At 69.0% G+C, this 55,353-nt stretch carries 48 protein-coding genes and 1 pseudogene; 21 read left to right on the top strand and 28 right to left on the bottom strand.

What is annotated here, in order from left to right; all coding sequences use genetic code 11:
• Positions 1–965: 965 nt before the first annotated feature.
• Positions 966–1,742 (bottom strand): deoxyribonuclease IV, encoded by a 777-nt coding sequence (locus Aco04nite_RS19300; protein WP_212998631.1) that lies wholly within the window; start codon positions 1,740–1,742, stop codon positions 966–968.
• Between the two features lie 1,148 nt (positions 1,743–2,890).
• On the opposite strand from Aco04nite_RS19300, the gene rpsF reads away from it, so the two are divergent.
• From rpsF to rplI, 4 genes are all read left to right on the top strand, one after another.
• Positions 2,891–3,181, top strand: a complete 291-nt coding sequence (rpsF, locus tag Aco04nite_RS19295; RefSeq protein WP_106128737.1) for a 30S ribosomal protein S6 — start codon at positions 2,891–2,893, stop codon at positions 3,179–3,181.
• A 68-nt stretch (positions 3,182–3,249) separates the two neighbouring features.
• Positions 3,250–3,816 carry a single-stranded DNA-binding protein gene (locus Aco04nite_RS19290; RefSeq protein WP_212998630.1) on the top strand — a complete coding sequence of 189 codons (567 nt, stop codon included), beginning with the start codon at positions 3,250–3,252 and terminating at the stop codon, positions 3,814–3,816.
• Between the two features lie 39 nt (positions 3,817–3,855).
• Complete coding sequence (gene rpsR, locus Aco04nite_RS19285; protein WP_007073789.1) at positions 3,856–4,095, top strand: 30S ribosomal protein S18; 240 nt, start codon at positions 3,856–3,858, stop codon at positions 4,093–4,095.
• Between the two features lie 14 nt (positions 4,096–4,109).
• Positions 4,110–4,559: a 50S ribosomal protein L9 gene (gene rplI, locus Aco04nite_RS19280; protein WP_203837312.1), complete on the top strand. Its 450-nt coding sequence runs from the start codon at positions 4,110–4,112 to the stop codon at positions 4,557–4,559.
• Between the two features lie 177 nt (positions 4,560–4,736).
• On the opposite strand, the gene Aco04nite_RS19275 is transcribed toward rplI, so the two are convergent.
• Positions 4,737–9,236 carry a hypothetical protein gene (locus tag Aco04nite_RS19275; protein ID WP_212998629.1) on the bottom strand — a complete coding sequence of 1,500 codons (4,500 nt, stop codon included), beginning with the start codon at positions 9,234–9,236 and terminating at the stop codon, positions 4,737–4,739.
• 633 nt (positions 9,237–9,869) lie between these two features.
• Between Aco04nite_RS19275 and dnaB the strand changes: the two genes are divergently transcribed.
• Entirely contained in the window at positions 9,870–11,285 is a 1,416-nt protein-coding gene (gene dnaB, locus Aco04nite_RS19270) for a replicative DNA helicase (RefSeq protein ID WP_203837317.1), read from the top strand.
• Here the strand turns inward: dnaB and Aco04nite_RS19265 are convergent.
• From Aco04nite_RS19265 to Aco04nite_RS19250, 4 genes are read right to left on the bottom strand one after another with little or no spacing between them, the layout of a single operon-like run.
• Positions 11,282–11,539, bottom strand: a complete 258-nt coding sequence (locus Aco04nite_RS19265) for a hypothetical protein (protein ID WP_212998628.1) — start codon at positions 11,537–11,539, stop codon at positions 11,282–11,284. The two genes, dnaB and Aco04nite_RS19265, sit on opposite strands and share 4 nt — an antisense overlap.
• A complete protein-coding gene (locus Aco04nite_RS19260; protein WP_212998627.1) occupies positions 11,523–15,599 on the bottom strand; it encodes a toxin glutamine deamidase domain-containing protein in 4,077 nt (1,358 codons plus the stop codon). Before Aco04nite_RS19260 ends, Aco04nite_RS19265 begins: the two co-directional genes overlap by 17 nt.
• Positions 15,596–15,925: a hypothetical protein gene (locus Aco04nite_RS19255; RefSeq protein ID WP_212998626.1), complete on the bottom strand. Its 330-nt coding sequence runs from the start codon at positions 15,923–15,925 to the stop codon at positions 15,596–15,598. The genes Aco04nite_RS19260 and Aco04nite_RS19255 overlap by 4 nt, the downstream gene beginning before the upstream one ends.
• Positions 15,918–16,430, bottom strand: coding sequence for a YbaB/EbfC family nucleoid-associated protein (locus Aco04nite_RS19250; protein WP_212998625.1), 513 nt, complete (start codon positions 16,428–16,430; stop codon positions 15,918–15,920). The genes Aco04nite_RS19255 and Aco04nite_RS19250 overlap by 8 nt, the downstream gene beginning before the upstream one ends.
• A gap of 113 nt (positions 16,431–16,543) precedes the next feature.
• Between Aco04nite_RS19250 and Aco04nite_RS19245 the strand changes: the two genes are divergently transcribed.
• Positions 16,544–17,776 (top strand): SUKH-3 domain-containing protein, encoded by a 1,233-nt coding sequence (locus tag Aco04nite_RS19245; protein WP_212998624.1) that lies wholly within the window; start codon positions 16,544–16,546, stop codon positions 17,774–17,776.
• Between the two features lie 116 nt (positions 17,777–17,892).
• Here the strand turns inward: Aco04nite_RS19245 and Aco04nite_RS19240 are convergent, their stop codons facing one another.
• From Aco04nite_RS19240 to Aco04nite_RS19230, 3 genes are all read right to left on the bottom strand, one after another.
• A complete protein-coding gene (locus Aco04nite_RS19240; protein ID WP_212998623.1) occupies positions 17,893–18,318 on the bottom strand; it encodes a TFIIB-type zinc ribbon-containing protein in 426 nt (141 codons plus the stop codon).
• A gap of 80 nt (positions 18,319–18,398) precedes the next feature.
• The gene (locus Aco04nite_RS19235; protein WP_212998622.1) at positions 18,399–19,637 is read right to left on the bottom strand and encodes a glycosyltransferase 87 family protein; all 1,239 of its coding nucleotides are present in this window, start codon (positions 19,635–19,637) and stop codon (positions 18,399–18,401) included.
• A gap of 410 nt (positions 19,638–20,047) precedes the next feature.
• Positions 20,048–22,555: a putative bifunctional diguanylate cyclase/phosphodiesterase gene (locus tag Aco04nite_RS19230; RefSeq protein WP_244876114.1), complete on the bottom strand. Its 2,508-nt coding sequence runs from the start codon at positions 22,553–22,555 to the stop codon at positions 20,048–20,050.
• A 594-nt stretch (positions 22,556–23,149) separates the two neighbouring features.
• On the opposite strand from Aco04nite_RS19230, the gene moaC reads away from it, so the two are divergent.
• The 4 genes from moaC to Aco04nite_RS19210 are packed head-to-tail and all read left to right on the top strand — an operon-like array spanning position 23,150 to position 25,747.
• Positions 23,150–23,623, top strand: coding sequence for a cyclic pyranopterin monophosphate synthase MoaC (gene moaC, locus Aco04nite_RS19225; protein ID WP_438874925.1), 474 nt, complete (start codon positions 23,150–23,152; stop codon positions 23,621–23,623).
• The gene (locus tag Aco04nite_RS19220) at positions 23,620–24,105 is read left to right on the top strand and encodes a MogA/MoaB family molybdenum cofactor biosynthesis protein (protein ID WP_212998619.1); all 486 of its coding nucleotides are present in this window, start codon (positions 23,620–23,622) and stop codon (positions 24,103–24,105) included. Before moaC ends, Aco04nite_RS19220 begins: the two co-directional genes overlap by 4 nt.
• 11 nt (positions 24,106–24,116) lie before the next feature.
• Positions 24,117–25,325 (top strand): molybdopterin molybdotransferase MoeA, encoded by a 1,209-nt coding sequence (locus tag Aco04nite_RS19215; RefSeq protein ID WP_212998635.1) that lies wholly within the window; start codon positions 24,117–24,119, stop codon positions 25,323–25,325.
• Positions 25,322–25,747 carry a molybdenum cofactor biosynthesis protein MoaE gene (locus tag Aco04nite_RS19210; RefSeq protein WP_212998618.1) on the top strand — a complete coding sequence of 142 codons (426 nt, stop codon included), beginning with the start codon at positions 25,322–25,324 and terminating at the stop codon, positions 25,745–25,747. The genes Aco04nite_RS19215 and Aco04nite_RS19210 overlap by 4 nt, the downstream gene beginning before the upstream one ends.
• Here the strand turns inward: Aco04nite_RS19210 and Aco04nite_RS19205 are convergent.
• The 4 genes from Aco04nite_RS19205 to Aco04nite_RS19190 form a co-directional block, all read right to left on the bottom strand.
• Complete coding sequence (locus Aco04nite_RS19205; protein WP_212998617.1) at positions 25,734–26,876, bottom strand: glycosyltransferase 87 family protein; 1,143 nt, start codon at positions 26,874–26,876, stop codon at positions 25,734–25,736. The two genes, Aco04nite_RS19210 and Aco04nite_RS19205, sit on opposite strands and share 14 nt — an antisense overlap.
• 63 nt (positions 26,877–26,939) lie before the next feature.
• Positions 26,940–27,503: a DoxX family protein gene (locus Aco04nite_RS19200; RefSeq protein WP_212998616.1), complete on the bottom strand. Its 564-nt coding sequence runs from the start codon at positions 27,501–27,503 to the stop codon at positions 26,940–26,942.
• Between the two features lie 28 nt (positions 27,504–27,531).
• The gene (locus Aco04nite_RS19195) at positions 27,532–28,734 is read right to left on the bottom strand and encodes an ATP-binding protein (RefSeq protein WP_212998615.1); all 1,203 of its coding nucleotides are present in this window, start codon (positions 28,732–28,734) and stop codon (positions 27,532–27,534) included.
• Between the two features lie 76 nt (positions 28,735–28,810).
• Entirely contained in the window at positions 28,811–29,515 is a 705-nt protein-coding gene (locus Aco04nite_RS19190; RefSeq protein WP_212998614.1) for an LppU/SCO3897 family protein, read from the bottom strand.
• 141 nt (positions 29,516–29,656) lie between these two features.
• Between Aco04nite_RS19190 and Aco04nite_RS19185 the strand changes: the two genes are divergently transcribed.
• Entirely contained in the window at positions 29,657–30,361 is a 705-nt protein-coding gene (locus tag Aco04nite_RS19185; RefSeq protein WP_244876113.1) for a prepilin peptidase, read from the top strand.
• Here Aco04nite_RS19185 and Aco04nite_RS19180 read toward each other — a convergent pair.
• From Aco04nite_RS19180 to Aco04nite_RS19155, 5 genes and pseudogenes are all read right to left on the bottom strand, one after another.
• On the bottom strand, positions 30,343–33,561 hold the full coding sequence (locus tag Aco04nite_RS19180) for a UvrD-helicase domain-containing protein (protein WP_438874923.1): 3,219 nt from the start codon (positions 33,559–33,561) through the stop codon (positions 30,343–30,345). The genes Aco04nite_RS19185 and Aco04nite_RS19180 overlap by 19 nt on opposite strands.
• Before the next feature lie 100 nt (positions 33,562–33,661).
• Positions 33,662–34,474: pseudogene (locus Aco04nite_RS19175) on the bottom strand (metallophosphoesterase); the annotation flags it as partial.
• Between the two features lie 845 nt (positions 34,475–35,319).
• Positions 35,320–35,610 (bottom strand): MoaD/ThiS family protein, encoded by a 291-nt coding sequence (locus Aco04nite_RS19165; protein ID WP_438874924.1) that lies wholly within the window; start codon positions 35,608–35,610, stop codon positions 35,320–35,322.
• Complete coding sequence (gene moaA / locus Aco04nite_RS19160; RefSeq protein WP_244876112.1) at positions 35,568–36,626, bottom strand: GTP 3',8-cyclase MoaA; 1,059 nt, start codon at positions 36,624–36,626, stop codon at positions 35,568–35,570. The genes Aco04nite_RS19165 and moaA overlap by 43 nt, the downstream gene beginning before the upstream one ends.
• 407 nt (positions 36,627–37,033) lie before the next feature.
• Positions 37,034–37,915: a fructosamine kinase family protein gene (locus Aco04nite_RS19155; RefSeq protein WP_212998611.1), complete on the bottom strand. Its 882-nt coding sequence runs from the start codon at positions 37,913–37,915 to the stop codon at positions 37,034–37,036.
• 56 nt (positions 37,916–37,971) lie between these two features.
• On the opposite strand from Aco04nite_RS19155, the gene Aco04nite_RS19150 reads away from it, so the two are divergent.
• Together Aco04nite_RS19150 and Aco04nite_RS19145 are read left to right on the top strand one after the other, a co-directional pair.
• Entirely contained in the window at positions 37,972–38,475 is a 504-nt protein-coding gene (locus tag Aco04nite_RS19150) for a GNAT family N-acetyltransferase (protein WP_212998610.1), read from the top strand.
• Between the two features lie 133 nt (positions 38,476–38,608).
• Positions 38,609–40,018 carry a DUF4192 domain-containing protein gene (locus Aco04nite_RS19145; protein ID WP_212998609.1) on the top strand — a complete coding sequence of 470 codons (1,410 nt, stop codon included), beginning with the start codon at positions 38,609–38,611 and terminating at the stop codon, positions 40,016–40,018.
• 28 nt (positions 40,019–40,046) lie between these two features.
• On the opposite strand, the gene Aco04nite_RS19140 is transcribed toward Aco04nite_RS19145, so the two are convergent.
• A complete protein-coding gene (locus Aco04nite_RS19140) occupies positions 40,047–41,699 on the bottom strand; it encodes an alkaline phosphatase D family protein (RefSeq protein WP_212998608.1) in 1,653 nt (550 codons plus the stop codon).
• A gap of 105 nt (positions 41,700–41,804) precedes the next feature.
• Positions 41,805–42,632, bottom strand: coding sequence for a formate dehydrogenase accessory sulfurtransferase FdhD (gene fdhD / locus Aco04nite_RS19135; RefSeq protein ID WP_212998607.1), 828 nt, complete (start codon positions 42,630–42,632; stop codon positions 41,805–41,807).
• 118 nt (positions 42,633–42,750) lie between these two features.
• Here fdhD and mobA point away from each other — a divergent pair, with 118 nt between their 5' ends.
• The 3 genes from mobA to Aco04nite_RS19120 all read left to right on the top strand — a co-directional run bounded on the left by mobA (position 42,751) and on the right by Aco04nite_RS19120 (position 44,960).
• Positions 42,751–43,353, top strand: coding sequence for a molybdenum cofactor guanylyltransferase (gene mobA, locus Aco04nite_RS19130; RefSeq protein WP_280519356.1), 603 nt, complete (start codon positions 42,751–42,753; stop codon positions 43,351–43,353).
• Positions 43,350–43,679, top strand: a complete 330-nt coding sequence (locus Aco04nite_RS19125; RefSeq protein WP_244876111.1) for a DUF6457 domain-containing protein — start codon at positions 43,350–43,352, stop codon at positions 43,677–43,679. The genes mobA and Aco04nite_RS19125 overlap by 4 nt, the downstream gene beginning before the upstream one ends.
• 189 nt (positions 43,680–43,868) lie before the next feature.
• Positions 43,869–44,960, top strand: coding sequence for a T3SS (YopN, CesT) and YbjN peptide-binding chaperone 1 (locus tag Aco04nite_RS19120; RefSeq protein ID WP_203837340.1), 1,092 nt, complete (start codon positions 43,869–43,871; stop codon positions 44,958–44,960).
• Positions 44,961–45,110: 150 nt separating this feature from the next.
• Here Aco04nite_RS19120 and Aco04nite_RS19115 read toward each other — a convergent pair whose 3' ends face one another.
• Both Aco04nite_RS19115 and Aco04nite_RS19110 read right to left on the bottom strand, forming a co-directional pair.
• Entirely contained in the window at positions 45,111–45,371 is a 261-nt protein-coding gene (locus Aco04nite_RS19115; RefSeq protein WP_212998606.1) for a hypothetical protein, read from the bottom strand.
• A gap of 241 nt (positions 45,372–45,612) precedes the next feature.
• A complete protein-coding gene (locus Aco04nite_RS19110; RefSeq protein WP_203837342.1) occupies positions 45,613–46,071 on the bottom strand; it encodes an Lrp/AsnC family transcriptional regulator in 459 nt (152 codons plus the stop codon).
• Positions 46,072–46,138: 67 nt separating this feature from the next.
• Between Aco04nite_RS19110 and ddaH the strand changes: the two genes are divergently transcribed.
• Both ddaH and Aco04nite_RS19100 read left to right on the top strand, forming a co-directional pair.
• On the top strand, positions 46,139–46,969 hold the full coding sequence (gene ddaH / locus Aco04nite_RS19105) for a dimethylargininase (RefSeq protein ID WP_212998605.1): 831 nt from the start codon (positions 46,139–46,141) through the stop codon (positions 46,967–46,969).
• A 24-nt stretch (positions 46,970–46,993) separates the two neighbouring features.
• Complete coding sequence (locus tag Aco04nite_RS19100; protein WP_203837344.1) at positions 46,994–47,554, top strand: bacterial proteasome activator family protein; 561 nt, start codon at positions 46,994–46,996, stop codon at positions 47,552–47,554.
• Here the strand turns inward: Aco04nite_RS19100 and Aco04nite_RS19095 are convergent.
• The 4 genes from Aco04nite_RS19095 to Aco04nite_RS19080 form a co-directional block, all read right to left on the bottom strand.
• Positions 47,549–48,355 (bottom strand): HAD family hydrolase, encoded by an 807-nt coding sequence (locus tag Aco04nite_RS19095; RefSeq protein ID WP_212998604.1) that lies wholly within the window; start codon positions 48,353–48,355, stop codon positions 47,549–47,551. The genes Aco04nite_RS19100 and Aco04nite_RS19095 overlap by 6 nt on opposite strands.
• Positions 48,355–49,167 (bottom strand): HAD family hydrolase, encoded by an 813-nt coding sequence (locus tag Aco04nite_RS19090; protein ID WP_212998603.1) that lies wholly within the window; start codon positions 49,165–49,167, stop codon positions 48,355–48,357. Before Aco04nite_RS19090 ends, Aco04nite_RS19095 begins: the two co-directional genes overlap by 1 nt.
• Positions 49,168–49,275: 108 nt before the next feature.
• The gene (serS, locus tag Aco04nite_RS19085) at positions 49,276–50,538 is read right to left on the bottom strand and encodes a serine--tRNA ligase (RefSeq protein ID WP_212998602.1); all 1,263 of its coding nucleotides are present in this window, start codon (positions 50,536–50,538) and stop codon (positions 49,276–49,278) included.
• 5 nt (positions 50,539–50,543) lie between these two features.
• Positions 50,544–51,182 carry a hypothetical protein gene (locus tag Aco04nite_RS19080; RefSeq protein WP_212998601.1) on the bottom strand — a complete coding sequence of 213 codons (639 nt, stop codon included), beginning with the start codon at positions 51,180–51,182 and terminating at the stop codon, positions 50,544–50,546.
• Positions 51,183–51,249: 67 nt separating this feature from the next.
• On the opposite strand from Aco04nite_RS19080, the gene Aco04nite_RS19075 reads away from it, so the two are divergent.
• The 3 genes from Aco04nite_RS19075 (at position 51,250) to Aco04nite_RS19065 (ending at position 52,905) form a co-directional block, all read left to right on the top strand.
• Entirely contained in the window at positions 51,250–51,678 is a 429-nt protein-coding gene (locus Aco04nite_RS19075; protein ID WP_203837349.1) for an OsmC family protein, read from the top strand.
• Positions 51,679–51,743: 65 nt separating this feature from the next.
• Positions 51,744–52,106 carry a metallopeptidase family protein gene (locus tag Aco04nite_RS19070; RefSeq protein ID WP_203837350.1) on the top strand — a complete coding sequence of 121 codons (363 nt, stop codon included), beginning with the start codon at positions 51,744–51,746 and terminating at the stop codon, positions 52,104–52,106.
• A 64-nt stretch (positions 52,107–52,170) separates the two neighbouring features.
• On the top strand, positions 52,171–52,905 hold the full coding sequence (locus Aco04nite_RS19065) for an AIM24 family protein (protein ID WP_212998600.1): 735 nt from the start codon (positions 52,171–52,173) through the stop codon (positions 52,903–52,905).
• Between the two features lie 283 nt (positions 52,906–53,188).
• Here the strand turns inward: Aco04nite_RS19065 and pheA are convergent, their stop codons facing one another.
• Positions 53,189–54,145 (bottom strand): prephenate dehydratase, encoded by a 957-nt coding sequence (gene pheA, locus Aco04nite_RS19060; RefSeq protein ID WP_212998599.1) that lies wholly within the window; start codon positions 54,143–54,145, stop codon positions 53,189–53,191.
• Between the two features lie 26 nt (positions 54,146–54,171).
• On the bottom strand, positions 54,172–54,591 hold the full coding sequence (locus tag Aco04nite_RS19055) for a hypothetical protein (protein WP_212998598.1): 420 nt from the start codon (positions 54,589–54,591) through the stop codon (positions 54,172–54,174).
• Positions 54,592–55,353: the final 762 nt, after the last annotated feature.

Genomic DNA, 55,353 nt, shown 5'->3' with positions numbered 1-55,353 from the left:
CCGCTCCGGCCGCTCCGGCCGTGAGGCTCGCTGAGTCGGCTGGAGGGGCGCTGTCGGCGGGGGTAGCGCCGTCGTTTGTCGGCGTACTTGTGTAGGCCGCCATGACCGCGGTGGGATCTGTCTCTGGCGCTGTACCGGTCGGATGCGTGGTTTGGGTGTTGACGGCGTCGCCGGCCCTCCTGTGGGCGGAGGTTGTGGCTCGGGTGGCCTTGGCGTGGCGGGGTTGCCTGGCGGGCCGCGAAGCACGTGTGCCGGGTGGCGGAGGCGGGACGGCAGGGCGCAGGATTCGGGTGGTCTCGGCGGAGTCGGGCTGCTCGGGCTGGGGCTTTCGCCAGCTGCCCCAGAATCGACGCCGCGGATGTTCCACAGAGGACTCGACCGCGGACTCCACCACAGACTCCGTCGCCGCGGGTGTCCCGTCCGGCTGCCGGTTCGTGTCGCTGCTGATCGTGCCCCTGCTGATCAGGCCGCTGTTGGTCTGGCCGCTGTTGGTCTGGCCGCCGTCATGCCCAGCACCCCAGAGCTCGCCGCCCCGTTCAAGATCGCTCCGACCGCGCTCATCGGCAGAGGCAGCAGAAACGGCCCGGTCGGCAGACGCGGCCCGGTCGGCAGACGCGGCCCGGTCGGCAGACGCAGCAGAGGCGGCAGACGTAGCAGCAGAGACGGCAGACGTAGCAGGGTCGGCAGACGCGGCAGAGACGGCAGAGACGGCCCGGTCGGCAGACGCGGTAGAGACGGCAGCAGGGTCGGCGGACGCGGCAGCAGGGTCGGCGGACGCGGCAGCAGGGTCGGCGGACGCGGCAGCAGGGTCGGCAGTTGCGGCAGGGACAGCGGCGGGGTCAGCAGACGCGGCGGGGTCAGCAGACGCGGCGGAGTCCGTGGCGGGGTCGGGTGGGGTGGGCGCTTGCCGGGCGCCGGCTTGCGGCTGCTCAGTGGTCATTCCGCTCCCTTGTGCCGCCGGCCGGTCAGTTGCCTGCTTTCTCGCGCAGGAGCGCGATGTCGGCGGACTGGCCCTCGATTCCGCCCGGGGTCTCGACGATTGCCGGGGCTCCGGAGGCTCGGATGGCTGCTACCACCAACTCCGGGTCGATCTTGCCATTGCCGAGGTTGTCGTGCCGGTCTCGACCCGAGTCGAAGGTGTCCTTCGAGTCGTTGGCGTGGATGAGGTCGATGCGGCCGGTGATCGCCTTGACGCGGTCGACGATGTCGAGGAGCTCCTCGCCGCCGGCGTGGGCGTGACAGGTGTCGAGGCAGAAGCCCGCGCCGAACTCGCCGACAGCGTCCCAGAGCCGCGCAAGGCTGTCGAAGTGACGGGCCATCGCGTGGTCGCCGCCCGCTGTGTTCTCGATCAGGACCGGGAGCGGCAGGCCACCCTCCTTCTCCGCATACGCGAAGGTCTTGCGCCAGTTGTCGAAACCGACCGCGATGTCGTCGCCGGCGTTGACGTGACCGCCGTGGACGATGAGTGCCCGGGCGCCGATCTCGGCTGCCGCGCGGGCATGGGTGAGCAGCAGTTTGCGGCTCGGGATGCGGATGCGGTTGTTGAGTGTGGCGACGTTGATCACGTAGGGCGCGTGGATGTAGATGTCCACGTCGGACGCCTTCAGGGCTGCCGCGTCGGGGCGGGCGGCCGGTGCCTTCCAGCCCTGTGGGTCTGCCAGGAAGAACTGGACGGCGTCGGCACCGCGGGCGGCTGCCGCGTCGAGGGGATCGGCGGGATCTACATGGGCTCCGATGCGCATGGACCGAGCCTACGACGTGGGTACGACGCTCACCGTTCGTGGCCGCGGGTCCGCGTACGCGTCACTCCCTCGTTCAAGATGTCGTTAATCGGGAGAATTGACCACATAACGGGGAGATGGTGGCATGTCGCGGCAAGTCAGAAACCGTGTCGCAGCGATGGTGTTGGGCGGTTTTCTGCTGGCCGCGGCGGTTGTCACCACGGGAGCGGCCAGCGCTGCTCCCACAGGAACGGGGGCCTGCGCGACGATCGAGGTCGTGGTGTGCGGGAGTGCCGACGAGCCGCTTCCGGTGCCGGTCACGCCGGATCCCACGGTTGACCCGACGGATGTCCAGCCGGGGCCCGATCCGACAGATCCGACTGTTCCCCCGGGGTCGACCGATCCGGGAACCCCTGCTCCGACGGACCCGACGACGCCGCCCGTGGCCACGCGCACGCCTACTGCGACGCCGAATACCACCCGGCCCACGCGTCCGGGCTCAGTGGTCACCCATACTGCCGCGCCGGTCCTGCCGCCGGGCGGTCCCCGTTCCCCGATCAAGAACACTGCTACGGGTACGCCCGGAGCTGCCGTTCCACCGTTCACGCAGGTCCCGCCGCGTAACGCGAAGGCGGCCCTGGCGGGCGTACCGACGCTGAAATTGCCTTTGACCCCAACGCCGGCCGCACCGGCGCTCGATGCTGGAACCGCGCCGGAAGATGCGGCGGCGGAGCCGGTCGCGGCGATGGATCCGATCACGGAGTCGAGGCCGATCGGGCTGCTCGCGCTGGTGGCGGTGATCTGCGTGGCCGGTGTGGGCGCTGGGACTATTCGGGCATTTGTGTCGGAACGTGCATCTCGGTCAACGATCGCGTAGACTAGTCGGCAGAAGCTCCGCGGGGCGGCCGTTCCAACCTCATCGGTGTGGTCGTTCCTCCCCAGGTCCCACCCAGCGAATGCGGGCCGGGCGCCCCGCGGCTCCACCAGGAAAGAGCCTCGTCCCAGTGACGGGGCTCTTTTTGGTTGCCCGGCGACCCCCGGGTATGCTTCTCGGGTTCGCAGTCTGTACGCCGTGGGGCACCTGTCCCGCGGTTTCTTTCTGCGAGCGACACAAGACCTCCTGCCGCGGAAATACCGTGGCCGTCAAGCCCACAGGAGGTGAGAACGTCTTGCGTCATTACGAACTCATGGTGATCCTCGACCCTTCACTCGAGGAGCGCACCGTCGCCCCGTCGCTCGACACGTACCTGAACGTGATCCGGACCGCGGGCGGCTCGGTTGAGAAGCTCGATGTCTGGGGCCGTCGTCGGCTCTCGTTCGAGATCAACAAGAAGTCCGAGGGCATCTACGCCGTCGTGGACCTGCAGGCGACCCCCGAGGCCGTGGCGGAGCTGGACCGTCAGCTGCGGCTGAACGAGTCCATCCTGCGTACCAAGGTCATCCGGCCGGAGACCCGCTGACGTTCGTTTTTGTCGTAGGGGTCTGAGAACCTTTTCGACGAACGACGCCCAGCGGCGAGGAGAAGATCATGGCAGGAGAAACCACCATCACGATCGTCGGTAACTTGACCGACGATCCTGAGCTGCGCTTCACCCCTTCGGGTGCGGCGGTCGCCAAATTCCGCATCGCTTCGACGCCGCGGACCTTGGACCGGCAGTCGGGTGAGTGGAAAGACGGCGAGCCACTCTTCCTTGCGTGCAACATCTGGCGCGAAGCCGCCGAACACGTCGCCGAGTCGCTGCAGCGTGGCGCTCGGGTGATCGTGCAGGGCCGGCTGCGACAGCGGTCTTACGAGACCCGCGAGGGCGAGAAGCGCACCGTCTACGAGCTCGAGGTCGACGAGATCGGCCCGTCCCTGCGCTACGCCACGGCGAAGGTGCAGAAGGCGAGCAGGTCCGGTGGCGGCGGCGGAGGCGGCTTCGGCGGCGGCAGCGGCGGTGGTGGCAACCGGCAGCCCAGCAACGGTGGCGGCGGCGGTGGAGGCGGCAACGCATCCTCCTTCGACGACCCGTGGGCTACGGCGGCCCCGGCCTCCGGCAGCCGTCCCAGTGGCGGCGGCGGCAGCTCCTCATTCGACGACGAGCCTCCCTTCTAAGCCCCTCACCGGGCTTATCCGAGTTCAGGAGTAAGAGCAATGGCTAAGGCTGCGGCACTTCGCAAGCCGAAGAAGAAGGTGAACCCGCTCGACAAGGACGGGATCACCTACATCGACTACAAGGACACCGCGCTGCTGCGCAAGTTCATCTCGGACCGCGGCAAGATCCGCGCCCGCCGGGTGACTGGCGTTACCTCGCAGCAGCAGCGGCAGATCGCCCGCGCGGTTAAGAACGCCCGTGAAATGGCGCTCTTGCCGTACACGGCGACGGCGCGCTGAGGGGAGGCACCAAGATGAAGATCATCCTCACTCACGAGGTGTCCGGACTGGGCACCCCCGGCGACATCGTCGAGGTCAAGAACGGCTACGGCCGCAACTACCTCCTGCCGCAGGGCTTCGCGATCCAGTGGAGCAAGGGCGCCGAGAAGCAGGTCACGGTCATCAAGCGGGCGCGCGACGCCCGCGAGATCCGCGACCTGGGCCAGGCCAACGAGGTCAAGGGCCAGCTCGAGGGCCTGAAGGTCACGCTGCCGGCCCGCTCCGGCACCGGCGGCCGCCTGTTCGGCTCGATCACCCCGGCCGAGATCGTCAACGCGGTCAAGGCCGCCGGCGGTCCGTCCCTCGACCGGCGTCGCCTCGAGCTCCCGGCCCACATCAAGACCACGGGCGCTTACAAGGTCCAGGTCAAGCTCCACCCCGAGGTAACCGCCTCGTTCCCCGTGAACGTCGTGGCCGCCAAGTAACACCAGAACCACGAAGCGCGCCGTCCCAGCCGGGGCGGCGCGCTTTTCTGTCCCCGCAGCTCCCCGGCCTGCTTCCGAGCTGGCCCGGCTTTGTTGGCTGGCCGATCTCCACAGCTGGCCCGTGACGCTGCTCGGCCCGTCGAAGACTGCGGCACGGGGCAGCGGGGCCGCTGCTTTTCAGCTGAGCGACTGGCCGGTGATCGCTGAGGTGAGGACGGTAGCGAGCCCGCCGCCCATCACCGCGGCGGCGAGGCCGACGCTGGCAGCCTTCCAGGACCCGCTCGCCCACCGCAGTCCGACCGCGACCAGCATGCTCAGCACGAGCGACAGCCCGAACTGCGGCGCGGCCTTCGCGATCGTGTCCAACGCGTGAGTCTGCTGGCCGCTGAGCAACAGCATGTAGAGAACGAAGAGCACGACCGGCACGCCGTACCAGCCAACGGTGTAACCCACGGCCTTGAGCGGACCGCCGGTGTCCTCCTCGATCTCATCGTCCGGTTCGAGCAGATCGTTCTGCCGGGCCGAAGCCGACGTGAGCGTACTCACAGGCCGTCGCTCATAAGACCCGGTCGGCGACGTCATGACCGCACCCCGCGGCGGCCACTCCGTATCCGGCGGATCCTGCCAGCTGGCCCCCGTCCGCTGAATAACCTCGGTAGCACCCGCGGACGCCGAGTTCGCAGCCGGCACCTTCACCGACCCCGCGGCCCCACCCTGCGACGGCGCCCGGAACGGCACAAAGTTACTGGTACTGAACCGCCGGGACTCCCCATCAGCAAGATCACCGTCAGCCGCGAGCTCCCGACGCCAATCGGGCTGCCCACCGGCACCCGGGGTACGACCGCTCTGAGCTCGCTCCTCTTGCAGCCAGCCGGCCGTTCCGCTGGGGTCGGGCGCCCGGCCGTTCTGCGCGCGCTCTTCCTGCAGCCAGGGCGCGGGTTCGCCTAGCTCAGGACCACTTGGGGTACGGCCGTTCTGCGCGCGTTCTTCGTCGAGCCAGGACGCGGGACCGGCCTGCTCCGGGGCACTTTGCGCCCGGCCGCTCTGGGCGCGTTCTTCCAACAGCCACGCGGCGGTGTCGCCATCCTGCCGCGGGCCTTTCTGCGCGCGCTCCTCCTGCAGCCACGCAGCGGGCCGAACCTCAGTGACAGCATCGGAAGGCCGCGGCCCGCCCGTCTCGGCACGTAGTTGACTGAGCCAGTCCTCGGACTGGGCATCCGCCTGCACGGACGCCCGCCCCACGCCGGGCTTGGCCTGATCCCCGCCCATCTCGCGACGCCAGTCCTGCGCTGCCCCACGATCCTGCGCTGCCCCACGATCCTGTGGCGACTCCTCGTCCTGCTGCCGTGCCACGGACGCGGCCGATCCAGGCCGATCCATCGCACCGGGCACAGGCACCGCCGACACAGGCCGGTCGAACCCACCGGGCGCCGCCGATACGGGCCGGTCATAGTCGCCGGGCGCCGCCGAGACAGACCGGTCGAACCCCCCGGGCGCTGCTGACACGGGCCGGTCGTAGTCGCTGGGCGTTGCGGAGACCGACCGGGTCGATCCTCGGGGCGCTGCCGAGACCGGCCGGTCGTCGTAGCTGCCGGGTACTGCGGAAACGGGTGCGTCGGCGGGGCCACTGCGTGAGGTGCCCGGGCCGCTGAAAGCTCGGCCGGTGTCGTCCGGGGCACCGTCGCGTTGCCGGCCCGGCCCAACTTCGAGCTCGCGGGCGCGTCCCTGCAGAGGCCGCGTGGGCCCTTCGCCGTCGCGTCGGTAGGCATCCTGGGAAATCGGTGTCTCAGGAGCCGAACCAAGCTGCAGCGGAGCATCGGCAGCTCGGCGCCGCCCACCCGTACGCCGGCCGCCTTCCGGTCCTTCACCCTCCGCGCCTTCGCTCGCCGGCGGGCCACCGGGCGGGCTGTCAGGGGCACGGCGGCGTCGCCGTGGGCGGGGTCCGTCGCCTCGGTCGTCCTCGTCGTCCTCGTCGTCGTCGGAGTCGGCCCGGTGCCACTGACCGGTGTCGCTGTCGCGGAGCCATACCTCGGTCTCGGGATCGCGATCCCAGGACGCGGTTTCGAGCTCCCGCTGCCAACTGGTGTCCGGCTCGCGCCTGCGGGCGTACTCCCGCTGGCTGTCCTTGCGGCCCGGCATCCCGACGCCGCGCTGCGCGTCCAGACCACGACGGGGCTCGCGCTGGCTTTCCGGACCACGCGGGCGCGCGGGTCGGCGATCGGGGGTACGCCCCTGCCGCCCCTCGCCGTCGCGCTGCCACGATCCGGTGTCCCCGGGACCTGGCGCCTGGTCGGGCCGTCCGTCTCGCTGCCAGGAGCCGGTGTCCCCGGGCGCTGGCCGCCCGTCACGCCGCAACGATCCGGTGTCCCCGGGAGCCGGTACTTGATCAGGCCGTCCGCTGTCCGTCGGTCGCGGCCGTCCGTCTCGCTGCCAGGAACCGGTGTCCCCGGGCGCGGGTCGCCCGTCACGCCGTATCGATCCGGTGTCGCCGGGCGCAGGCCGTCCTTCGCGTTGCCACGATCCGGTGTCCCCAGGTGCGGGCCGCCCGTCACGCCGTATCGATCCGGTGTCCCCGGGCGCAGGCCGGCCCTCACGCTGCCAGGAGCCGGTGTCGCCGGGCTCGGGTCGTCCGTCGCGTTGCCATGAACCGGTGTCGGACCGTTCGTCGCGTTGCCAGGAGCTGGGCTCAGGCCGCTCGTCACGCTGCCATGAGCCGGTGTTGGATCGTTCGTCCTGCTGCCATGAGCCGGTGTCGCGAGGCCGGGGGCCGCCGGGGGCGGGTGGCTCGTCGCGTTGCCAGGAGCCGGATGCGGAGGGAGACGCGGATTCGATCTCGCGGCGCTGCCACGAACCCGAGGGCGAGCCCGATTCGATCTCGTACGGCCGGTCGGACCTGCTGCGCCGGCCGGTCTCGCCCCGCCCGCTGTCCGGGCCGGTCTCGCGCTGCCAGGAGCCGGTGTCCGTGCGGCTCTGCCAGTTGCCGGGCCTGCCGTCCTGCGGAAGCGGGATGATTCCGGTCTCGGTGGCGCTGTGTGCCCAGGGGTCGACTGCGGGTGCGGGTTCGGAGTCGCGCCGCCACGAGCCGCTGTCGTTCCAGCCGTCGCGTGGCTCGGGACCGCGTGCCTGGTCGCCGCTGCGCCAGCTGCCGCTGGGCGGTTCCGATGACTGCCAGTTGTCAGTACGCCGGGGAGCGCCGCGGGATTCGTCCCCGCTGCGCCAGCTGTCGGTGGTCGTACTCGTTCGCCAGTTGTCGCTGGAGGGCGGCAGGGGGGAGGGCGGCTGGGTGGCGTCGCGGCGCCAGCTGCCCGTGTCGGACATCGGGTCCTGGAACGCGGGGATGCTGCCCGTGTCGGTGTGGCCGGCCCAGTTGTCGGCGTCGGAGCGCGTGGTCCAGCCCGTACCCCCGCCTGTCCGGGATCCGGGTTCCGGGGCCCGGCGGCGACCCACCTGGGGTGACCCGGCGGCCGATTCGCGACGCCACTGAGCGCGGTCGTCCTCCCGGACGAGGTGCCGGCCGTCCTCGGACCAGCTTGACCGGGGCGGCTCGGAGGTCGGCTGCCAGCTCGAGCGGGTGTCCCACGACGGCCGGTCCGAGCGGGTCTCCCACGACGGCATGGACGACGACGGCGATGCGGCCGACGGCATCGACGAGGAAGGCATGGACGGCATCGAGGACGACGGAGCCGCGGGCGGGGTCGAATACTGCTGCCACGACGGCCGGTCGTCGGGTCGCTGCCAGCTCGGTGCGGCGTCGGCGGGGCGCGGCGGGGCCGACTGCTGCCAGCTCGGTGTGGGGTCCGACGGCGGTTGCTGCCAGCTGGGCGTCGGGTCGACGGGCCGCTGCTGCCAGCTGGGCACGCTGTCGGCGGCACCCTGCTGCCAGCTGGGTGCGGCGTCCGCGGGTCGCTGCCAGCTCGGCGGAGCGTCCGCGGGTCGCTGCTGTTGCCAGCTCGGGGTCGGGTCGGCGGCAGGCTGCGGCCAGCTCGAGGTGGGGCTGGGAGGTGACTGCCAGCTGGGGGTGGGGTCGACCGGCCGCTGCTGCCAGCTGGGCGTGGTGTCCCCGACCTGGCCCGGCAGACGGTCGTTGGGCTGCTGCCAGCTCGGGGCCGGCTCGGCGGCCTGCGGCCAGCTCGAGGTGGGGCTCGGCGGTGACTGCCAGCTGGGCGTCGGGTCGACCGGTCGCTGCTGCCAGCTGGGTGTGCTGTCTGCGGCAGCCTGTCGCCAGCTCGGTGTGTCAGCGGCCTGTTGCCAGCTCGGGATGTTCTGCTCGGCCGCGGAGTCAGGGGTGGGCCACGCGGTGCCTGAGATGGCCGGTAGGCGCGTGGACGGCTCGCCAGGGGTCACGCTCGGGGGCGGGACCGCTTCGTCCTCTGCGCCGCTCTGCCAGGCCTCAGTGGTGGTACGCCAGCCGTGCGAACCGGTGGACGATCGCCACTCGGTCGTCTGGCGCCACCGGGCTGACTCGGTGGTCGCGCGCCACTCAGCGGTGGACGTCCGCCAGCCGACGCCGTCTGCCGGAACCGGTGGACGGCCCGTTGCCGCGACGTCCGACCAGCGGCTGACCGTGCCGGAACCGGAGCGCTCGACGGCCTGGTCCTCGTTCTGAGCCCACGCCTCCGCGCGAAGCGACCAGGCGACCGCCTCGGGGATCGGCTGCATGCTGCCCGTGTCGGTCACCGAGCCGCTGCCCCAGATCGGCGCCCCAGGCTCGACATTCTTGGACGAATCAGGACTTTCCGGGCGGTCCGAGGGTGGCCAAGAGTCAGCGGCGCTCCTCTCGCGCGGCAGGCGGGCGCCGTAGTCCCACTCCCGTTGGTCCACCTGAAAAGCGTGACGTGCGTTGCCCGGTTCTGCAACGCCCTGGCGCGATCGCTTCGTTACCGGCAGCACCTTTTTGTTTTCTCCACATGCTGGGGACGACGAATATGCAGCTCACGGCGGTGCAGACCACCACGGCCGACGGAGTTTTACACAGGCTGTGCACAGGGCCGCGCACAGGCACAGCGACGTTGTCCACAGGTTGTCCCGAGCGCCGTCCACCGCAGCGTTTGGGTCGATGACGTGCGGGTTCGTATGGTTACCGGCGCTGGATCGCGCCCACCGGCCGGTCCGCACGGGTCAAACCGGCCCATGTGCCTGATCCGCCGGGAAGGCGGCAATTCGTGTCCTGGATCACTCGGTCGGGCGCGCCCTCACCCGAAAGTGTCGTACCAGAGGTGTTTGATCTACTCGGGTCACTGGCGTTCGCGCCAGGTCCCACCCGGACGGGATGTTCATCCGGCCCGGCGTTCACAGGAAGGGGAGGTCGGAGTGTCCATCACCGATGACGCACGACCGGAGGCCCGTCCGCAGTCCTCGGGGCGCCCGTCCGGCCCCCCGCCGTCCAGCGAAGGCGCGTTCGACAAGACCCCGCCACAGGACATCGCCGCCGAGCAGAGCGTCCTGGGCGGCATGCTGCTCTCCAAGGACGCCATCGCCGACGTCGTCGAGATGCTCAAGGTCGCGGACTTCTACCGGCCGGTGCACGCGACGATCTTCGACATCATTCTCGGACTGTACGGTCGCGGCGAACCCGCCGACGGCGTCACCGTGGCGGCCGCGCTGGCCGACTCCGGCGACCTGCAGCGCATCGGCGGGGTGCCGTACCTGCACACCCTGATGGAGAGCGTCCCGACAGCGGCCAACGCCTCGTATTACGCCCGCATCGTCGCGGACCGCGCGATCCTGCGCCGCGTGGTCGAGGCCGGCACCAGGATCGTGCAGCTGGGCTACGGCTCCGGCGGTCACGAGGGCCGCGACGTCGACGACATCGTCGACCTGGCTCAGCAGGCCATCTACGACGTGACCGAGAAGCGCGTCAACGAGGACTTCGCCGCCCTCGGCGACATGCTGCAACCCACCCTCGACGAGATCGAGGCGATCGGTGCGGCGGGCGGTGGCATGGCCGGCGTACCCACCGGATTTGCCGACCTTGACCGCCTGCTCAACGGCCTGCACGCTGGCCAGCTGATCATCGTCGCCGGCCGCCCCGGCCTCGGCAAGTCAACCGTCAGCATGGACTTCGCCCGCAACGCCGCCATCCGCAGCAATTGCGCCGCCGCCATCTTCTCCCTCGAAATGAGCAAAATCGAGATGGTGATGCGCCTCCTCTCCGCGGAGGCCCGCGTCCCGCTGCACTCCCTGCGCTCAGGCCAGCTCTCCGACGACGACTGGACCAAACTCGCCCGCCGCATGGGCGAGATCAGCGAAGCCCCGATCTTCGTCGACGACACCCCGAACATGAACCTCATGGAGATCCGAGCCAAGGCCCGCCGCCTCAAGCAGCGCCACAACCTCAAACTCCTGGTGATCGACTACCTCCAGCTGATGAGCTCCCCGAAGAAAACGGAAAGCCGCCAGCAGGAAGTCTCCGAACTCTCCCGAGGCCTCAAGCTCCTCGCCAAAGAGATCGAATGCCCGGTCATCGCCGTCAGCCAGCTGAACCGAGGCCCGGAACAGCGAACCGACAAACGCCCCCAACTCTCCGACCTGCGAGAATCCGGCTCCATCGAACAGGACGCCGACGTAGTCCTCCTCCTCCACCGAGACGACTACTACGACAAAGAATCCCCTCGAGCCGGCGAAGCAGACTTCATCGTCGCCAAACACCGAAACGGCCCCACCGACACAGTCACCGTGGCCGCCCAACTCCACCTCTCCCGCTTCGTGGACATGGCCATCGTCTAACCCCCTCCCCCACGAGGCGGCCCATAGTCCCAGCCCATCCGTTTACCTTCCTCGCACATCGCTCGGAGGGTCTCCTCGCTGGGTAGCTCCGTCGCCAACACGTCGTGGGCGATTCGTTCGGCTGCTATGCGGTCGAGCGACTGCGTTCTCTCCCGGTACTGGTCGTCGAAGAGGAACCGGACGGCCAGGGCCGGGGCGTAGATCCACGCCTTCCGTGGGACGCTCCACAGGATCGCCTCAAGTGGGCCGGTCACCTGTATGCGGTGGACCACGATGCTCGTTATCAGACCCGAGTCGTCCGACTTCAGGATCGTGCGGTAGCTGAATGCCGGCTCGGTCATCTGAGCGTTCCGATCTGTGTGGGCCAAAGACTTCCCCCGGAATCAGGCCGTACCTGTCGAGGATGTTCTGGAAGGTAGCGCCCTTGACCGACAGCATGCGCAAGTATTCGTTCCAAGCCGCATCCTCCTCGGCGATCCACGTTGCGAACGTCGAGTCGACCTGCTTCGAAACAGGTAGATCGTGCAGATCAGCCGGCTGATGCTGGGAAAGCGCGAGACTCTTGTTGATCGCGAGCATCTGCACGAAAGCATCGACGCGCACCGCGAACGGTGCCTGATGCAGTCGGAGGATCTCGTACAGCCGATGGGTCTGCTTCGCTGCACGCCATGACAGCGCGGTAGGGAACTGCATCTCGAACCGGAACCCGCCCGGGTCGGTGACTGTGGCGTTCAACCCGTTGTGGCGTCCGCCGGGGGTCCAGAATCCCACTACCTTGCCGACGTGGAACCCGCGCTGCCGAAGAGCCTCGAAGATGGACAGAATCGATCTCGAGTATCCATTTTCGGGTGTCTGCACCGAAAACCGAACCCGGTCCTTCACCGTTCCCAGAAAACCGTGAACGTCTAGGCCCTCGGTCTCTTTGAGCTCGGCAAACGTTCGGCTGATCGACTCCACAGTCTTAACCGAGTGCTCCAGCCCGACAAGTTCGAGCGGCCCGGCATCGGATCGCACGGAGCTGACGGAATCCAGAATTGTCTGCAGCTCCCCGGCGAGCCGAGCGGCGACCACTTGAGAAAGATCTACCGAAGCGACTATGGCGACCTTGTCCTCCCCATCGAGCGCGTCGACGTATTGCCCTTCGACCTCAGCGGGATCAAAATCGGCCGCCGTTACGCCGGCAACGGACAAGGAATCCAGGTTTTGATCATCGCTTTGAGGTAAGCCCGGTTCGGGCGGCGGTGCCGAGGCCGAAGCCGGTGGTGGTGCTGGGGGCGGCGGGGGTGGTGGGCCTGGGTGGGTTTGGGTTCGGGTTCGGGGGTGCCACCAGCCGTCTTCCCGGTTTTTGAAGGGTAGGGGGGTGCCTTGGCTGTTGACGACGAGGGCGTCGAGGGCGATGAGGTTGTCGGGGTGGGGTTCGCCGCGGTGGCCGTAGAGGGCCATTCCGGGTGGGGCTATGCGGCCTGATTGGGGGTCGACGTAGAGGATTTCGCCGTTGTGGTTGATGGCTGCCCAGGCGTGGGCGGAGCCGCCTTCCCAGGCGTTGACGAGGAAGGCGAAGGAGCCGTGGCCGCCCGCGATGAGCTGGGACGATACGTCGGTGAGGGCTCGGGCTACGCGTTGGCGGGCGAGGGTGGGGGTGTCTGCGGGGTTCGGTTTGCACAGGGATTGGAGGCGGCCGCCTGTTGCTTGTTCTACGCGTTCGGGGCCGGTTGTTTCGCCGTAGAGGGGGCGTTGGGGGTCGCCGTCGCGGTAGGCGTCGAATGTGCGGGGGGCTGAGACGCGGGGGCGGCCGTGGATGTAGGTGTCGAAGAAGGAGAGGACGCAGTCTTGGCAGTTGATTCCGCGGGTCGGGTCGGCTGCGGGGCCGCCGTCGTTCATGAGTTGGAAGTACGGCGAGCGCGGATCGACCAGGCGCATCGGGTTGCCGTAGAAGTCTCTGGGAACGGCGTTCTCGACGTCTAGTTGGTGCTGGGCGAGCGGGACTCGGAGACCGCCGAACTCGCCGTATCTGCGGGAGCCTTCAATTGCGGGCGGGTGGCCGTCGCCGGTCAACATCGAGCGGTTTCCGAGCGAGACCGCGCCGGGTGCGAGGTTGCCGGTGTCGCGGTTGGTGCGGTGCCAATCCTGCGGACCCACCGTTGACAGATCGCCGGTGGCTATGTCGAATGCGGGGTCGCGTACCACTCGGGCCTCGGTTTCGGCCCGGTCGGCGGCAAAATGGGCGGTGGTGGCGTTCGTGTCAAAGAACTGGGCCAGGCCTGGATCGAACTTCAGGAATCTCGCCACCCGGGCGGAACGGCGCGCGTTCCGGGCCTGCCGGCGGGCATTCTTGGCCTTCTCCTCAAGCCGTTCGGCGGTGTCCTGGCGTCGCATTTGCCCGTAGGCCGCCCGCTGTTCCCGTGCGAATCGGAAATAACGGTCCACTTCGGAGGTCGCTCCAGGAGGTGCCGCCGCCGGCCCAGACCCAGATCTCGACGGTACGCCCGCAGCGCGATCCCCGCCCATCAACGGACCCGACCACGGGCTTCCGCCGTGTTGACGCCCGGCACCTGGCGAATGGGGGACGAACCCGGGAGCGAGAGGCGTAGACGCCTGTCCGTAGGGGCTCGGAGCGGGCGATGGCGACAAAGGGTCCGAGAGCGGCGGCGGCGCATAGGCGTTGCTCGCCTGCCCGGCAAAGGTTCCTGAGTCGAAGCCGGCAGCCGAGAGCGAAGGCGCCGAAAGAGAAGCCGCCGCCAAGCCGGTGGAGCCACTGATGAAGCCCGTAGGGCCGCCGGCCAGGCCGCTTGGGACGCCAGCCAACTCGGTGGAGTCACCGGCCAAGCCAGTAGGGCTGCTGCTCAGGTCTGTGGAGTCGCCGGCCAAGCCGGTTGGGCTGCTGGCCAGGTCTGTGGAGTTGCCAGCCATGCCGGTTGGGCTGCTGGTCAAGTCGGTGGAGCTGCTGGCCAAGCCGAGATCTGTCGGTAGGGGGGAGGGTTCGGCGCTTAGAGGGGTGGCGGTCGAGTCCAGGTTGGTTGGGATCGTCAGCGCGCTGGTGTGCGCGATATCCGAGCCTGAAGGAGCGGAAGCAGGGTTCAGTCCCAGGTCAGGACGAGCAGAGGCTGGATCTGGTTGAGAGGAATCCAGGTACTGACGGGCGCCGCCCAGATCTGAGTGAGCGGTATCCAGTCCCGTGGGGACAGTGCTGACCCCGGGTTGGGGTGCGCTCAGGTCTGAGGGGGCGAGGCTGGAGAGGTCGATGGGGGGTGGGGAGGCTGGGCTGGGTGTTGGCGGGGTGGGTTCGAGGCCAGGGGGGAGGGTGTTCGAGTCGGGGGGTGGGGACAGGGCTGACATTTTGGATAGGAGGGAGTCTGTGGCGGTGGAGGTGCTGGATTGGAAGGAGGAAGTGGTGGCGCCGGAGGTGGCTGATTTGGCTAGTCCTTCCAGGTTCGGGAGGTTGCCGGTTATGGCTGCGCCGCCGAATTCGCCGAGGACCTCTGCGCCGGCTCCGCGGAGTACTCCGCCGTCGTGGGAGCCTTTTCCGGCGTGTGCGCCGGCTGCGGCGAAGCCGCCTCCGAAGCCGCCCGCGGCGGACATTCCCAGGTCGGTGAGGTTCACTCCGGATGCTCGGCCGGTGGAATTCTGGTAGCCCTGGACGGCGCCGTTCGTGGCTAGTTCCTCGCGGGTTTCGTCGAGGCCTTCGTGGAGGGCTTCCTTGCCGAGGTGTTTGCGGCCTTCTCGGGTGGTGAGCTGTTTGGCCGCTCGGGTGCCCGCTTCCTTGACGGTCTGCTTGATGGCTTTGCGGCCGAGTTGTTCGACGAGTCGTTTGAAGATCTGCTCGATGGCGATCCTGGTGGCGGCGATCAAGCCGCCCGCTGCGGGTGAGGCGGCGCCGAGGGTCATGGCGACCGCGACGGCCATGCCGATCAGTTCGATCAGGAACATGCCGATTTCGATCCAGGCCTCGAGTTTGGCGCCTTCGAGGTCGCGGCCGCAGCCTTCGACCAGTTTTGCCATTTCGTCGGCCATGTCGAGGAGGGCGGCGAGGGGCGAGTCGGCCTGTTTCCAGGCGTCGGCGAAGGCGTCGGCGGTGACTCCTTCACCGCCGTATCCGTTGAGGACCCGGCCGGCCGCGTCGGAGGCGTCGTCGCGGGGGACCAGCATCTGGCCGGCGATGGTGTACCAGTGGTCGGCGACGTCCCAGGTGGAGCTTTCGTTGCCGGCCGGCCAGTCGAAGCCGACGACCCATTCCAGCGCCTCGTAGGCCCAGCCCGGGACGTCGAACGGGCAGAAGTCGAGCGGATTGGGGATGGGGCTGGGCAGGATCGTCATCGCCGGTTCCGGTACGTGTGCTCTACGCGTACTGATGCGTGAAGATCTGCTTCTGTGGCCTCTCGAACCGCCTGGATGACCGCGTCGCCGAGCCCGGCCACGTGGCTGCCCAAAGCGGTCCAGGCCTGCAGGAATTGTTCTTCGGCGGGGCGGTAGTTGCGTTCGAAGGCGCGGCCCATGTCGTCGGTGCCCCAGGGCTGGGCGCCGCTCATTGCCGCTAGTTCTGCCCCGGCGTCCGACCGCAGTTCGCGGAGGTGTTCACCGGCTGATGCGAGGTCACGCCCGGCGCCACCGGCGAGGGTGGGGTCGAGCCAGAGCTCACTCATCGCCGAGTCCGAAGACAGGGCCGGAAGCGGGGCCGGGAACGGGGCCGGGAGCGGGACCGAAATCGGGCCCGGAAGCGGGAGCCGAGGCGGGTCCGGGGGCATCCCGCATGATCGCGTCCTGCCGGCGCAGCAGCGAGCCGAAGTCGTTGTCGCTGAGGAAGCGCATCGGGCCGGATTCGGAGGGGATCAGACCCGCCATCAGGCGTTGGACCTCGATCGCGGCCTTGGTGGCGGCCGCTGCGGTGACCGCGATGATCTCGTCGGCGAGCTCGTCGGGTTCCAGCTCGCGATAGACGCCCGGGTCGAGTTTCAGGTCTATGAGCTGGCCGCGCGGCCCGACGGTGGCCTCGACGAAGCCGTCGTCGGAGCGGACGGTGGCCCGCAGCGCACTCAGGTTGCGCTGCAATTCGTCCATTCCGGACCTAAGCCGCTGGTACTGGCCGTGTACCTCGTTGAAGCGTGCACGCAATGCCTGGTTAGCGTCACGATCTGCTGTCTCCGCCACGGTCGCCCCCCTCACGAACGTCCATCGACGTCAATGACAGTAACGGGCGACGCAACCGTATGTGTTCAGGTAACTTCAGCGCGTGCACATTTTTGGCACATCGAGGGGGCGGAATGATCACACGGGACGAGGCCGAGGAGATCGCCGCCGGCTGGGCGCGCAGCGAAACCGAGCGCCGGGGGTACGAGTGCACGCCGATGGTCACCGAGTTCGACCTGGGGTTCGTGGTGTGGACGCGCCAGCCGCCCGCGGTGCTGCCGATCCCGGGGGACGGTGCCCGCACGGTCATCGATCGCGAAACCGGTGCGCTGTCAACGTTTCCCGGGGTGCCGCCCAGCGTGGTTGCCGAGCTGTATCGCGAGCGGTGGCCGGAAGTCGCAGCTCAGCGGCGTACGGTGGCTCCAGAAGTGGAATTGCGGCGCAACGCGCGTCGCAGGCCGGTGCCGACGACGGCCGCGCACATCACTGTGGACGGACGGCTCTATCTGGCCCGCGGCGCCAAGGGTGACCAGGAGATCAACCACCATCCGCTGGTCGCGCGGCAGCTGCGAGACCTGGAACCCGCTTCGACGGTACGCGGCCTCGAGCGCCACGCCGAGTTGATCGTGCTCTCCGATGTGCTGCACGAGGCTGACCGGCACCGCGAAACCCCGATGACCCGCGACGAGGTCCGTGCCTGGTTGCGCACGGCGGACTTCGAAGCATATTTCGTACGCGAAAAAGGTGACCCGCTCGCCGGAACCGAAGCCCGTCCGTGCGAATCCTGCATCGCGATCCTCGTCGACTTCGCGCTGCTCCCCTGGTCCCACCTGGCGTTCATCGAACCGTTCCGCCCGTACTCGGAGAACGTCGCCCAGCCCGGCCGCTTCCCCGACCCGGTCGCCGGGGCGCTGGCCGACGCGGGCTGGCGACCGATGCAGCGAACCGTCGCCGAGGTCCTGGCCGACGGCATGATCGACGATGTGGTGCTGGTGCCGGGGAACCGGCATCGGCATCGGGTGTTTCCCGCCGCCCGGGCCGCGGTGATGGACTTTCCGGGGATCTTCTGCGGGCTCCGCGGTCCTGGGATTCGTCGGCAGATCAGGTGGCTGAACCTCGAGCCGTCGGCCGCGGCGTACACGGCGGATGTGCTCGGAGAATTTGGCACCGTGATCGGGACTCGGCTGTTTCCGCTCGGCGTGGAGGCCAAAGGCGACGCGATCCTCGCGATCGACGAGCACGGGCGGGTCTTCGCGCTGGATCAGGGCGGCGAGTGGTATCTCGGCAAGGATCTCGACGAGGCGCTGACCGGCCTGCTGACCGGCGACGGCCCGGCCGAACGGGTCCGCGACGACGGCAGCTGGTAGGCGGCGCGCGCCACTCACGCGCACCACTCAAGGGCGGCGAGTCACACTCGGGGGGTGCCCGCCATCAAGCGGGGGCGCGGCGGGTTGCCGCGCTCCCGATTCGGCGTCGGTGAGGCTCAGTCGAAGAGCTCGCCGAGGAAGCTCTTCTTGCGGCGGTAGTGGCCGTGATGCCCCTGCTGCCGGTAGTGGCCGTGGTATCCGTGCTGTGCGTACTGCGGACCGTGACCGTAGGCCGGGGCCGGGGCAGCCGGATAAGCGGGCTGGCCGTAGGCGGGGGCCGGGGCCGCGTAACCACCGTGGACCGGCGGGGCGGGCGGGGCCGGAGGCGGGTAACCCCCCGGGGCTCCCGGAGCCTGGGCCGGGCGCGGTGGGGCACCGGCCTGCGGTTGGCGGCTGTTCCAGTTGGCCTCGGCGTCGAAGAGTTTCTCCAGCTCGCCGCGGTCGAGGAAGATGCCGCGGCACTCCGTGCACTGGTCGATAGTCACGCCGCTGCGCTCGTAGACCCGCATCTCGCCATGACACTTGGGACAGGTCATCTGCATCTTTAAACGGTACAAGGCCGTGTCACTGCGTGGTGGCGTTGTCCCTGTGGGTCTGCTGAATGTCAGCCTGTATGCGCCAGCTATCCGGTGGACAGTCGAGCTGGTTGCCACTCCCGCCGGCCGAGTGCGGGGGCCCAGACGAGGAACGCGAGCGGGTACAGCAGGTAGCCGAATCTGGTGGTCGGCATGAGCAAAGTTGCGGCGAGGAGCCCGTACCCGCAGAAGAGGGCGGCTGTCGCGGCCGTGTGTGGCGGATGCTGGATGAGTCGCACCGCGATCGCCAGACCTGCCGCGAACAACAGTCCGATCGCGACATAACGACCGCCGGGCAGTGCCTGCGCGATGAGATAGCCCGGGAAGGGTGACTGCGCGGGGCTCGTCACCACCCCGTGACCGAGCGGGAAACGCAGGACGTTCTCGACGAACGCGTCCGCGTGGACGAGCAAGGCTGGTAGCAGCGTCAAGATCGGCAGGCCCAGGGCCCCCGGCAGGAAGCGGCGGACGTCCTTGCGCGTGATCGCCAGAACCAGGAGCACGGCGAGCACCGGAAACGCGAACAACTTCAGCGAGGCCGCCGCCCCCACCGCCACGCCCGCCGCGACGAACCGGCCCCGGCCCGCGAATGCCAGCGCGAGCAGCGACAGGGCGAGCACGGGGAGGTCGTCGCCGCCGGTCGCGAGCGTCAGGGCGCAGAGCGGGAGCACGGTGGCGAACTGCAATGCGCGTACGGTCGAGGTGGTCAGCAGCCGCACCGCCGTGACCAGCGCACCCGCGGTGACCAGGGCAAACCAGATCCGGGCGTCGGTGAACCAGAAGTCGCCGAGGGCAGCGCGAGGCAGACCGAAAACGGCCATTCCTGGCTGGTACGGCGCGTAGCCCAGCAACTGATCGCCTGACGGCAGCGCGGAGATGGCGTCGCGGGAGAGGTACGGCGTGCCGGTGTGCGCCAGGCGTTCGCCCATGTGCTCGACGACCAGCACTTCCTCCTGGGCGCGATCGGTGCGGCCGGTTGCGCGCTGCACCGCCTCCACCACTAGGGGAAGGAGTGCCGTCGCGGCCCAGGCTAGCCAGGTCAGGCCTGTCCGCGCGGCCGGTCGGCGGAGGATCAGCTGGGTGCTGGTGATCAGGAAGGCCGCGAGGTAGCCCCAGGCAGCGATCGTTCCCCAGGCTCGGTGCGGCAGCAATGTCGAGGTGAGCGCCGTTACCAGCGCGAATACGGCGGAGAGCCCGTAGAGGGCAGCGTCTGCGGCGAGTCCACCGGCTGCTTGATCAATCCGCTCCGGCAACCTCACGCTGGCCAGTCTGGCAGAGCCGATCATTCGCTGGCTGACGACCCACTTAGGTTGTGTGCAATTAAGTTGTGCACAATTTAATTGCACACAACCTAAGTGTGGATCGGCTTCGCCGTGGGGCCGGGCGGGTGGAAAGGCCGGGTGATGATCAAGCCGGGCGGGCGGTCAGGCCGGACGGGGTGGGTCAGGCCAGGTGGGCGGTCAGGCAGGACGGGCGATCGGGCAGGACGGGGCGGGTCAGGTGGGCGGTCGGGGCGGGCGGTCAGGCCCGATGGGGTGGGTCAGGCCGGGTGGCGGTCGGGCCGGACGGGCAGTCGGGCCGGGCGGGGTGGGTCAGGCCGGGTGGTGGTCGGGCCGGACGGGCGGTCGGGCCGGGTGGCGGTCGGGCCGGACGGGGTGGGGCGGGCCGGACAAGGTGGTCGGGTCGGGCGGGGTGGTCAGGCTGGGAGGTGGGGGATCTGGGAGCGCGAGTTGCGGCGGCGGGGCATGCGGACGACCGACCCGGCCTTGTGCAGCGGCTCGGCCAGGATGCCGGGTGTGCCTGCGGACCCGCGTTGCAGCGTGGCAAGCAGTCGGTCAGCCCGCATCGGGCGAGCGAACAAATGCCCCTGCCCGGCGACGCAGCCGAGCTCCCAGAGCGCCAGCCGCTGCGGTTCGCTCTCAACCCCCTCGGCGACCACGCTGAGCTGCAGGCTGCGGGCTAGGTCGACGGTTGACCTGATGACGGCCGCGGCCTCCGAGGACGTCTCGACCGCGGTGACGAACTCTCGGTCGATCTTCAGTTGGTGCACCGGGATGCGGGACAGGACCGAGAGTGATGAGACGCCCGTGCCGAAGTCGTCGAGGGCGAGGCGGACGCCGGCGTCGCGTAGTTCGCTCAGGGCCCGGTCGACGACGTCGAGCTGGCTCAGTGTCAGGGTCTCGGCCAGTTCCAGTACGAGCCGGTCGGGTGGCACCGAGTGGGCGGCGAGCCGGTCGAGGACGGTGGCTGGGAAGGTGGGGTCGAGGAGGCTGCGGGGGGAGACGTTGACGGCGACGGGGAGGTTGAAGCCGGCGTCGCGCCAGACGGAGAGGGCGGTAAGGGATTCTTCGAGGACGGCGTCGGCGAAGGCGGGGAGTTGGCCTGAGCGTTCGACCGTTTGCAGGAACTGCATCGGGGTCAGGTTGCCGTGTTCGGGGTGGTGCCAGCGGGCGAGGGCTTCCGCGGAGGTCACTTCGCCGGAGGCCAGGTCGACGATGGGCTGGAAGTCGACGAAGAATTCGTGCTCGGCCACCGCACGGGTGAGTTCACCGCCGAGCATCAGGCGGCCGACGTCCGCGGTGTCGTGTGCGTGGGCGTACGTGGCTGTGCTCTGGCCGCCGCGTTTTGCCTGGTACATGGCGACGTCGGCGCGGCGCATCAATTCCTGGACGCCGCCGCTGCCGGGGGCGAGGGCGATGCCGCCGGCCGCTTCGACGGTGAGTTGCATGCCGTCGACCACGATCGGGGGTTCGAGGCAGGTGAGCATCGCGGCGGCGCGGTGGCTGGCCACGGCCGGGGTGGGCAGGTGGGCGAGGAGGACCGCGAACTCGTCACCGCCGAGCCGTGCGACCAGGTCGCCGGGTTGCGCGGCGTGTTCGAGCCGGCGGGCTACCTCGCGCAGGACGTCGTCGCCGGCGGCGTGACCGAGGGTGTCGTTGACCTCCTTGAAGTGGTTGAGGTCGATCAGCAGCATGGCGAGCATGCCGTCGGAGCTGCGGCCGGCGAAGCTGCGGGCGGCCTGTTCGAGCAGCTCACGGCGGTTGGCGAGGCCGGTGAGCGGGTCGTGGGCTGCCTCGTACGCGTTTTCGGCGCTGACCCGCTTGAGCTCGGCGTACGCCCGCGCGTTGCCGATGGCCGTGGACAGTGAGGACGCCAGCGTCTGCAGCTTGTACTGCTCGGATTCGTTGAGCTTGACCGGTTTGCGGAAGCGGAGCCGCAGGACACCGATGGCACCGCTGGTCGGGCCGTCGAGCGCAGCCTCGATGGTCGAACCCTCCCGCTCGGGGGCCTCGCTGCGCGGTCCTTCGTAGCCGAGCCGATCGGCCGAGCCGCGCACGAGACGCGGTGGGTCCACGTCGTCCAGCTCGATCTCGGCCTCGTCGGCGGAGAACAGCCCGGGGGTGCGGGTCACCGCGGAGTGCAGCACCGAGGCCAGGTCGGTCACGTTGAGCTGGTCGGCGGTCCCCGCGAGTCGCTGCCAGGCCTCCTGGTCGGCGCGCTGACGGATCTTGTTCTTCGTCGCGAGCTGCAGGGCCAGCACCGTGGGGATCATCGTCACGATGAGCAGCGTGCTCCGCTCGATCGTGAGGACGGCGACCAGCGCCAGCACGATGTTGAACCCGCGGGCGGCGAGCACGAGGTCGAGGTTGCGCAGCATGGTGCGCCGCCATGACGTGCGCGTTGCCAGCGAGAAGATCGTGTTGCCGAGGAACTCGTCAACGATGCCGTAGGCAAGTGCGGCGGCGAGAAGACCGAGCACCAGACTCGGGTACGACTGGAAGTCGCCGATGTGCCCCATGTCGGGCCGGATGCCGACCAGGTAGGCGGTCGTGCCGGCGGCGGTGGCCGCGACGACGTCCTTGGCGACGTTCCAGGTGACCTTCATCGGGTCCCGGATGGAGATCTTCGCCGTCAGGATGCCCAGCATCGTGCAGATGATCACCCACTGGGGCGGGATGGTGGCCACCGCGACCAGCAGCGCGCCGGAGGTCGCCGAGTAGGCGCGCTTCTCCGAGCGGATGCGGATGAGGATGATCGGGCTGCCCGCGACCGCGATGATGACGGTCAGCGCGGCGAGATAGAACAGGCTGCCGAGCGGCACCGGTGGCGCCTCGAGCGCCGCCTGGAGCAGGCAGCATGACCCTGCGAACGCGACGAGGCCGACACACAACCGGAGTCGTTTGTCGGCCTTCGCGTCGTTCACCGCGGGTGCTCCATGTCCCCATGGTCCCCCGTTGCCCATACGGGCTGTCAATCCCTTGTCGCCACTCTGTAGCCGGCGAGGGCTGTCTGATTCAGTGCCAGTCGTTGTCACGCATTTGCGCCTCCATCACATGAACGGCATGCAAAGCCTTTTTTAAGGGCGTTGCGGAGCGAGTCCTTTGAGGAGCGCCGGCCGCGTTCCCTGCCAAGAGGTTAGGAAAGGAATGCGTAGTCAGCAAGAATGATTTGTCGCTCGTTTCACGAAATGCGAGTCTCGCCCGCTTTGTACCGAATCAGTGACCGTTTAACAACGCTCCGCAGTGTTCGGAGACCGTGTATTTGCCGTACCCCTCCAGTGGTTCGCGCACGCGTACTGGACGGGTGCCATGACCTGGAGTGCAATGTACGTCCGATGCCGTGGGGGCACCTCATGAAAAAAGCGTGTGGTGGACCAATTCACCGCGTGGAACGGATTGCAATCCGAAATGGCTACGGAAAGTGCAATGGTGCTGACAATGTGCTATTGCCTGGCGCGCCTAATTCCAAGACCATCTTGCTGGTGGATACGCTGGTGAACGTGACAGACGCAGCGAAAATGACTCATGTCGACGCCCAGGGCGCGGCACGCATGGTCGACGTATCCGCCAAAAACGTGACTGCTCGCCGTGCTGTCGCCGCCGGCCGGCTCGTCACCACCCCCGAGGTGGTGGCGCTCCTGCGCGGTGCGGGGGTGCCGAAGGGCGATGCGCTGGCGGTCGCCCGGCTCGCCGGCATCATGGGCGCGAAACGGACACCCGAGATCGTCCCGTTGTGTCACCCGATCGGGCTGCACGGGGTCACAGTGGACCTCACTGTCACAGACACCGGCGTCGACATCCTCGTCACGACCAAGACCGCGGACCGCACCGGCGTCGAGATGGAGGCACTGACGGCGGTCGCGACCGCGGGTCTCGCTCTGATCGACATGGTCAAGGCCGTCGACCCGGCCGCGAGCATCGAGGCCGTCCGCGTCCTGCGCAAAGAGGGCGGCAAGACCGGCGATTGGGTACGCCCGGAGAACCGCCAGTGATCCGCGCCCGGGTCATCGTCGCCTCCAACCGTGCCGCCGCGGGCGTCTACGCGGACACCAGCGGTCCCCTGCTCGTCGCGGGCCTGCGTGATCTCGGCTGTGAAGTCGACGCCGACCCGGTCGTGGTGCCGGACGGCGAGCCGGTGGCCGAGGCACTGCGCGCGGCGATCGCTGACGGCGTGGACGTCGTGCTGACCAGCGGCGGCACCGGGGTGACCCCGACGGATCGCACCCCCGAGGCGACCCGGCCCCTGCTCGACTTCGAGGTTCCGGGCATCGCCGAGGCCGTCCGGGCGTACAGCAGGGACAAGGTGCCGGCGGCGGTCCTCTCCCGTGGCCTCGCCGGGGTGGCCGGTCGCACGCTGATCGTGAACCTGCCCGGCTCGACCGGGGGTGCCCGCGACGGGCTCGCGGTTCTGGCACCGGTCCTTGCTCACACCGTGCAGCAGATCGGTGGCGGCGACCATAGGCTGCAGGGGTGAAGGCAGAGAGCATGCCCGTCGACTGGGACAAAGCCCGCGCCCTGGCCTACGAGGCGGGTCGCGCCGCGGCGGCCCCGGCCGAGCGGGTGCCGCTGAGCGTCGCGGACGGCCGCACCCTCGCCGAGCCGCTGGTCGCGCTCAGCGAGCTGCCGGCCTTCCCCACGTCGAGCATCGACGGCTGGGCCGTCCGGGGCCCCGAGCCGTGGCGCCCGATCGGCCGCGTTCTGGCCGGTGACACGCCGGCGCCGCTGACCGCGCCCGGCACCTGCGTGGAGATCGCCACCGGCGCCATGGTCCCGGTCGGCGCCGAGGCGGTGGTCCGCGTCGAGGAGTCGGCGCGTGACGCCGAGGGCCGGGTCACCGGCAGACCCCGGCCCGAGCCCGAGTGGCGCATGCCAGGCGACGAGGCGCGCGAGGGCGAGCAGCTGCTCCCCGCCGGCACCCCGATCGACCCGGCGGTCCTCGGCATGGCCGCCACCTGCGGTTACGACACCATTCCCGTGCGGCCCCTGCCCAGAGCCGCCCTGCTCGTCTTCGGTGACGAGCTGCTCACGAGCGGCCCGCCCGGGGAGGGCCGGGTGCGTGACTCGCTCAGCCCGCTCGTGCCGGCGTGGTTGCGTCGGTCGGGAGCCGCCGTCGACCCGTCCGCCGTGCAGGGCCCGGTGCAGGACACGCTCGAGGCCCATGTCGACGCGATCCGAGCCGGTCTGGCGGTCGCCGACCTGGTCTGCACGACCGGCGGGACGATGCATGGCCCGGTCGACCACCTCCACCCGGCGCTCACCCGGCTCGGCGCGGAATACGTCGTCAACACCGTCGCCGTGCGCCCGGGCTTTCCGATGCTGCTCGCGCGCGTGCCGGGCCCCGACGGTCGCCCGCGCTTCCTCGCCGGGCTTCCGGGCAACCCGCAGTCGGCGGTCATCGCCCTGGTCTCGCTGGTCGCACCGCTGCTCGCCGGGCTGCAGGGCCGCGAGTTGCCGGCGCTGCCCCAGGTCGAGGTGACCGCACCCGTGCCGGGCCGCGGCAGCTTCACCCATCTCTCGCTGGCCGCGCTGGACGCGCGGGGCCGGGCGGTCCCGGTGAGCCACGTCGGTTCGTCGATGCTGCGCGGGCTCGCCAACGCCCACGGCTTCGTCGTGATCCGCCCCGACACGAAAGCCGCGGCCGGGGACCTCGTGCCGTTCCTGCCGCTCCCGCTCTACCCCGGAGAACGCCCATGACCGACTCGATCCGCATCGCCGAGGTCGGCGATGTCCCACTGGACCTGGCCGCGCATGAGAAGGCGGTCGCCGACCCGCGCGCGGGTGCGGTCGTCTCCTTCCAGGGTGTTGTCCGCGACCACGATCACGGCCGCGGCGTGACGCTGCTCGAATACGAGGGCCACCCCACGGCCGGCGCGGTGCTGCGCGAGGTCGCCGCGGAGATCGCCGAAGACCCCGATGTGTACGCCGTGGCGGTCTCGCATCGCGTCGGCACCCTGCAGATCGGGGATGTCGCCATCGTCGCGGCAGTCAGCACGGCGCACCGAGCTGCGGCGTTCGCGGCGTGCGCCCGGCTGGTCGACGAGGCGAAGGCGCGACTGCCGATCTGGAAGCGCCAGGTCTTCACCGACGGCACGGACGAGTGGGTCAACTGCCCGTGAGGTCTCGCCACGGCATGGCGTTGACCAGCAGGATCAGCGCCAGTGCGAACGAGTTGGCGGCGAACGGCCCGCTCAGGCTCCACATCGGAGCCAGGACGAAGAGTAGATACAACAGGACGGCCGCGACCGTGAAGCGGGCGCGCCGTGATCGCCGACATCCTGCGGCGACGTCTCCAAGAACCAGCATGGCCGGCAGCACCCAGATCAACTCCTGCGTGCCGCTGACCGGCCCGGCGATCGCGGCGGTGAGCCCGACCAGCGCGAACGCCGCGACCTCGTTCCCGTCGGTGTGCGCGGCTCGGGCGCGGACCATGCCCACCGCGGTCAGCAACACGGCGAACGACATCCACAGCAGGACCGGAGTGCTGGACGCGTCGTAGAGTCGCGCGAGGACTCCGGCGAGTGACTGGTTGGTGGTCGCGTCGATCGGACCCGCCCGGTCGATGCGCCACAGCACCTCGACGAACCACGCGCGCGTCTCGTCCGGAGCGATGAGCAGGGAGATCAACGCGGCGGCGAGGGCAGTCCCGGTGGCCGTCAGCGCGGCCCGACGCTGCCTGCTGATCAGCAGGTACGCGACGAAGAACGCCGCACTACCGGTCAACGCCGTCGCCAGCCCGATCCCGAGCCCCCGCAGTGCGGAACAGCGCCGGAGCGCGACGATGTCGGCGGTGATCAAGCCGAAGACGAGCAGGTCGAGGGTGCCGAGGCCGAGCGTCGCGCGGACCGGTTCGAGGGTCAGCGCGAGCGCACCCGCGGCGAGCACCACCGGCCAGGTACGCCGCCCGTAGCGCTCGGCGATCGGCCCGATCGCCACGATCAGGGCGAGGCCCAGCGCGGCGACCCCGGCGAGCGCCACGAGCCACCCCGCGACCGCGATCGGCAGGAACGCGGCCGGCGTCATAACCAGCGCGGCGGGCGGCGACATCGCGGTGCCCAGATGCGAGACCGGCGCCCGGTACGCGTACAGCCCGGCGCCGTGCACCCAGCTGCTGATCGCCTCCCGGTCGAGGGCGAGCGTGCTGAACGCGTACCTCTGGGCGATCGTGGTGATCGCGGCGAGGATGCCGACGCAGGCGAGGATGACCACGACGGACCGGGAATTCGTCGATGTCCGCATTGCGGGCATGCCCGACCTCCCCGGCTAGTGACCTCCGCCCCGCTTAACGCCCCGGCCGCCGTTTAGTGATCATCAACCCGGCAGTTTGCGGACCGCCACAGCGATCTTCGCCTCGCGCTTCGCTGTGCGGACGGCGCGCCGCGCCGACCTTTGCGAGCGCGTCACCGCGCGGCTGACCGAGCGCTGGGACCGGTCGATCGCATGCGTGGTGCGGTATTTGAGGCCGGGCTGGCCCTCGGTGTCGGCGGCCGCCAACAGCAGACCACCGAGCAGGCCGAGGTTCTTCAGGAAATGCGTCTGATGCTGTTGACGCTCCTCCTTCGGCACAGCCCAGAACGGGTGACCCGCGATCGTCGTCGGCACCAGACCGGCGGCCAGCACCGCCGCGGACGGACGGGTCAGCCGGCCGCTGGCGAGCAGCAGGCCCGCCGCGACATCGGCGCCGGCCTTGAGTCGGACCAGGGTGCGGGCATCGCTGGGCAGGCGGGGGTCGACCCGCTCGATCAGCGGGCCGACCTGATCGGTCACCCGCTTGGCGGCGGCGACCTTCGAGTCGGGGTCGAGCACGGCACGAACTCCGCTGACAACGAAGATCGCGCCGAGCATGGCACGGGCGGCAGCGCGTACGGGTTTCATAAGCCCGTTATACCCACGATCCCGGGCGCTACGGCTGTGTGCGCAGATACCTGCCGAAGTGCGGGACGGTGAACGCGACCGTTCCGCGCTCGCCGGAGTAGATCAGGCCCTTCTTGATCAGGGCGTCGCGGGCGGGTGACAGGCTGGCCGGGCGGCGGGCGAGCGTCGCCGCGATCTCCGAGGTGGGAACGGCGGCGTCCATGTCGTTGTCCGTCTCGCCGGAGAGCGAGGCCATCGCGCGCATGTATTCGCGCTCGGCCGGGGTCGCCCGCTCGTAGCGCGAGCCGAAGAAGCCGACTGCCAGCTCCGCCTCCGCCTCGGGCGCGGCCACCAGCACATCCTCCGCGGTCACCGGCGAGGTGGGTGCGTGGTCCCAGGTCGCCTTTCCGTACGCCTGGACGAAGTACGGATACCCACCGGACTTCTCGTAGAGCAGTTCCAGCGCCTTGGGCTCGTACTCGACGTCCTCCCGCGCGGCCGGCGCGCAGAGTGCGAGGTCGGCGGCGATCCGGTCGAGCCGGTCGATGCGCTGGTAGCGGAAGAGCCGTTCCGAGTAGGACTTGGCGGCGGACAGCACGGCCGGCAGATGCGGCAGACCGGCACCGACCACGATCAGCGGCGCGCCCAGCTGGGACAACTCGTGACAGGCCGCACACAGCGCCGACACGTCCGCCGGGCCGAGGTCCTGCATCTCGTCGATGAAGAGCGCGATGCCCGTGCCGACATCGGTGGCCAGCGACGCGGCGTCGGTGAAGAGCTCCACCAGGTCGATCTCGATGTCGCCGGAATCCGCTCGGCCGCGCGCGGGCGGCACGTCGATGCCGGGCGTCCACCGGTCGCGCAGCTTCACGTTCTCGTCGTTGACACGTAGCGCGAACGCCTTGAGCACCGCCAGCACCTCGTCGACCCGCTCGGGGTTGCGGTGGTGCGGGGTCAGCTCGCGGATCGCCATGTGCAGGGCAGCCGAGACCGGGCGGCGCAGCGACTGGTCCGGGCGCGCTTCGATCTTGCCGGTGCCCCAGAGCCGGCCGATCGCCGCGGAGCGCAGTGTGTTGAGCAGCACGGTCTTGCCGACGCCGCGCAGACCGGTCAGGACGAGGCTGCGTTCGGGGCGGCCCCGGGCGACCCGCTCGAGGACGACGTCGAACGCGCCCAGCTCGCGGCTGCGCCCGGCCAGCTCGGGTGGGCGTTGGCCGGCGCCGGGGGCGTACGGATTGCGGATCGGATCCACGGAGAGCACCGTATCGGGCAGGCCGGACCCGACGCTAGAGTCCTCTTGGATCGTCTAAGAAATACGCTAGAGAGCGCTAGTTGCTGCCATACTCGCGGAGGCAGAGCACGAAGTCGAGGCTGTCCAGCTCGGAGTCGTAGAAGTACCACTTCGTGTACTTGTCGACCTTGCTGCACTTGTTCTCGGCATCCGCCTCGCCGGTGGTGCGGCCGTCGACCCGTTTGAGCACTTCGTACGCGCCGTCGGTGCAGGTGACGATCTTGAGCTGAGGGCTGTCGTCGGCGTTGCTCTCATTACGCACGCACTGACCCTTGCCGACGAACCGGGCGTCCTTGCTGGTTTGCGGCTCCGGCACGACGTCGTCATCCTCGGTGCCGCGGGTGGCCGGCGCCGACGACGGCCCGGCATCGAGCACGCTCCCCGGGTCTCCCCTGGTCACCAGCCAGGCGGCGGTGCCGAGACCGCCGCAGATCAGCAGGCCGAGCACGGCCACGAGCGCGATGATCGGCCCGTTGGTGCGCTTGCGGGGCGACGGTGCCGGGGAAGGCTGGTGCCAGACCGGCGGTGGCTGCGGGATGTGCTGCGGGGGCGGGGTGTAGGCCTCGGACGGGGATGAGGTGTAGGGCTCGGGTGCGGCTGAGACCGGGTGGCCTCCCCACCCCGGGGCCGGTGGCGGTGCGGCTTCGCCCCAGGGATCGGACGGCTCCGCATACGGCTCGCCGGACCCCGGCACGCCCCCGGTCGACCAGCCCTGACCGGAATACGGGCCGTTCTGCGACATCGGGAAATCCTCCAGGCGGGTTCGCTGTACGACACCGTAGCGTGCACATGTGACGGTGACCTTGACTGCGGGCTCGTGCGCCCTCAGGTGTCGGTAACCGGACGCGCACTTTGCCCCTTTCCGGGGATAGCGTCCGTGCTCATGTCCCTCCCGCTGACCCTTGGCGCGGCGCTCTTCGGCGGCGCCGGTGCCGCCTTCCTCCCCCGCGTCGCTCACCGCCTGGCGGTGCCGCGCGGCACCGAACCCCGGACCACCTGCGCTCACTGCGACACACCCTTGATGACTTGGGTACGCGCGGGAGCTGCCTGTTCGTGCCGCCGTTTCCCCGCGTGCACGATCGGCGCGGGCGCCGTGGCCACGGGGTTGCTCGGCGCTGCGCTCGGTGAGTCGCTGATGCTGCTGGTCCTGCTGCCCGCGACGCTGCTCGGGGTGCTGCTCGCCGTGGTCGATGTGAGCTGTCTACGGCTGCCGAACGTGCTCGTGGCTGCCTTCGCGGTTGTTTCCGCAGGTCCGCTCGTTATCGGCGGGGATGCGGCGCGGGTCTGGTGGGCATTGGGGGCGGCGTTTGCGTGCTTTGTCGCGTACGGTGCGATCTCGATCCTGCCCGGGAACGGCCTGGGTCTGGGCGATGTGAAGCTTGCCACCGTCCTGGCCTTTGTCCTGGGTTTCGCGGGCCGGCCCGCGCTGATCCTGGGGCTGCTCCTGCCGCATCTGATCAACGGAGCTGTCGTGCTGGTGCTGCTCAGCCTGCGGCGGGTGAGCCGCCGGACCGTGCTTCCGTTCGGTCCGGCGCTGCTCAGCGGCGCGCTATTAGCTCTCGTCTCGACTCAAAGCAGTCTGAGCTGACGGTCCTTCGGGCGTGCGGGCACAGCATCGCCGATCCGCTCGAACAGGCCCGGGTCGATCGCGTCGAGGAACGGGCTCGGCGACTGCTCCCGCTCGCTGCCGTGCCGGAACCGGCGGGCCGCGTGCGTGACGTAGAGCCGATCCTGGGCGCGGGTGAGCCCGACGAAGAACAGCCGGCGCTCCTCGGCGACCTCGTCATCCGTCGGCTTGCCACCCGGCCAGCGCAGCGGCAGCAGGCCGTCCTCGCAGCCGATCAGGAACACGATCGGGAATTCGAGGCCCTTCGCTGCATGCAGCGTGAGCAGGTTGACCGCCTCAGCACGCGGGTCCAGGGCATCCACCTCGGCCCCCGTCGCGATCTCCTGCAGGAAGTCGGTCAGGTCCTCGCCCGTCCGCCGGGCCAGCGGCGTGAGCAGGTCAGCGGCCGTCCAGATGTCCTCCGGCGCCAACTGCTCGGCGTCGAGCGTGGGGGCCGAATAACGCTGGGCGAGCACCTGCGCGGCCTGCTTGACCCGCGCGACGAGCGTTCCACTCCCGGCGTTCCGCAGCTCTTGGGCGATCACCTGCACACCCGGCCGGTCCCGCAGACGGTTGTGCGACCGCTTCTGCACCGGTACGCCGGCCCGGGACAACGCGTCCACCACGGCTTGCGACTGCGCGTCGGTGCGATACAGCACTGCGATGTCCGAGAACGACAACGTGCCCGGTGCCACCGCGCGCGAATCGATTCGGCCGGTGTCGAGCGAGCGGTGCGACAGGCCGCCGACCAGCTCGTCCACCGTACGCACAACGAAGTCGGCCTCGTCCGCGGTGCTGCCCGCGAAATAGCGCCCCACCAGCGGCGACTCCGGGTTGACCCGGGCCGGATCCAGCCGCCGGCCGCTCACCAGCGACGTCGGCGCGATCGCCTGCACGGCCGCGGCCAGGATCGGCGCCGACGACCGGTAGTTACGGGTCAGCCGGACCAGCCGAGCATCCGCGAAGTCCTGGTTGAAGCGCAGGAAGTAGCCCACGTCCGCACCGCGGAACGAGTAGATCGCCTGGTCGGGGTCGCCGATCGCGCACAGGTTGCCGTCCGCGGGGCTGAGCAGGCGCAACAGCTCGTACTGCGTGTCGTCGACGTCCTGATACTCGTCGACGAAGATCCACTGCCACTGTTTGCGGTACTTGTCGACCAGCGCAGGCTCGTCCCGCAGCAGCGCCACGGGCATCGTGAGCAGGTCGTCCAGATCGACGAGATCCTGCTGGCGGAGCAGCTTGAGGTAGGCGGCGTCGTCATCGCCGGCCTGCTCACGCGCGGCGGCTCGCTCGGTGTCGTCGGCGATCCGCCACCCCGCAGCCAGCCCGGCGGCCTTCGCGTTCTCCTTGAGGATGGTCAGGCCGATCGAGTGGAACGTGCCGACCGTGAGGTCCTGCGCGACATCACCCATCAGCGCGTCCAGCCGGGCCCGCATCTCCTCGGCGGCGCGCCGAGTGAATGTGATGGCCAGGCAGCGGTGCGGGAAGACATTCATCTCGGCACACAGGTACGCGATCCGGTGCGTCAGCGTCCGCGTCTTGCCCGTGCCCGGACCCGCCACGATGAGCAACGGACCACCCGGCGCGGAAGCGGCCACCCGCTGCATCGCGTCGAGCCGGTCGAGCAGGCCGGTGCCGACCTCCTCCATACCGGTCAGCGTCGGCTCGAACGGCTCATGCGGCGACGCGGGCTGCTGAATCGGCGGCGCCTTCTTGACCGGCTCCTTCACCTTCGGCTTCGCCGGGCTCTTCTTCGGCACCGGGGCACGCCCGATCGCGGGCTCCGCCTTGCGCTGCTGAGGGACGGGAACCATGTCGAACAGTGTCTCGGACTGCGGCTCGTTCTTCCTGAGCTCCCCGGGCCCGAACAGCGTGATCACGCCGTACTCGCCGTCGTAGCCCGGCACCCGCCGCACGTCACCGCGTCGCAGCCGGGTGATCGCTTCCTGCAACTCCTCGCCGCCGTGCTGCCCGATGTCGTCGAGCGGCACCTTGCGCAGGATGTCCAGCTCCGGCCCGAGCTTCGCGACCACGTTGGTGAGCTGGCCGTCCACGGTCTTCGACTTCGGGCCGACGCCGTTGATCTCACCGATGATCTCGGCGAGCTGGATCAGGTGCTCGACACTGTTCTTCCGGGCCTTCGGCGCCTCGCGGTCGGCCAGGTCCTCGACTCGGCTGAGCACACCGACGGTGAGGGGCTTGCCGCACTCGGGGCAGCGACCGCCAGCTGCTCGGGTTGTGGCCGGCTCCCAGTTGACGTTGCACACCCGGTGCCCGTCGGCGTGGTACTTGCCTTCCTCGGGGAAGAACTCCAGCGTGCCCGCGAGGCCCTTGCCGTCCTTGATCGCGAAGTAGTCGGGCGTACCCGTGAAGAGCGTGGCCTCCCGCGCCAGCGCCGCCGGCGAATGCGCGTCGGAGTTCGACACCAGCCGGTAGCGGTCGAGGCTCGACACCCGCCAGTTCATCTCCGGGTCGGAGGAGAGACCGGTCTCGACCGCCGTGATGTGATCGGCGAGGTCGGCGTAGCAGTCGGCGATCGCGTCAAAACCCGACTTCGAACCCAGCGCCGAGAACCACGGGGTCCAGATGTGCGCCGGCACCAGGTAGCCGTCCGGGCTGGCCTCCAGCACGATCTCCAGCAGATCGCGCGAGTCCAGGCCGAGGATCGGCCGCCCGTCAGCGGTGAGGTTCCCGATCCGGCCCAGCGCCGTGTTGAACCGGGCAGCGGCCTCAAAATCGGGCATATAGATCAGATGATGGACCTTACGCGTACGGTCGTCACGCTTGTAGATCGTCGAGATCTCCACGCTGAGCATGAACCGGGCCGCGTCGGCCGCCTGCAACGATCCTGGCAGGCGTTTCGTGACGTCGGCCTCGGCGTCCGCACCCAGGCGGAAAAGACCGGCCTCGTCCGCGGGCCGGAGGCTTTCGCGCAGGTGATCGAACCAGGCGGGATGGGTGAAGTCGCCGGTTCCGAGCACCGAGATGCCCTTACGCCGGGCCCACCAGGCCAGGTTGGGGAGGGTGAGGTCACGGCTGCAGGCACGCGAATACCGGGAGTGGATGTGCAGATCCGCGACGTACGTGTCCGCGGCAACCGAGGACCCTGCGCTGTCCGAGGGCACGCTGCATCCTGTCACGAGCGCGCCGGGCGCCTGAAGCCGCCACGCTCGAAGTGACATAACCGATCCACGATTGAATCCTGCGGAGATCCCCGCCGTGGCTCAACCCAATACTCAAGATTCACTCGGGCGCGCCGCGTTTCCGCTCCCTCTTCACGGGTCACTTCGTCCGCAGCTCGATGACTGTCACCTGCGGAGGTGCACCCACCCGGACCGGCGGGCCCCAGAACCCGGCCCCGTTGGTCACGTAGACCGGCACCCCGTCAACCTCCCCGAACCCGCTCACCACGGGCTGCTGCAGCTTCACCAGCAGGTTGAACGGCGCCATCTGCCCGCCATGCGTATGCCCGGAAACCTGCAGATCGACCCCGTAAGGCGCCGCCTGCCTCGCCGCGACCGGCTGATGAGCCATCAACACAACAGGCCGACTGAGATCCCGATCACCCAGAGCCCGCCCAAAATCAGGCCCGTCCCCCACCTCAACCCCACCAAGATCATTCACTCCGGCCAGGTCCAGCCCATCCAACTCCACCCGCTCATTCCGCAACGGCCGCACCCCCAGCCGCCCCACCTCATCAACCCACTCCCGATACCCCGAGTAGTACTCATGGTTCCCGGTCACGAAGTAAGCCCCCCGCCGCGACCGAATCCCCGCCAACGGAGCAGCAACATCCCCCAGCTCAGCCACGCTCCCATCAACCAGGTCCCCCACCACGCAGACAATGTCCGCATCCACCGAGTTGATGACCTCAACGATCCGCCGCGTATGCCCGATCCCCGTCAACGGCCCAAGATGAATATCCGAAACCACAGCCAGCCGGGTCCCATCCATCCCCCGGGGCAACTTCGCCAAAGGCATGACAACCCGATCAATCTGCGGCCTACCCATGGCGGTCCTCACCCCGTACCCGGTCACCCCGGCAGCAGTAAGCCCCGCAAAAATCGCCATCCCCCGAGCAAGCACCAACCGCCGCTCAACCCCACCCCGCTGCCCATCCCCCTCAGCCAGCGACCTATCCGCACCACTCAGCCCTCCGGCGCCGCTCAGGCTGTCCGCGCTGGTGGGCCTTTCCGCGTCGGCCGGTCCTGCGACGCTGGTCGGGCCTTCCTTGCTGGCTGGGCCTGCGACGCTGGTCGGGCTTGCGGTGTCGGCCGTGCCCGCTGTGTCGGCCTTGCTTGTGGTGCCGGCCTTGCTTGTGGTGCCGGTCGGGCCTGCGGTGCTGCTCAGGGTTTCCGTGCCGGTCGGGTTCTCTGCGCTGTTCGGGGCTCCGGCGCGGCCGACTTTCTCCGCGTTCGTGGGCTCATCTGTGCGACCCGCAGCGGCATGCACCGCCGATCCTGCTTCTGCCCGCTGCCCATCCCCAGCGTCCGACCGAACCTCGGCGCCTGAAACCCCCGCGTCCGTCCCGACCGTGGCGACCTCAGCGCCCGGCTCGCCCGCGGTTCCGCCCTCGCTGCCGACCCGTGGGCGGCCAGCCTGTTCCCCCGTTACTCGCACAGCAGTCTTCGCGCGCGAGCCCTCGCGTCGCCGAAGCCACAGTGAGGCAGCCAGGCGCGGAATTTCCAGCGCGGCCAGGGTCACCAACAGATAGAACATGAGCGCGATCCACAGATAGCCGGGCCACGCCAGCCACTTCACGTGACCGCTGCGGACCCCGACCAGCGTGACCGGCGCCAGGAACGCGAGCACAACGGCGACAACGCCACCAATTCTCCGCGCGCGCCCCTTGCGAAGCGGGTCGCGAACCAGTCGCTTCCAGAGGTAAAGGTGGATCAGGCCGACAACAACGATGATCAGCCCGACGAACCCGATCAAGCTCAACCCCCAGCGAATGGCGGCAGGACGTCAACCGTCACGCCGGCGGGTAGCTCCGCCGACCGATCATGGCAGGCAAGCCCGTCAACCAGGAAACTGGCTGCCTTGAGCACAACGGCAAGACTCTCACCATGGCGTCGCGTGAGCTCAGCGGCCAGCTCATCCAGCGACCCAGCCGAGATCAATTCCTCCCGTACGCCCCCGGCGGCCGCCCGGGCTCCCGCGAAGTACCGCACCTGCACCACGTCGATCAGCCCCCGATCGCCGACATGGGCCGGTCGGGCTGGAGGAATGAAGGGTCGTCGATGCCATGGCCCGCTTTCTTGCCCCACATAGCAATCCGCCAGGCCTCGGCGATCTCCTCATCGGAACCACCGCCCCGAATCAGCCCGCGAAGATCAGTCTCCCCGGTAGCGAACAAGCAGTTACGCACCTGTCCGTCAGCGGTCAACCGGGTCCGGTCGCAGTCGCCGCAGAACGGCCTGGTCACACTCCCGATGACTCCGACCCGGGCAGGATTCCCCGCCGCATCCCGGTAGCCCGGAACCAACCACGTCTCAGCGGGCGCTGTTCCACGTGAAACAGAGTCAGGTATCAGCCCAAAGGGTGACAAAGATTCCAGAATCGCCTCGGCGGTCACCATCTCGTGCCGGTCCCACTGGTGCTGGGCGTCAAGCGGCATCTGCTCGATGAACCGCAGCTCATACCCATGGTCGAGCGCGAACTGCAACAGTGCAGGAGCCTCGCCGTCGTTGATCCCCCGCATGAGAACGGTATTGATCTTCACCGGTGTCAGCCCGGCAGCCGCAGCCCCCGCCAACCCCTTGAGCACGTCAGCATGCCGATCGCGATGCGTGAGCTCCATGAACCGCGCCGGCGAGAGCGTATCGAGCGAAACATTCACCCGGTCCAACCCCGCATCCCGAAGCGCCCCGGCCATCCGCTCGAGCCCGATGCCGTTCGTGGTGATCGACATCTTCGGCCGAGGCTCCAGCCGAGCAACCCCAGCCAGGATCCCCACCAGCCCCCGCCGGATAAGCGGCTCCCCGCCGGTGAACCGAACCCCGGTAATCCCCAGCTGCGTAACCGCAACCCGGATCAACCGTCCCACCTCGTCATCGCTGAGCTGCTGCTCCCGAGGCATCCAGGCAAGCCCCTCTTCAGGCATGCAGTAGTTGCATCGAAGGTTGCACCGATCGGTCAACGACACCCGCAGATCGGTAGCCACCCGCCCGAACTGGTCAGCAAGCAACCCACTCCCACGAACAGACACCCGCGGCAGCACAACAGGCAGGCCAACCTCAGTCACCGTCCGAACCTAGCGCGATCTCAAACAAACCGCCGTTACGCAAACCACTGCACCGCCCCCCAGCACCCCCACCGACCACACAGACTCCCCGATCCCCACACCCTGCCCCCACTTCACCCAAACACCCCGCACCCCAACGAACCACCCCGTGCCGCGCCCTTCCTCCGGCCACCGCCCGTCCCGCTCCCTGCACCGCCCGCTCCCTGCACCGCCCGCTCCTTGCCGTGCCCGCTCCTTGCCGTGCCCGCTCCTTGCCGTGCCCGCTCCTTGCCGTGCCCGCTCCTTGCCGTGCCCGCTCCTTGCCGTGCCCGCTCCTTGCCGTGCCCGCTCCTTGCCGTGCCCGCTCCTTGCCGTGCCCGCTCCCTGCCGTGCCCGCTCCCTACCGTGCCCGCTCCCTGCGCCGCACCTCAAGCGCGGAGGACCGCATCCGCCGCTGCCCGAACCGACCCGCGATACGACTCTCCGAAAGCGGCCGCATGCACCAACAACAGGTGCAACTGATGCAGAGGCACCCGTGCTTGCCAGCCGTCACTCAGCGGCCACACCTCCTCGTACCCGGAAAGGATCTCCCGCAGGAAGGGCGCACCGCCAAAGAGCGCCAACTGAGCCAGATCCGTCTCCCGATGCCCTCCGTGAGCCGCCGGATCGATGAGCCACGAACGGTTGCCGGCGCCCCACAGCACGTTCCCCGGCCACAGATCGCCATGGATGCGCGCCGCGGGCTCGTCCCCGCCGTACGAGTCGATCCGGGTGAGGATGTGCTCGATGGCAGCGACGTCCTCCGCCTGCAACGCGCCGCGGTCTGCCGACATCTCGAGGTACGGCATGAGGCGGCGATGCGCGAACCACTGCGCCCACGGTTCCGAGGAGGGCGTGTTGTCCTGGTGCAGCGGACCGATGAACCCCACCCACGGCGCCCCAAAGCTCTGTGCCCCCGCTCGGTGAACGCCGGCAAGCTCCCCGCCGAACCGCCGGGCCGCCTCCGCGGAGGGCTGACCCGGGTTGATCCATTCCAGCGCGAGCATCTCGTCCAGCGCGGCGAATACCTCGGGAACGGGGGCGCCACCGGCTTCGCGTAGCCAATTCAGGCCGGCGGCCTCGGTGGCGAAGAAATGCTCGGGCGGGGTCCCCGACGGCCATGTCTTGGTGAAGATCGATGAGCCATCGTCCAAGGTCAGGCGGGATGCCTTGCATACGTCACCGCCTCCCACGGGCGTTTCTCGAATCCGCTGGTGGGTGAGAAATGTCGGGAGATGCTGGGGATGCGCGCGCAGATATGCCAGATCCACCGGCTTATCTTCCGCTTCGGGTTACAGCGTGCCCAATTCGGAGTCAAAATGTCGGCATGACACCTGTCGCGGTGCGTTCGTACCGGCCGAGCGATCACAGCGCCGGCCGACGTCTGTGGGCCGAGCTGACCTCGGAGCACAACAACATGTACGGGGACCTGTCCGACGACGGCGGGGCAGGTTTCGAGGAATACCTGACCAGGCTCGATCTCGGTGGACTCTGGGTGGCCGACCACGCGGATGACGGCGTCGTCGGCCTGGTCGGATTGATCATCCGGGGCCGCGCGGGTGAAGTCGAGCCGGTCGTGGTCACCATGACCCACCGCCACAAGGGTGTGGGGCGCAAGCTGCTGCGCCATGTGGCTCAAGAGGCCAAGAAGCGCAGCATGCAGTCGTTGACGATCTCGCCGTCGTCGCGAAACGTCGAGGCGATCCGCAGCCTGCACGCGGCCGGTTATGACGTGGTGTCGTCCATCGAGCTGACGATGCATCTGGATCATCAGACGCACGACTGGCAGCAGGATGGACTGGAGCTGCACGCGCTTCAATTCCGCTCCTGACCTCGGGCTTGTTCGGTCCCTGAAGCCTTCCACAACGTGGCGGGGTATCGACGGTTATCCACAATGCGGGGCTGTCCACAGGCTTTGAGGATCGATCCTGGGCCGGACCCGAACTTCGGCCACTCTTCCCGGCATGCAAAAGCTGAAAATCAACTCGAACGCCGACCTGCTGTCCGTGTTGCCCTTCATGATCGGCTTCCATCTGGAGGACAGCCTGGTCGTTTTCGCGATCAAAGGTTCCCTGCCCCTCTTCGTGGCTCGGACTGATCTGCCGGAGCGCGGGACCACCGAGCTCGAGATGCGTGAGCCGATGCTTCACCTGGCGGCATGCGTGGCGGAGAACCAGGTCGACGGCGTGATCGTTCTCGGCTACGGGCAGGCCGTTCGCGTCACTCCCGCCGTCAAATACCTCTCCAGGTGCATGACCGCGACGGACGTGACGGTCATCGACGAGCTTCGCGTCACGAACGGTCGCTATTGGTCATATCTGTGCGACGACCTGGTGTGCTGCCCGATCGAAGGTTCCGTCTGCCCGCCACACGGCAGCCTTCTGGCCGCTGAGGCGACCCTCGCGGGGGCGGTCGCCCTGACCAGCCGCAAGGAGCTGGAGGAGCGGCTGGCGCCGGTGACAGGTGTGGAGCGACGCTCCACCGACGAGGCCGAGGTCCGTGCGCTGGCCCGCCTGATGCGGATGAGCGGTGACGTGTCCAGCGAAGTGCGTCCCGGCACGCGGCGGAGCCGGGAGGGCATCGCCTCCGAGCAGGTCAGTCGGCTCGATCGGCAACTCAAGAAATCGGGTCGCGCCGCGGTGCGGGCGGCGGAGCAGCGCTATCGCTCGGGTGGACAGTTAAACCATGACGAGATGGCCTGGCTGCTTCTCGTTCTCAAGCACGCGCACATCCGTGACTACGCGTGGACGCGTTCGGGCACCGACGACTGGGAGATTAGGTTCTGGTCCGACGCGGTTCGCCGAGCCAGTTCCGAGTTCGTGGCGCCGCCGGCCTCATTGCTCGCCTTCATCGCGTGGCGTGCCAACCAGGGGCCGCTGGCATGCATCGCAGTCGACCGCGCCCTCGATGCCGATGCCGACTATTCGATGGCCCTGATGATGAACGGCGTCCTGTCCGACGCACTCCCGCCGGACGTGGTGAGCGATTGGCCGGCGCTCGAAGGACTGGACGAGATCCTGCTGGCGCGCGGTGAGCGGTTCGACGCCGACAATCCCGATCTCGATCCGGACGAGACCGTCGGCTCACCGGTGGAAGGCGGCCGGCCGATGCCTGCTGACGAGTCCGCAGCGGTGCCTCAGCCAGCTCACGGCGGGGTTGACACCGCCGCGGAGGAAAACGTCGCCGCCGATGATCCGATCACCGAGGCCGACACGGCCGACGAGAGCGAACACCTGCCGGATGTCGATCCCGAACGCAACCTACTGCCCTTCAGGAGACCTGGGGCGACGCTTGTGAAGCCCGATGCCGGCCGGCGGAGTGGCAGGGACGAGGACCATTCCCCGTCCCGCCACCCCACCCACCGTCGGCTCTGAGGAGCTGCTGATGCCTATTTGTACGGGTTCACGGGCGCTCGGTCTCCTGACGCACCGTTTCTGCTCCGAGGTCACCCTGCTTCAACGCCGTCGTGGCCGCGCCCGGGGTCGGGTTGTCCGCGGTCTGGTTCAGGCCTGGCACGCGGTCTTCGACGACAAACGTCGCGCGGGTGTGGACGGGTGCGTCGGGGCGCGTCACGTAGGGCAGGACCCGGAAATCCGCTGTGAGGTCGGCGGGGGTGATCCGGGTCCGGACGTAACCGCGCTGGTTGTTGTAGAAGCGCAGGTGAGGATTCCACGCTGCCCAGGGATGCGCGCTCGGGACCACGTCCGCGCCGTCACCAGTGGAGGTGATCGACGAGCAGACCAGTTCCGTGCCGACCGTTCGCGACGTGGGGTCGGTCCAGTCGAGCTTCAGGTCATCCGCCCAGTGGGCGTGCACGTCGCCCGTCAGGACCACGGGATTGCGTACGCCCGCGTCCACCCAGCCCTTCGTGATTCGCTCGCGGGACGCGGCATAGCCGTCCCAGCTGTCCATGCTGACCACCGAGGCGGGACCCGAGTTGTTGTCGCGCTGACCGAAGAACACCTGCTGGCCCAGGACGTCCCAGCGGGCCGTCGAGCGCCGGAAGCCGTCGATGAGCCACTGCTCCTGCTCGGGTCCGGTGATCGAGCGGGCCGGGTCGAGAGCAGCCGGGCAGTCCTTGTAGCCGTCCCCGCAGCCCTGGTCGTCGCGGAACTGGCGGGTGTCGAGCATGTGGAAGGTGGCGAGACGACCCCAGCGCAGCCGGCGGTAGAGCTGCATGTCGATGCCGCGGGGGATCGAGGTGCGCCGCAGTGGCATGTTCTCGTAGTAGGCCTGGAACGCCGCGGCCCTGCGCGCGAGGAAATTCGGGTCGGGCTGCTCGGGCACCTCGTCCGCCCAGTTGTTCTCGATCTCGTGGTCGTCGAAGACCACCGCCCACGGGGCGACCGCGTGGGCGGCCTGCAGATCGGGATCCGTCTTGTACTGGGCATGGCGCTGGCGGTAATTGGCCAGGGTCACCGTCTCGGGGCCCTCATGGTCGCGGGGGTTCCCACCCGGGATGTTGTAGGTGTCCGGCGCGTATTCGTACTGGTAGTCACCCAGGTGCAGGACCAGCTCCGGCTCGTCCTCGGCCAGCCGCCGGTAGGCGGTGAAGTACCCGTGCTCGTATTGCGAGCACGACACGAAGGACATCGCGAGGGCGGCGGGCGTCGTCCAGGGCGCCGGCGCCGTACGAGTCCGGGCGGTAGGGGAGACGTAACGCTCGGCCTTGAAACGGTAGAAATACTCGCGGCCGGGCAGCAGGCCGTTCAGCTCCACGTGCACGCTGTGCGCGGCCGAGGCGCGGGCGATGGTGACGCCGCGACGCACGACGTGGCGGAACAGCTCGTCCGCCGCCACCTCCCACTGCACAGGGACGTCGCGGGCGGGCATGCCGCCGAGTCCGTCATCGGCGAGTGGTGTGGGTGCCAAACGGGTCCACAGGACGAACCCGTCGTCCTCCGGGTCCCCCGATGCGAGTCCGAGAGTGAACGGATCGGAGCGCAGCGGACCCCGGTATACGGCAGCGGAGGCGGCCAGGGGCCATGTCGTCGCGGCGGTGGCCGCGCCGGCCGCGGCGCTGCTGAGCAGGAGGGTACGTCGGGTGAGTGCCATGTCGGTGCTCCCAGCGTTCCGGGGTTACGGACGCTGGAAATCCTCATGGCCGTGAATGTCTCGGCCGCGCTGCCCAGATTAATGCCGTCCGAAGACGCAACGAACTCACACCGAGATGCGTTCCGATCCGGAGTAGACGTTCATGCTCGGCCCGCGCAGGAAGCCCACCAGTGTCATCCCTGCCTCGTCGGCCAGTTCGGCGGCGAGCGTGCTGGGCGCCGAGACCGCGGCGAGGACCGGGATGCCGGCCATCCAGGCCTTCTGGGTGAGTTCGAAGCTCGCACGACCGGAGACCAGCAGCACGTGACCCGTGAGAGGCAGCCGGCCCTCCCGCAACGCCCAGCCGATCACCTTGTCGACGGCGTTGTGCCGGCCGACGTCCTCGCGGAGCACAAGCAACTCCCCATCGGCGGTGAAGAGCCCAGCCGCGTGCAGTCCGCCCGTACGCTCGAACGTGCGCTGGGCTGCCCGCAGCTTGTCCGGGATCTCGGACAGCGTCCGAGCAGCGACGACCGTTTTGTCCGTTCTGACGTCGAACTGGGAGCGGGTGCGGACCGCGTCGATGCTCGCCTTGCCGCACACCCCGCACGAACTGGTCGTGTAGAAGTTTCGGCTCACGTCGGTGGCCGGCGGTGGCACGTCGGCGCCGAGCACGATGTCGACCACGTTGTAGGTGTTCGGGGTGTCGGTGCCGGCGCAGAGCTGTGCCGTCAGCACGTCGTCTGCGGTCCGGATGATGCCCTCGGTCAGCAGGAATCCCATCGCCAGGTCGATGTCCTGCCCGGGGGTACGCATGGTCACCGCCAGCGGCTCCTTGCGCAGCCGGATCTCGAGCGGCTCCTCGGCGGCCAGGTCGTCGGGCCGTCGGCGGGGCTCCGCGTCCGAGTCAAGATTGATCTTCATGACCGGTCGCCGGTTCATCGTGCGCGCCATCTGACGAGCGTATGCCGTGCACGGGAGTGGCAGAACGACACCGGTGTGGCGCAGGCAACGGGGCGCGTCCGGAAAGGCAACAGTCACGCTCGAGGGCTCGGCGGGATACGGTACGTACGTGGGGGGATTCGCGGCGGTGGTGTTGGCCGGCGGTGCGGCGCGTCGGATGGGTGGGGCGGACAAGCCCACCATCCAGGTAGCCGGCCAGCCGATGCTGACCCGAGTCCTGGCAGCGGTGCACGACGCCGACCCCCGGGTGGTGGTCGGCAGAGTCCCACCCGACCTCCCGGTGCAGGTCGCCTCGACGACAGAGAACCCGCCCGGGGGCGGCCCGGTGGCGGCTACCGCCGCGGGGCTCGCGCTGGTTCCCGAGGGCGTGAGTTTCACGGCTCTGCTCGCCGCGGACCTGCCTTTGCTGACCGGCGAGGCGATCGACGTGCTCAGGCTCACAGTCGAGACGGCGCCCATGATGCAGGGCGCGGTCTATCGCGATGCGGAAGGTCGCCGGCAGACGCTCTGCGGAGTTTGGCGTACGAGTGCGTTGCGGAAGGCTCTGGCCGAGTTCGAGGAGGAACGCGGCAACCTGCACGGCGCTTCGATGCATGCCCTGCTCGACCATCTGCGCTTCATAGAGGTCTCCTGGCGCCGGCCCGGACCACCTCCGTGGTTCGACTGCGACACCGACGACGACCTGCGTACGGCGGAGGAGTGGGCACGGTGAACGTGCTCGAGGAATGGATCAGGGAGGCCTCCGCCGAGCTGGGGCTCTCCCCGGCCGACGTGGAGCACCATCTGGTCCTTGATGTGGCCCGCGATGTGGCGCACAACGTCGTGCGTCCTGGCGCACCCGTTACCGCCTACCTCCTGGGCCTGGCCGTCGGTCGCGGTGCGGACCCAGCCGCCGCCGCCGCACGCCTGAGCGCGCTGGCAACAGCGTGGCCGGCCACCCAAGAACAGCAGCGAGCCACCCCGCCGATACAAGAACAGCAGCAAGCCGCCCCAGCGACACACGATCAGCAACCGGCTGCCGCTGGAGACGATCAGTAGTCGGCCGCCCCGGCGAAGTAGGCGCTGGCCAGCGGAAAGGCCTGCCCGAGATCGGGTTGCCTCCGGTGCGATGGCAGTCCTGACAAGTGGCCGCAGGTGCGGGCGGGGCTGAAATGGGCACAGGGGAATGGGACGGGGCCGATGGGTGGGGCGTCGGCTCGATAGGGTGACGGAGCGGAGGTGACGATCATGACGGCGGAGAGCGCTGCTGAGCAGCCTGAAGGTGTCCTGCTTGACGAGCCGACCACGGCCGACTTGCGGGCGAAGGTGACGGAGGCCTGGCGGGAGTTCGCCAGTGCGTTCGCGTCCCTTGTGCCAACTTTGAGCGCTGGTGCGTACGTGGACATCACGCTCGACCCGACTGCTTCCGGCACCGGGGCGGCCGTTTACTCGGTGAGCATCCGCGTGCTTGATGACGGCGTCGTCGAGGCGCTCGCTGTCGGGAACGGAGCGCTGCCCGAGGGCTACAGAATGGATCGGGCGTCCGTCGCTGATCTGGTCGCGCTGGGCTGGTCACCGCCGGGTGTGCTACCCGACTCGGGCGACTCGTTCGGGTTGCGGACCTCGGTCGGGGCGGCCAAACAGCTCGCCACGATCGTCTCGCGGACCCTCCGTGACGTGTATGGCGCTCCGCATCCCGCGTTTCTGGTCTACCTGGTGCACGACGACCAGGATGAGCCGATCGAGACCGCGCCGCTGGCGACCGCCCGGCACGAGCCCAGCATCGACGAGGTGCTCAGCCTTGACGACCTGGACGAGGACGGAGTGCTTTCCGAGGCACTCGCCAACGCGGCTGACGAGGTTGTTCCGCTCGACGAGCGGGTGCGGACGGTCGTTGCCACCATGTCCAAGACGACGGTCGATCAGCTTCAGGTCGACACGGACGGCGACATCGGCATCCGTGCGGGTTCGGCGATGGTCTTCGTCCGGGTGCGCGACAACCCGCCGCTGGTCGACGTCTTCTCCCCGATTCTCACCGAGGTCGAGCCGACCGAACAGCTCTACGTGAAGCTGTCCGAGCTGACCAACCGGATGCCGATCGGCCGGCTCTACTGCGCGCAGGACACGGTCTGGGCCTCGATCCCCGTCTTCGGCCGCAACTTCCAGGCGACCCACCTCATGCTGGCGGTCCAGGTCATGACGGGCCTCGCGGACGAGCTCGACGACCGGCTGCACGGCGAGTTCGGCGGCAAGCGCTTCTTCGGCGAAGGCGACAAACCAGCCCCGGCCAAGCCCGACACCAAAGACGCCGACGACCACCGCCCCGGCATGTACCTCTAACCTGCCAGGACAACGGGAGAGCGCCGGCCGGCCCGCAGGAGGCTGGCGCTCCGGTCCAATGACTGACCAGCCCGCGCAAGGCCTGCAGAACGGCGCGGCCGGCTGCGCCGATCCAGCCCAATGCCGGCCAGCTGGCGCAAGGGCAGCGGCCTAGGCGTTGGGGAGCCAGGTCAGCTCCTCCATGGTGGACAGCGACGAGGCCAGCAAGCCGCCGCAGGAAGCCGGGGACCGATCCTGCCGCCGCGTAGGTAGGGGGTTTGTTGCCGGGTGGTGGTGAACCGGTAGATGTCCGTCGACGGGGGAACCGGCAGGGCGAAGGTCGAAGGTGCCCGCGCCGTTGCCCGCAGCGACCAGGTTGCCCCGGTCGGCCTCGTACCGGCTGACCACCCGCGGCGACCCGGCCAGGTCCACAAGTAGCAACAAAGCGCGTGAGCCGCCTGAACCACCCGGAATGTCGAGACTGCGCCGCTTCGAGAACCAGAACACGCTGGCCTTGGCCGCCTGCCGAAGCCCGCCCTCAAGCGCCTGACACGAGTCAAAAGCGGCCGGCCGAAAGCTGGAAAGCGGAGATGTACACCCGCCTAGAACGACGACAGCGAGAGCAAGAGCGCGCACCATGAGCATGGGCCGCGGCGACCCATGCCGAGGTTCTTCACTGCGGCGCGGGCACCGGTGTGGGCCGCTCGACCAGCCGGGAAAGCACGATCATGCTGCGCGTGGACGTCACGAACGGTTCGGCCCGTAGCCGCTCCAGCGCCTGCTCCAGATGCCCGATGTCCGCGGCGCGCAGGTGCACGAGAGCATCGGCCTCGCCGGAGACCGTGTAGGCCCCGACCACCTCGGGATGTCGGCGCGCTGCCACGGTGATCTGCGCCGGGGTCGTACGCCCGGTGCAGAAGAGCTCGACGAACGCCTCCGTGGTCCAGCCGACGGCCGACGGCTCGATGATGGTGGTGAATCCCTTGATCACGCCGTCGGTGCGGAGTCGATCGACGCGTCGCTTCACCGCGGGCGCCGAGAGTGACACCTTCGCCCCGATTTCGGCGTATGAGGCGCGGGCGTCCGTCGAGAGCAACGCAATGATTCGCTGGTCTACGGCGTCCATGCGCAACGATTCGTCTCCGACTAGCAAGGGATTGAGCTGTTTACGTCGTCCCAGCGTACCTACCCTTTACCTCATGAGCCAGACGGAGCGCTTGCCGCGAAAGCGGACATACCTCATGTGTCCGCCCGAACACTTCACGGTCGACTACGCCATCAACCCGTGGATGGACACGTCCGTCCCGGTGGACTCCGGTCTGGCGCTCAAGCAGTGGGCGATTCTGCGCGACACTTTGACCGATCTCGGCCACGCCGTGCACGTGATCGACGCAAAACCGGAGCTCCCGGACATGGTCTACGCGGCGAACGGCGCGTTCTCCGTCGACGGCACTGTCTATGGCGCCCGGTTCCGTTACCCGCAGCGGGTGGGCGAGGCTGCAGAGCATCGCAAGTTCTATGAAAGCACCGTAAACTGGACCACCAAGCAGGGCGATAGCGTCAACGAGGGCGAGGGCGATTTCGCGTACCTGCCGGCCGCGTACGGTGGAATGATCCTGGCTGGTCATGGTTTTCGCACCGAGCCGGCGGCCCACCTGGAGGCGCAGGAGATCCTCGGCCGCCCGGTGATCTCCCTGCAGCTGGTCGACCCGGCGTTCTACCACCTCGACACCGCGCTGGCGGCGCTCGACGACCGGCACATCACGTACTATCCAGAAGCGTTCTCGGAAGCGAGCCGGCGGGTTCTGCGCCAGCTCTTCCCCGATGCCGTGATCGCCGATCGTGGCGACGCCGAGGCGTTCGGCCTCAACCTGGTCAGCGACGGCCGTCACGTGATCCTCAACACCGAAGCCAGGGCGATGGGCGAAAAAGTACGCGCTCACGGCTACCAGCCGGTCCATGTGGAGCTGGGCGAGCTCAAACGCGGCGGTGGCAGCGTGAAATGCGTGGTGGCCGAACTCAGGGGATAGCGGCGGCGAGGCAAGATGGATCGCATGACCGACGACACCCGCACCGAAGAGAAGCACGATGACGGCTCGGTCATCGTGGTGGGCCCCGACGGCCGCCCCCTGGGCACGGTGGAGCCGGACGGCACCATGAAGGCCGAGGAGCCCGGCAACCTCATCGAGCAGCCGGCCAAGGTCATGCGGATCGGCAGCATGATCAAGCAGCTGCTCGAGGAGGTCCGTGCGGCACCGCTCGACGAGGCGAGCCGCAGCCGGCTCCGGGAGATCCACCAGCGTTCGATCAAGGAGCTGGAGGACGGCCTGGCACCGGAGCTGCAGGAGGAGCTCGAGCGGTTGTCGCTGCCGTTCGAGTCGGAGACCCCGCCGAGCGAGTCCGAGCTGCGCATCGCCCAGGCGCAGCTGGTCGGCTGGCTGGAGGGACTCTTTCACGGCATCCAGGCAGCACTCGTAGCGCAGCAGATGGCGGCGCGGCTGCAGCTGGAGCAGATGCGTGGCGGTCAGGGCCGTCCCGCGCTGCCCGTGGGAGGCACTATCCCGGGAATGCCGCAGGCGAGCGACGGCACAGGCCGCACTGGGCAGTACCTATAACCCGAACAGATCCGAGAGGTACGCAGCCACCCCGTCCTCGTCGTTCGTGAGCGTCACGTCATCGGCGACGGCTTTCACGGCGGGGTGCGCGTTGCCCATCGCCACGGAACGGCCTGCCCAGGAAAGCAGGGGCAGGTCGTTCGGCATGTCCCCGAAGGCGACGACCTCCGCGGCCTGGACGCCCTGACGCTCGCAGAGCCACGCCAGCCCGGCTGCCTTGGTGACCCCGGCGGCGGAGATCTCCACCAGCGCCGACGTCGACGAGTGGGTCGCCACCGCGATCTCGCCGAGGGTCCGGCTGACCAGCTCCGCGAATTCGTCCGGCCCGTGTGCGGCAGAGCGGGCCAGCAGCTTCACGGCGGGTGCGGACAGCAACTTCTCCTGCGAGGTCATCACCCGTACGGAGTCGTGCTTGCCGTCCCAGTGCAGCGGCCACTTCTCCTCGTACCAGAAGCTTCTGCCATCCTCGACCTCCACCGCCAGGGCGACGTCGGGCACCGCCTCGCGCAGCTTTGCAGTGACATCGAGCAGCAGCTCAACCGTGAGCGGAGCGGCTCGCAGGATCTGGTCGGAGAACGGGTCGTAGACCACGGCGCCGTTGGCGCAGACGGCCGGCAGCGGCTCGGCCATCTGCTCGTAGAGCTGGCGCAGCCAGCGCACGGGGCGGCCGGTGACGAGCACAGCCGGGACACCCTGGGCGTGGAGCCGGTCGAGGACCTCGATGGTTCGCGGGCTGAGCGTGCCGTCGCTGCGGATCAACGTGCCGTCGATATCCGAGGCGACCAGGCGAAAGTCTGACATCACCTCGACAGTAGCCGGTCGAGATAGACCGCCACCCCGTCCTCGTCGTTCGTCAGGGTCACCTCGTCGGCGACCGCGAGCAGCTCGGGGTGTGCGTTGGCGACGGCCACCCGACTCCAGCCGGCCCACGCGAACATCGGCAGGTCATTGGGCATGTCGCCGAAGACCAGCACGTCCGCCGGGTCGACCCCGACCGCCTCGGCGACCACTGCCAGGCCGGTGCCCTTGTCGACGTTCGGCGGGCAGATCTCGATGTAGTTGAGCCCGGCCTGGGTGACCGATGCCACGTGTTCGGGCACGATCCGCCGGGCGACGGCGAGCAGTTCGTCGACGTCGTGGTCGAAGGAGCGCGCGAACGCCTTGATCACGTCGCCGGTGACGCACTCGGCCCGGGTGCGGGGTTCGACAACGACCGGATAGCGCCATGTCGGGTCGTAATCGCCCCAGAGCGGGGAGTCGTGGTGCTCCAGCGCTTCCACCATCACCGACAGCGTGCCGATCTCGGCCTCGATGCTTTCCAGGGCGAGCTCCAGGGCGCGGCCCGGAAGCCGGGCACTGCGCAGCACCTGGGACTCGTTCTGGTCGATGACCCAGCCACCCTGGGCGAGCACGAGGAAGTCGGCGACCCGGATGTCGCCCCGGGTCAGCTCGGCCAGGCGGGGCCCACGACCGGTGGCGGCGACGATCCTGATCCCGGCGGCCCGGACCCGGTCCAGCACCTCGTGGGTGTATGCGGACACCGTGTCGTCACTGCGAACCAGGGTGCCGTCGAGGTCGGTTGCGATGAGCTTCGGGAGACCGGGCTTGACCATCAGTTCCTCCGAGGGTGGTGAGACCCCCGCGGAGGGCGGAAGGAAAACGTTACACCGACCCGGCTACCAGCAGCTATGACTTTTGGTAGCCGGGCGATTGCGAGATCGTTAGCGAACGGGTTCGAGAACGTCCCGCCCGCCGAGGTACGGCTGGAGCGCCTTGGGCACCCGCACCGAACCATCGGGCTGCTGGTGGTTCTCGAGGATCGGAATCAGCCACCGCGTCGTCGCCAGCGTGCCGTTCAGCGTCGCCGCCGTCTGCGGCTTGCCGTCCTCGTCGCGGTAGCGGATGTTGAGCCGCCGCGCCTGGAACGTGGTGCAGTTCGACGTGGAGGTGACCTCGCGGTAGCGGTTCTGCGACGGCACCCACGCCTCGCAGTCGTACTTGCGGGTGGCGCTCGACCCGAGGTCTCCGGCGGCCACGTCGATCACGCGGTAGGGGATCTCGACCTTGGCGAGCATCTCCTCCTCCATGGCGAGCAGCCTGAGATGCTCGGCCTCGGCCTCCTCGGGCCGGCAGAAGGAGAACATCTCCACCTTGTCGAACTGGTGAACACGCAGGATGCCGCGGACGTCCTTACCGTGCGAGCCGGCCTCGCGGCGGTAACACGTCGACCAGCCGGCGAAGCGCTCCGCCCCGGCCTCCAGGTCGATGATCTCGTTCGAGTGGTAGGCGGCGAGCGCCACCTCCGACGTACCCACCAGGTAGAGGTCGTCGGCCTCGAGCCGGTAGACCTCGCTGGCGTGCGAGCCGAGGAATCCGGTGCCCTCCATCGACTCCGGGCGCACCAGAGAAGGGGTGATCGACGGGGTGAAGCCGTGCTCGACCGCCTGGGCGATCGCCATCTGCAGCAGGCCGAGCTGCAGCAGCGCGCCCACACCGGTCAGGAAGTAGAACCGCGAGCCCGAGACCTTGGCACCCCGCTCGGTGTCGATCGCACGCAGCGCCTCACCGATCTCCAGGTGGTCCTTCGGATTCTCGATCTGCGGCCGGTCACCGACCTCGCGCAGCACCACGAAGTCGTCCTCGCCGCCCGGCGGGACCCCCGGCGTGACCAGGTTGGGCACGGCGAGATGCGCCGCACGCAGCGCCTCGTCGGCGGCGTTGGCGGCGGCCTCGGTGGCCTTCACCTCATTGGCGAGTTCCTTGGTGCGGGCGAGCAGCGCGACCCGCTCGTCAGCCGACGCCTTGGGGATCTGCTTGCCCAGGGATTTCTGCTCCGCCCGGACAGCCTCGAACCGCTGGGTCGCGGACCGGCGCTCCTCATCGGCGCGCAGCAGGTCATCCACCTTGTCGGTGGACTCGCCGCGCAGCCGCTGGCTGGCACGGATCAGCTCGGGCTCTTCGCGAAGCAGACGCAGGTCAATCACGATTGTCAGACTACCGGCGTGCCTGTTCCCATTTCACCTCGATATACCGGGGCGGCCGGAGTCACGGTCAGATCGAGTGGATCATCCTCGATGACAGCGGCCTCGACGAGGACGGGGTGACCTGCGACCGCGAAGGGCGCCAGGTAGGCAGCCAGCAGAATCAGCAGCACCCCCGCCCCGGCACACCAGGGCCCGCGCCCGATCGAGATCGAGAACTGGTCGTCGTTGAACGAGGCCAGCTCGACCTGCCGCAGCACAAAACTGGTCCGATCGAGCGTGGAGAACGCCGCCACCACCACGGCGAGCAGCACGCCACCGGAGCCCAGCGTGGCCAGCCGCGCGTAGGCCCGCCCCGGCACCGGCCCGAACAGAAGCAATGCCACCGCGACGACCAGCACGAACAGCCCGGCGAGGTATCCGGCACCCCACCCGCCCAGGTCGCCGATCGAACTTTCGAACGGGCGATTGCCGACGTTGCTCTCGCGCAGCTCCGTCGCGTCGATCCGGGTGACCTGCCACTCGGCGATCAGCGAGGCGAAAAGTGCGACCGCTCCCAGCCCGGCGGCGAGTGGCGCGATCCGCCGGTCCCGCCCCAGACGGCCGAGAGGCCCGAAGCGGCCCGGCCCGAACTCAATCACCGACATGGGACCAATCATTGCCCGCGCGGCGTCCACCGGCCACCGTGGCGGTGCATGGGCTAGCGTTCTTCTCATGCCTATTCGCACTGCTACCGCCCGCTGGTCCGGCAACCTGACCGAGGGCAACGGAACGATCAAAACCGGTAAGGGCGGCTACGAGGGGAACTACTCCTTCAAGTCGCGCTTCGAGGAGGGCGAGGGAACCAACCCCGAGGAGCTCATCGGCGCCGCGCACGCCGGCTGCTTCTCGATGGCGTTCTCGAAGGCGCTGTCCGACGAGGGCTTCGTCCCGACCTCGGTCGAGACCATCGCCAAGGTCCACCTCGACAAGAGCGACGCCGGGTTCTCGGTGACCCGCATCGACCTGGAGACCGTGGGCAACGTGCCCGGCGTCGACGCCGACACGTTCCAGAAGATCGCCGAGGACGCCAAGGCGAACTGCCCGATCTCCCGCCTCCTCTCCCCGGGCGCCGAGATCACCCTGAGCGCCACCCTCTCCTGACCCACGCGCACCTCTGCTCCACCCGTCCGCCGCGACACGTTTCGGGGTCCGGCGGGTGGAGCACAATGGGTGGTGTGCCGGTCGAGATGAGCCGTGAACGTTTCGAGGAGCTCGTGGGTGAGGCCCTCGACGAGGTCCCGCCCGAGCTCCTCAAATCCATGAACAACGTCGTGATCATGGTCGAGGACCTGCCCGCCGACGGCAGCCTCGGCCTGCTCGGCCTCTACGAGGGCACCGACCTCACCAGCCGCGGCTGGGACTACGCCGGGGTGCTGCCCGACCGCATCACCATCTACCGCCTGCCGACCCTGGCCGTCTGCGACACGGAGACGGACGTCATCGACGAGGTCGCGATCACCGTCGTGCACGAGATCGCACACCACTTCGGCATCGATGACCAGCGGTTGCACGAGTTGGGATGGGGCTGATCGGCCGAACCGGGCGTTGCCTGACGGCCCTACCCTGAGGATCCAAGCCCACAGGAGGAGCTTCATGCGCAGCGAACTGTTCTCGGCCGAGAACCTCGAGAAGGAATCGGCCCAGCCCGGTCTGCGACTGCAGAACCACAAACTGCTCAAGGCCGAGCTGAACGGCGAGTTCATGGCCCGGGTGGGCTCCATGGTCGCCTACCAGGGCCAGGTCAACTTCGAAGCCCTCGGCTCCGGCGGCATCGGCAAATTCCTCAAGCAGAAGCTCACCGGCGAAGGCGTCCCCCTGATGCGCGTCAGCGGCCGCGGCGACGTCTTCCTCGCCGAGAACGCCGCCGACATCCACCTGATCGACCTCGAACACGGCGACGGCCTCTCCATCAACGGCGCCAACGTCCTCGCCTTCGACTCCACGCTCAACTACGACATCAAACTCGTCAAAGGCGTCGGCATGGCCTCCAACGCCGGCCTGTTCAACTGCGTCTTCACCGGCGCCGGCCGCATCGCGGTAACCACCAAGGGCACCCCGGTCGTACTCACCGTCGACCAACCCACCTACGTGGACCCCCAGGCCGCCATCTGCTGGTCCGCCAGCCTCCAGACCGGCTACCACCGAGCCGAGCAGATGGGCCTCGGCACACTGCTGGGCCGCAGCACCGGCGAACGCTTCACCATGAGCTTCGCCGGCCAGGGCTTCGTCGTGGTCCAGCCCTCCGAAGAACCCCCCGGCGGCCTCGCCGGCGCCGCCCAGGGCCAGCAGCAAAGCGGCGGCCTCCTGGGAAATCTCCTCGGCGACTGAGCAGCTCCCAGCAAGAGCAACAAGATCAAATTCTGGAAGCAGATGTCGTAGCTCGGTGGGCGGTGCAGACCGCAGCTCCCGCCGAGGTCGGGCCCGGCAACCCCAGGCGCCTCAGCGGCGCCAGAACGGGGTTCCCGGGCCCTCAGCCTGAGTAAATGGTCACCCCCGCGACCCAGCGCTCCCACACCCCGCGAAGCGGCTCACCCCCGGCTTCAACCCCACAACACCCCCCGCTCGCGCCGGCACCCCGCTCGCGCCCGCGTCCCCGCGCTCGCGACTGGGGTCAGGCAGGTTCGCCAGAGCGGAGGCGCGTGAGCCAGGCCGCGCTGTCGGCGAAGTCGGTGTTGGTGAGGCCGGGCTGGGAGGGCAGGGGTTCCTCGCGGGCCTTCTTGGACCAGCGATGCTTGGGGTAGGAACCGAGGAAGCGCACGTCCGAGCAGATGCGTCGCAGACCCTGTAGTGCCTCGCCGAGCCGGGGCTCGGCGATGTGCCCCGTGCAGTCGAGGAAGAAGACGTAGACGCCGAGTTGCTCGCCGGTCGGACGGGACTCGATGCGGGACAGGTTGATGCCCCGGACGGCGAGCTCGGTGAGGACCGCGAGCAACGCGCCCACCCGGTCGTGGTCGATCATCAGGGCCAGCGAGGTCACGTCGTCGCCGGTAGGCGGGGCCGGCGGGGCAGGCCGGGACAGCAGCGCGAACCGTGTCACCGCGTCCGCCCGGTCGGCGATCTTCTCAGCGAGCACGGTCAGGTTGTTCCGCGGCACTCCGATAGGCGCGCAGATGGCAGCGTCGAACTCCCCCGCGGCGGCGGCCACCGCGGCGGCGGCGTTGGAGAGGACGTCAACGACCACGGCGTCGGGCATGTTCGCTTGCAGCCAGCCCCGGCACTGCGCGGAAGCCTGCGGGTGCGCGGCCACGGACCGCACCGAGGCGAGCGGGGTCAGCGACGCTGAGGCCAGCACGAACTCGACCGGCAGCACCACCTCCCGCGTGATCACGAGCGGCGAGCCGGTGCCCAGCTCATCAAGGGTGACCGGCACAGCCCCGCCGACGGAATTCTCCAACGGCACAAGCGCAGCGTCGGCGTCCCCGACCCGCACAGCCTCCAGCGCCTCGGGCACGCTGCGCGCGGGTGTGCGCACGGCATGCTCGGCTGCGGGGATCGTCCGCAGGGCCTGCTCGGTGAAGGTGCCCTCGGGTCCAAGATATACAAAACGCGTGGGCGGGGTTCCGGGCATGCCTCCACCCTATGACTTCGTGAGGATCAAGCCCCGCAGGCCCGTACGCGGATGCCGACCGGAGCCTGAGCCTGGACCTCGTTGCTGCACACGTCAGCGCCGGCCTCGATGAGCTTGAGCGTTGCCGGCTTGCCCGTGGTGACCACGGCGAGCGGCTCATACTTGTCCTCGGCGTCGTCCGCCACGATCTCCATCACCGCGAATTGCCATTCTCCGGAGCAAAACGGCCCGGTGGTGACCTTCAGCGGCTCATCCGGAATGCCGGGCGTGCCCTCGACGACGGCGATCAACTGCTGAGCGCTGGGACCCCCGGTGCACAGCGGCGCCGGCGACGGCCCCTGCGTGGTCGGCGTCGTCGTCGGAGTGGTCGTAGTCGGAACGACGACCGGCGGCGTGTAGAGCGGCGGCGTGTAGACCGGCGGCGTAATCACCGGATTGGTCGGCACCACACCCGGATACGTCGCCCCGCCCGTAGGCACCCCCGTATACCCACCAAGCGCCGGAACCGACAACGAGGACGACGGCACAGGCCCGGACGCACCCGAAATCGGCGGCGCCGTCCTAGGCGGTTCCGGAGGCTCCCCACAGGCACCCAAAAACGCCAGCACGCCGACAACCGGCAGGACACTCCCACCCGCCCGACGAACCACACCGTGGAGCACGGCCCCATATTAGGACGAAAACCGAATAGACAACCGTCTCAATTTGGCACCACCCCCAGCCCCCACCCCCCACAAGAGCCCCCACCCAAAGACACCCACCCTCCCCAAGCGACGCCCATCGTCAGACAGCGCTCACCCTCAGCCAATGGCCTGGTTAGCCAATGCTTGGTCAGGCGATGGCCTGGTCAGGTGATGGCCTGGTCAGATAGCGATTTGGTCAGATAGCGATCAGGGCATGCAGCGACCTGGTCGAGCGATCAGGGCAAATAACGATCAGGGCATGCAGCGACCTTGGCAGCCAGCGATCATGTCAGCAGCGGTCCGGACAGGTAGCGGCCCTCTTTAGGCAGCGGCGCCCTCCACCGTCAGCGCCCTCCACCAGGAGCGCCCCAACCGTCAGCGCCCCAACCGTCAGCGCCCCAACCGTCAGCGCCCCAACCGTCAGCGGCCAAGGCGGCAGCGGTCCCGGCAGGTGGCGGAGCCGGACCACACAGCAGCCCTCGTAGACAACGGCCTGCAGGCGCTCACCGCGTCTGGCAACGGCCC

This window comes from Winogradskya consettensis (assembly GCF_018332715.1).
Lineage (GTDB): Bacteria > Actinomycetota > Actinomycetes > Mycobacteriales > Micromonosporaceae > Actinoplanes > Actinoplanes consettensis.
This window is presented reverse-complemented; position numbering and strand designations above follow the sequence as displayed.

Coding starts and splice junctions, on each gene's coding strand:
- Aco04nite_RS19300 (WP_212998631.1), bottom strand. CDS start 1,742: ATGCGCATCGGAGCCCATGTAGATCCCGCCGATCCCCTCGACGCGGCA.
- Aco04nite_RS19290 (WP_212998630.1), top strand. CDS start 3,250: ATGGCAGGAGAAACCACCATCACGATCGTCGGTAACTTGACCGACGAT.
- rpsR (WP_007073789.1), top strand. CDS start 3,856: ATGGCTAAGGCTGCGGCACTTCGCAAGCCGAAGAAGAAGGTGAACCCG.
- rplI (WP_203837312.1), top strand. CDS start 4,110: ATGAAGATCATCCTCACTCACGAGGTGTCCGGACTGGGCACCCCCGGC.
- Aco04nite_RS19260 (WP_212998627.1), bottom strand. CDS start 15,599: ATGACGATCCTGCCCAGCCCCATCCCCAATCCGCTCGACTTCTGCCCG.
- Aco04nite_RS19255 (WP_212998626.1), bottom strand. CDS start 15,925: ATGAGTGAGCTCTGGCTCGACCCCACCCTCGCCGGTGGCGCCGGGCGT.
- Aco04nite_RS19245 (WP_212998624.1), top strand. CDS start 16,544: ATGATCACACGGGACGAGGCCGAGGAGATCGCCGCCGGCTGGGCGCGC.
- Aco04nite_RS19240 (WP_212998623.1), bottom strand. CDS start 18,318: ATGCAGATGACCTGTCCCAAGTGTCATGGCGAGATGCGGGTCTACGAG.
- Aco04nite_RS19235 (WP_212998622.1), bottom strand. CDS start 19,637: ATGATCGGCTCTGCCAGACTGGCCAGCGTGAGGTTGCCGGAGCGGATT.
- moaC (WP_438874925.1), top strand. CDS start 23,150: ATGACTCATGTCGACGCCCAGGGCGCGGCACGCATGGTCGACGTATCC.
- Aco04nite_RS19215 (WP_212998635.1), top strand. CDS start 24,117: ATGCCCGTCGACTGGGACAAAGCCCGCGCCCTGGCCTACGAGGCGGGT.
- Aco04nite_RS19210 (WP_212998618.1), top strand. CDS start 25,322: ATGACCGACTCGATCCGCATCGCCGAGGTCGGCGATGTCCCACTGGAC.
- Aco04nite_RS19205 (WP_212998617.1), bottom strand. CDS start 26,876: ATGCCCGCAATGCGGACATCGACGAATTCCCGGTCCGTCGTGGTCATC.
- Aco04nite_RS19200 (WP_212998616.1), bottom strand. CDS start 27,503: ATGAAACCCGTACGCGCTGCCGCCCGTGCCATGCTCGGCGCGATCTTC.
- Aco04nite_RS19190 (WP_212998614.1), bottom strand. CDS start 29,515: ATGTCGCAGAACGGCCCGTATTCCGGTCAGGGCTGGTCGACCGGGGGC.
- Aco04nite_RS19185 (WP_244876113.1), top strand. CDS start 29,657: ATGTCCCTCCCGCTGACCCTTGGCGCGGCGCTCTTCGGCGGCGCCGGT.
- Aco04nite_RS19180 (WP_438874923.1), bottom strand. CDS start 33,561: ATGTCACTTCGAGCGTGGCGGCTTCAGGCGCCCGGCGCGCTCGTGACA.
- Aco04nite_RS19150 (WP_212998610.1), top strand. CDS start 37,972: ATGACACCTGTCGCGGTGCGTTCGTACCGGCCGAGCGATCACAGCGCC.
- Aco04nite_RS19145 (WP_212998609.1), top strand. CDS start 38,609: ATGCAAAAGCTGAAAATCAACTCGAACGCCGACCTGCTGTCCGTGTTG.
- Aco04nite_RS19140 (WP_212998608.1), bottom strand. CDS start 41,699: ATGGCACTCACCCGACGTACCCTCCTGCTCAGCAGCGCCGCGGCCGGC.
- fdhD (WP_212998607.1), bottom strand. CDS start 42,632: ATGGCGCGCACGATGAACCGGCGACCGGTCATGAAGATCAATCTTGAC.
- Aco04nite_RS19120 (WP_203837340.1), top strand. CDS start 43,869: ATGACGGCGGAGAGCGCTGCTGAGCAGCCTGAAGGTGTCCTGCTTGAC.
- ddaH (WP_212998605.1), top strand. CDS start 46,139: ATGAGCCAGACGGAGCGCTTGCCGCGAAAGCGGACATACCTCATGTGT.
- Aco04nite_RS19100 (WP_203837344.1), top strand. CDS start 46,994: ATGACCGACGACACCCGCACCGAAGAGAAGCACGATGACGGCTCGGTC.
- Aco04nite_RS19095 (WP_212998604.1), bottom strand. CDS start 48,355: ATGTCAGACTTTCGCCTGGTCGCCTCGGATATCGACGGCACGTTGATC.
- Aco04nite_RS19090 (WP_212998603.1), bottom strand. CDS start 49,167: ATGGTCAAGCCCGGTCTCCCGAAGCTCATCGCAACCGACCTCGACGGC.
- Aco04nite_RS19080 (WP_212998601.1), bottom strand. CDS start 51,182: ATGTCGGTGATTGAGTTCGGGCCGGGCCGCTTCGGGCCTCTCGGCCGT.
- Aco04nite_RS19075 (WP_203837349.1), top strand. CDS start 51,250: ATGCCTATTCGCACTGCTACCGCCCGCTGGTCCGGCAACCTGACCGAG.
- Aco04nite_RS19070 (WP_203837350.1), top strand. CDS start 51,744: ATGGGTGGTGTGCCGGTCGAGATGAGCCGTGAACGTTTCGAGGAGCTC.
- Aco04nite_RS19065 (WP_212998600.1), top strand. CDS start 52,171: ATGCGCAGCGAACTGTTCTCGGCCGAGAACCTCGAGAAGGAATCGGCC.
- pheA (WP_212998599.1), bottom strand. CDS start 54,145: ATGCCCGGAACCCCGCCCACGCGTTTTGTATATCTTGGACCCGAGGGC.